Genomic DNA, 55,324 nt, shown 5'->3' with positions numbered 1-55,324 from the left:
TCGCGTGGACCAGCCAGGCGACGCTCTCCACCATCCCGTAGATGTCTCCGGGGCCGACGCTGTAGCGCTCGCAGATCGTGTCTTCCCCGACCTCATCCGCCCAGTCGGCAAGGAGAAGCGCGGTCTTGAGGCTCCGATCGAACTCCTCGCCCGCATCCCAGGGGATCTCCACCCAGAGGTCTTTCCGGTGGTCGGCGAGGAATCGGTCGAGAAGGTACATGTCGTTTCTCCGGACGTAGAGCGTCGGCATATCCGGCGTGGAGCAGAGGAGGTGCAGGAGCCCGATGTCGGTATACTCCTTCTGTCCCGTCATCGCCGTCACGATCACCTCGGCGCTCCGGGGGTCGATATAGAGCCGGGAGACGAGCGACCCGTACTCGGTGGCCTCAAGCCACTCTCCCACCTCGGTGATCATCTCGGCTTCCCGCAGGAACTCGATCACCCGGTGGACCGCCCGCGAGAGCGCGAGCGGGCTCTCGCCCTGGTGGGCGTAGAACGTCCCGTCCATGAACCCCAGCACCTCGCCCGTCTCGCGGGCGAACCCCGTCGCGATGAGCGAGAGGATGTGGGTGCAGAGGACCGCTTCGTCCGCGCACCGGCTCCGGACGTCCTCGGCGGGCGCACCGATGTAGCAGTCGAAGAGTTCGTCGACCATCTCCTCGGCCTTCGCGATCAGGACGGCTTCGCCGTAGGGGTCGAGATGCGGCCGTCCGGCCCGCCCGGCCATCTGCCGGTACTCCCGGACCGGGATCGGGACCATCCCCTCCCCGGCGTTGAACCGGAGGTAGTCGCGGACGATCACCCGCCGGGCGGGGAGGTTCAGGCCGGCCGCGAGCGTCGGCGTCGAGGCGATAGCCTTGATCTGCCCCTCTCGAAACCCTGTTTCAACGATCCGGCGCTCCTCCCGCGAAAGCCCCGCATGGTGGAACGCCGCTCCCTGCGCGACGCAGGCGGCAAGGGTTCTCCCCATATCGGTCGCGGCATTCGAGCGGAGTTTGTCGGCGTACCCGGCGAGGACGGGGTTCGCGAGCTTCAGCCCCGACGCCGCTCGTTTTGCAAACGCCTCGGCGTTTTTACGGGAGCTGACGAAGACCAGGCACTGCCCCCCCTCCGCGACCGTGTCGAGGACGAGGTCGAGGTCCTCGTACTTGCTCCGGCGTTCGACTTCCCGGTCGTGATCGGCGAACCGGATGGTGTCCTGGTAGAAGACTCCCTCCCGGAGGTCGACCGGCCGCCAGTCGCTCTCGACGAGCTCGGCGTCCAGCCACCCGGCGAGGTCCTGCGGGTTGCCGATGGTGGCGGAGAGGGCGATGATCTGCATGCCCGGATTCTTGTGCCGGAGTTTTGCGATCACCATCTCGAGTGTCGCCCCCCGGGAGGAATCGTCGATCAGGTGGACCTCGTCGACGACGAGCATGGTGATCTCGGCAAGCCACGGCGTCCGGTTCCGGAGAAGCGAGTCCACCTTCTCGCTCGTTGCGACGATGATATCGTTTCTTCCCAGGTAGTCGTCCCGCCGGTCGAAGTCGCCGGTGGCGATGCCGACCCGGAGCCCTTTCCCCGAGAACTCCTCGAACTTCTCGCTTGCGAGCGCCCGCAGGGGAACGATGTAGAGGCACTTGCCGCCCCCCTCCACCTGGTGGTGCATCGCCATCTCGGCGACCAGGGTCTTGCCGCTCGCGGTCGGGATGGCAATCAGGAGGTTCTTCCCCGAAAAAAGCCCCGCTTCAACGCAGGCAGCCTGCGGCGGGTAGAGTTCCGTGATCCCCTGCTGAGCGTAGCCGGCCGCAAGCTCCGGCGGGACGGGAAGGTCGGCTATCTCCATGTATACCCCATCATTTCCAGTGCAAATCGCGTATCGTGTGTATTGTCATGGCGGGACCCGGGTCTCGCCCCGGCCCCGTCACGAGTAGTACTCCAGCATCGCCTGTTTGGCTTCCTTCTTCTTCCGGTCGAGGAAGGCGTAGACGTGCTCGTGAGGCACGCCCTGGATCAGCATCTCCACCGCTTTTCTCGTGGTCTCGACCTGATCCGGGAGGCCGATGATCGCGACCGTCTTGCCCTGGACCGAGATCTCCGTGCCGGTCATATCCTCGATCTGGGATCGGGACGTCCCCGCTTTGCCGATGATCCTGCCTCTGAGCCGTTCGAGCTGCCGGGTCGTGCCAGAGAGGTCGGAGAGGTCGATGATGTCGAGCGTCATATCCTCGTCGTCAAGGAGCCGGAACGCGCGCTCCGGCGAGAACCCCCGGTTGATTGCCTGGACGACGTTCTTTGCCGTCATGACGGCGACGGGGTCCTCTCCCTCCATCGTCACCGTCCCTTCCTCGCTGTCGATCCGGAGGGCTATTCCGGTCTTCTCTTCTATCTCGCGTTTTGTGGACCCGCTCTTACCTATGAGCACGCCGATCCTCGCGGCTGAAACTTTCATCTCCTCTGTGGTCATGGTTGCCTTCCTTCTCCCGGTATTCCGGGTTCCCGACGTCCGGTGATCGCGCGGAAGACCTCGTTCTCGTCCGGCACATCACAGTAGCGGGAGAAATACCGATTAAGGTTTCTGATGTCCCGGCTCAGGAATGCGGGCGCCCGGGGATGATCCGGAGTGACCGCCTGTCCCATATCGATCAGGTATGGTTTCTCGTGGTAGAGGATATTGTATTCGGAGAGGTCGGCATGGACCAGGCGGGCCTCCCGATAGAGCCGCTCGACGTAGCCGAGGATCTCGCCGTATACCCCTTTATAATCCTCTATCTCGGCGTTCCGGATCTGCGGGTATGGCGCCTCCCCTTCGCCGAGGAACTCCATCAGGAGGATGTTCCGGTCGAATGCGAGAGGTTCGGGAGCCGGGACTCCCGCGTCGTGCGCCCGGGCGAGGTTGCTGTACTCCTTCTTCGTCCAGGCGAAGATGATGCCTTTGCGCGTCCCCCGGACGCTTGAGAACCGGCGATCTCCCGCCAGGTACCCGGTCATCGCCCTGAAGTTCGCGGTCTGGATGCGGTAGATCTTGATCGCGATCCCCCGCCCGTCATGTTCGCCGTAGAAGACGTTCGCCTCCTTTCCGGTGCTGATCGGGCCGCCGATGACCGATATCAGTTTTCGGTGGACGAGTTTGTAGAGCGCCATGAGGGTGACGTCGTCAAAGACGTCGTCCCGTACCTTCATCGCATCGGCGTCTTTGATCCTGACGCCCATCGCCTCGATCTCGCGGTCGAACCGCTCGTACTCATCTTCGCGGCCCACGGCCGGATCACCTGCTATCGACGTAGTCGTGTACGGGGGTGAGGATATCGACGAGGCAGTCGGCGGTTGCCGATTTCAGGTCCAGGGGGTGGACCTCTCCGGCGGCGTAGGCCCGTTCGAGGTCTTCGTAGGCGGCAAATTCCCGGTCCCCGCCGAACTTTGCGGGCCGGCGGATGGTGACCGTACCGGTCCGGGGGAAGACGTGGTAGCGCAGGATCTGGAGGACCGGGTTATTCTCGACCTCGGGCGGGCAGAACGCCTTCTTCATCTTCTGTCTGATACCCTCTTCGGATTCGGCGACCGATATGACATTTCCGGCCGACGAGGACATCTTCTTTCCGTCGAGGCCGCTGATGATCGGCGTGTGGATGCAGACCGGCGCCGGATACCCGATCGAGGGGAGGTGTTCCCGCGCGAGCATGTGAATCTTTCGCTGGTCGATCCCGCCGACGGCGGCGTCCACGCCGAGGGTCGCGATGTCGACCATCTGCATGATCGGATAGACCATCTGCGAGACCGTGGGGTTCTCCATCTGCCGCCCGACCTCGTCCATGCTCCTCCTCGCCCGGTTGAGGGTGATTGCCTGAGAGAGTTTCAGGACGTTGAGCTCATACTCCGGTGCGAGCTGCACGTTCGACCCGAGGACGTAGTTTGCGCCGCGAAGGCCGAGCCCCTCGAAACAGCGGCGGTTGTACTTGGCGATCTCCCGGATCTCTTCCATGGTTCCCTTGCGGTTCAGGAATGCGTGGAGGTCGGCGATGAGCACGGTCACCTCAAACCCTGCTTTCTGCAGGTCCATCAATTTATTCACCGTCACCATGTGACCGAGGTGGATCTCTCCGCTCGGCTCGTAGCCGGTGTAGACCCGCCTGACCGGACGGTCGATGAGCGCACGCAGTTCCTCGTCGGTGACGACCTCTACGGTATTTCGCGTCACCAGTTCATACGGATCCATTGAAAGAGATGGGTCTGCCGGGGAGTTAAGGGTTCTTCTAGGCGTGCCGACTGCATACGCTTTCATTCCCCACCAGTTGAGTGTTTATCTTGCGGGGGTGAAGGGGGCGGAGCGGGAAGTCCCCGGTCTTTAGGCCGGGGATGACACGGCACAACCCTTTGGGTTGTGCCTGTCAGGAAGATGCAGAGCATCTTCCGTGAAGCGGAACCGCCCTTCCCATAATCAATTTCGATATGATATATTGTTCTATCTGTGTTGCGAGAACCAAGCAACCTGATATCAGGCGCGGAACGCGCCGTTGAGCCTGTGGACTTGCCTCAGTGGAGGGAGAATGAAGCAGGAAGCTGCGCCCGAGAGCGCGGGGTAGTTCACTTTAGTTCCATGCAGCGGTTGTGATATTCATGCTCTGAAAAGCCGGTTAGTCTTTGCCCCCCTCACAAAAGGTTCACATAACTGTCAAACAATTGCTGTTTTGTAAACCCGGAAGCGAGGTGAATGAGGTGACCGTCGGAGAGAGGGTGAAGATGGCCCGAGCGATAAATGGCTTTAGCCAGAGGGAACTCGCCGGCAGGTAACAGAACTTGTTCCTCGGAATCGCAAGTTATCGATGCAGGATCTCTTTGCATTTGTCCTCACGAGACATCACCGTTGCCTGCTGGTTACCGGCGATGGAAGGCTGAGGACGCTGGCCGAGCAGCAGGCAACAGAGTGTCACGGCACTCTCTGGGTTATGGATAAGATGATTGAATATGGGATACTGAGCCCTGCATCCGCCGATACCGCTCTGGAAACGATTTTGGTGAAAAACACCCGCCCCCCGGCTGCCGAGTGTGAAGAACGGCAAAATGTGTGGAGGGAAATGCAGGGTATACAGTGATCGCCAACCCGAAATAAATGGTCACGCGACCTGTTGGTGCGCGCTTTTTTACCGTCTGGCGTAACAAGAAGAGGTCGGGTTAAAGCCTGGAGATTATGCTAGGCGACGGACTGCTATGCCGTCCTCGACCGCTCCCGGTAGGACGATTCCGTCGTGCAAGGCCGACCACCGTCGCGGGCCCTTACGGGTCCGGCAGACATCCTATCTACCAGAACGACAGAGTCACTCTGATGCGTGTAAAATTCTGTGGAACGGCCAGTATTGCAGATATGCGGTGTGCGGTGGATGCGGGCTGCGATGCCATGGGGTTCGTCATGGGCGTGACCCATCAGAGCAGCGACGTCGTAACTCCCGCTGAAACGGCAGAGATGGTAAGACAGCTCCCGCCGTTCATCGAACCTGTCGCGGTCACCCACCTGCAGGGAACGGAAGACCTCATCAGGCTGGTGAAAGATTCGCATTGCACGACGCTGCAGATCCAGGATACCGTCGACCCGCCCGAGATGGACGTCATCCGCGACGCTCTCCCGTATCTGAAGATCGTGAAAGCCGTTCATGTAATGGACGAGTCGGCTATCAAGACCGGAAAACGCTATGAACGCTACGCCGACGCGCTCATCCTCGACACCAGAACGCGCGAGAAGATCGGAGGAACGGGGGTCCCTCACGACTGGAATATCAGTGCAAAAATTGTGGCGACCACCGCAATTCCCGTGATACTCGCCGGAGGACTCACGCCGGAGAACGTCACGGAAGCCATCCGGAAAGTCCGCCCGTACGGCGTCGACGTGCATACCGGCGTCAAGAAAGACGGTGTTCGAAACCCCGAAAAAACGCTTGCATTTGCCCGGGAAGCAAGAAATGCCCTGAAGAATGAGTGAACTGCCCCCATGATTTCCGGACAGGCCCCACGAACGGTAAAAAAGAGGGTATTCACCGGGCCGGCACTGTCGCCATGCTCTTCTCCACCCGGCGGGCCATCTCCTGCTTGACCCGCCGGATGTTCTCCGCCCGGTCGCGTTCGGCAAGGTCCGGGCCCGCTTTACCGACGACCTCCTCACTCGGGACGCCCTTTGCATTCATGACCCGCAGGTAGCCGAAACTCGCCCAGTTGTCCGGGAGGTCGCGCACCCGCATAAACTCCGTGTTGTAGGGTGCAAGATCGAGCTGGGTGTCGATGACGCTGTTAACGTAGTCTTTGTTCGACTCAAAAACGACCGGAGGCTCGATGATGTCGGTCTGCATGATATCCCGAATATCGCGGCCCTCGTGCTGTTTGAGGAGCCTTGCGCACTCGGAGAAATGCGTGATCTCCATCTTCGTAAACATCTCCCAGATCCCCTTGATCCTCGGGTCGCTCTCGGTCTGTGCGCAGGAGTGGTAAAGGTAGGCCTCGTTGAGTTCCAGCAGCGCCATCTTCTCAAGCATCGTCTCGGCGGGGTCGCCGAGCAGTTCGTACTGGGTCACGTGCTGCTCTTCAACCTCCGCGATCTCCGCGTAGAGTTGCCGCGCGATGTCGTCGGGGTACATGGACCCGTGCGACCGGTAGAAGAGCATCGTCTGCTGCTCCGCCGAGACAATCGTGTGATAGTTCAACTTCGTCTTGATCGCGGCCGTATCCCTGTCGTAGTGCTTCCGCATCGAGTCGTCGGGGTGGCGGTGCTCGATGCTCGTCGGCCGGGCCGGTTTGACCTCGGTTTTGCCCTGGACAATCATCTCGGGGTCGCCGCCCTCGATATAGTCGTAGAGGCAACCGTAGCGGTAGAGGTGATCGAAATCTTCGAGCAGCGCAAAATCCAGCGTCTGCTTCACGTAGGGGTCCGGCTCGTTCTTCGCCAGGTTCGCGGTGAGGTCGACCGCCACCTGCTCGTAGCCGAGGGTGGTCTCGATGACCGACTGGTCCGCCGGGTTGAGCCAGTTGACCGTTTCCTGCTGCTGGGAGTCGATCCGCCGCAGCAAGGACATTATGCGCTTCACCTCAGGGTCCGGATGCAGCCGCTCGATCGCGTGCGACATAAGGACGGCATTGTTCTCGATGCCGTTCATGAGAATGATCCGGGTCCGGGTGTAGGCGTCGACCGCCTTCTTGTCGTATGGGGCCGGAACCATATCTTTCCAGTTCATGGGCTGCTCTTCCATCGGCATACCTTCTATGGCAAATGGTTTGAATTGGGCCATCTCATCTCCCTCCATAACCCCCGTAAATCCGTCGGCACTGGCGTTTCCGGCAGGACGACGGCACCGACGGCATGCGCCCGGTCGCCCCCCGCGCCCGAGAAATTCCGGGGTCCCCACCATATCGGTCACGTCACAAAAACCTGCCGGGCGGTAGGGAGACGCACGGAATGGGGGCCCGGGGGGTTCATCGGAGACTCCGCCGGGATATTCGGCGGATAATCCGGCCGGGCATTGCTCCGGGTCGCCGGGAGGTCGCAAGGTCTACATTACAGAACGGGCGGTTAAAGGGCGGGCGGGCGATCCTGAGTGCGGCGTCTCCCGGGTGCGAAGGGTTAAGTATGCATGATCAAGGGAGAACCCAAGGATGGCAACCAGCCATCCGATCTCCACCAGACTTGATGAGGCAAGGACCATGTCACGGAGAGAAGACAATCCGTTCGGCTCCAAACGGCGGGACATCGACAGTCCACCGGTTTCCCGGTGGAGCGGCCGCGATTTTCGCGGTCTGTCAGCGGACTTCCGGGTCGATATCCTCGACCACGACGACGAGGTGATCGTGGTTGCGGAACTGCCCGGAGCGGAGGAGAACGCGATCAGGGTCAACCTGCTCAACCCGCAGACTCTGCGGATAACAGCAAGACGCGCCGGACCGTCCGAAGAGGAATCGGGAGGCGGCTACTCTATCCTGGAACGCGGGAACGGCATCCTGAGCCGGCTGATACGCCTGCCGGCAAGCGTAACCGAAGAGGGTGCCGGGACCGGGTTTAAGAACGGCGTTCTGGAGGTGCGCTTACGAAAGATGAGAGGGCAGTCCGAACCCGGAGGAAAGGAGATTCCCATCGAGTGAGGTGACCCGGCCGCCCCTTGCCGGAGTGAACGAAGGAGCGCCGCCGAACGTTTCTCCTCACATGAATCGCACCGACCCACCCATCCTCAAGATGGATCGGCCGAGGACCGGGAAGAGCCATCAGTACCGGCGGGGGAGCAGGTAGCCATCCGGGTCGTCACCACCTGCGGGTGGTAGCAGATGACGCTGTCGCGGGCGGTGATCCTGCCGTTCTTCACCTGGTCGATGACGGCGAGGTGGTCCTGCACGCCCCGGGGGAGGAGGTAATACTCCCGCACAAACTCTCTCCCCCGTGCTCCCATCTCCCCGGCCAACTCCTGGTGCCGGAGAAGGTAAAGGATCCGGTCGGCGGTCTCCTGGACCGTCGAGACCAGGTAACCGTTCCAGCCGTCGCGGATCTGGAGCGGTATCCCGCCGACGTTCCCGGCGACGACGGGTTTCCCCTTCCAGAGCGCCTCGGTCACCGTCAGCCCGAACCCCTCTTTTATGGACTTCTGGATGATCACGTCCGATGCCCGCTGGAGTGCGTTGATCTCGCGATGACTGTCCGGCGGGAGGTCGAGGATATGAATGTCGGGATCGTCCTCGGCCGTCTCGCGGACCTCACGCAGAACGAGGTAGCACTCCGGGTCGTCGCACGCCCGCCCGCCGACGAGGACAAGCTGGCAGGGAGTCTTTCGGCGAATTCGCTTGAACGCCTGTATGACGCCGACCGGGTCCTTGAAGACATCGTAGCGGGAGACCTGGGTGACAATCGGCTTTGCCGGGTCAATGCCGTACTTCGCGAGGGTGGCGTCGATCTCAGCCTCGGGGAGGTCGCGGTTCTTCTCGGAGAGAGGGTCGATGAACGGCGGGATGATAAAACTCGGCACGTTCCAGAGGGGGAGGTACTGGAAACTTGAAAATATACTTGCATGGTATTTTTCGACCAGTCGCCTCATGATATTGCCGATGCTGCCTGCGGTCGCGGTGGGCACCGTCTCCAGATGGACGTGGCACCGCCAGAGCAGTCTCTTCCGCTCGAGTTCCCGGGCCGTCAGGAATTCAACGAGACCGAGCGGCTGGGGGTCGTGGACCGTCACAACATCGCTGTCGTCCTCGATCAGCGCTTCGTTCTGCCGCTGGGCCTCCCAGTAGGTCTCAATCATCGACGGGGCGAACCCGTCCCGGCCCTGGAGGAAGTTATGGAGCGTCTTCGTGACATCGAAGAACGCCGGTTCGGCCTCCATGACGCTCCATACGGTCTCAAGACCAAGCGCGTTCAGGAAAGGAACATACGACATCAGGATCTCCGCGACGCCCCCGCCGTAACGGGTCGAGTTGATCTCCTGCAGCCTGACACCGGAAAGACGGTCGACAAGATCCTCAATCGCCGAAAATTGTTCTGCGCCCACGATCCGCTGATATTCCTTGAGGGAAGGACAGCCGGGGAGATCTGTAACGATCATGAGAATGTCACTGCCGGTCAATACGCCCCCGGCCAATAAAATGCCTTTCGGTGTAGGGCAGACGACCGGGGAGGAGAACCGGCGAGGTGCCCCCGAAAAAAACTACCCGCTCCGGATCTGCGGGGTATGGCGACGCTCGTCGTCAGTGTGAGAGGAGGCGTCGCGGGGGAGGACCCGCTCCAGTGCTGATTTCAACTCGGCAAGTGAGATGGGCTTCTCCAGGACGCCGACGATATCATCCGCGTATCGGGAATATTCCTCGGGCCAGACATGCTTTGCGGTAAAGAGCAGGACCGGGATGTCCCTGAACCCCTCATTCCGCTTCAGTTCCTCCAGGAATTGCCATCCATCGATGGGGGACATCATCACATCGAGGATAATGAGCGCGGGTTTCTCTTTCTTGAGCATCCGCAAGGCATCCCACCCGTTGTGAACCAGGAGCGGTTCACGATTGATCCTCCGGAGCAGCAGTTCCATGACCTCCAGCGTCGGCAGGTCATCGTCGACAACCATAATCTTATTTCCCACGATTCATACCTCCTTTGGTATTCTGATGGTGAAGGTGCTCCCCTCGCCCACCACACTCGTCACCGTTATTTCTCCTCCATGCAACCGGACATACTTACGTGCAATCATGAGCCCCAAGCCAATTTTACCGCTTTTGCGGTGCAGTTTTCCGGCATTACCGGTAGAAAACGGCCCAAAGATTGATTCGATAACATCCGCAGGGATACCGATGCCATTATCACACACCATGATATAATGGTTGTTATTTGATTCTGCATAACGGATCCATACGTTCTTTGGTGGTTCATTATACTTAACCGCATTTGATACCAGACACTCCAGCGCCAGAGATAGTTTATCACGATCTCCCCAGATGCTGGCGCTATCCGGGATTTCGTTGGAGATTTGAGCGTCTGGATCATACCCGCCCCGGGAAACGATGGTATCGGCGAGCCGACGGAGGGGTACTTCCTGAGCGAAGAACTCGATGTGATCCATCGTAAGCAGACTCAACTCGACCACCTTCTCGACCACCGCCTGCTCCTGCCTCGAGCACACAAGACAGTTCGCGAGGTACTTCTCCACCTCCTTCGTGAGACCGTAGTGTCCGGGATCTTCGACTATCATCTGAAGATAGCCGATGAGCGGCTGCAATGGCGTGCGCAGTTCGTGGGAGAGCGTGGTGGCGAGCCCTTTCCACTGGTCGACCTCCCAGGTCATCTGCCTGCAGGCAAGCCTTTGCCGCCGCATCTCGGTGGCGTCGTGCGCCGATCCTACGACACCGATGGGGACGCCCTCCACCCCCGTATACGGAGCGATTGTAACGGAGAAGGTATGGCGAACCCCCGCCAGTTCGAGGTCGAGATTGTAGCGGGCATTCTTCTGTTCATCAACCGCTTTACGGACCCGCTCCATGTGCTGACGGGCAAGGTCCTCAGGCAGGAGGGCATCCGCACCGCGTCCGATGAGATCATCGGGAGAGATCCCGTAATCGGGAGCACGCAGCCAGGAGAAGTGGAGGATACGGCCTGCGGCATCCTGCACGAAGAAGATATCGTTTGACTGCCGGATGAGTTCCGTCAGGGTCCTGTTCGACCGGACGGGGTCGGTATACTCCCCCTGGAGCCTGCCGATATCCACAACCGTGCACTCGAAGAGGTTCTCGGGAACAAGAGACCGACAGGAGAGGAGGACCGGGCGGAGACTGCCGTTTCGCGCACGAAAAGTCGTCTCCGCATTCCCGATGCCGCCATCCCGTTTCATCTCCTCGATAAACTGAATTTTCGCATCTTCATCCGCCCAGAGTCTCTCGACCGGGAGGCCAATGAGTTCCGATGGGGTGTAGCCGAGAAGGTCCGCACATCGGCTGTTGACGCAGAGCAGCCGGAGGGTCTCCGGGTCGCAGAGAAACTTTGCACTGCCGGTATCTTTGGCGATCCGTCTGCACCGGGAAACGGTGAGATAATAACTTCGCGAAAAGAGTGTTGTGACACCGAAAACCCAGATGAAGAAGATTGTGTGCAGTCCGGTCGTTAACAGGTCTACGGTAAAACCGAGGATCGAAAGGCATATCCGAATAACTAAAAACCCAAAAATTAGAAAGGCAGTCACGGGAAATCCCTGTCGGGGGAACCAGAGAGCGACAAGGGCTATCGGGATACAATAGGTCAGGGGGCAGAGGAGGTAAGCGTGGGTGTGTTCCGGCGTGACCGCCGTCAGCATGAGTGATACCGTCGAAAATGACAGGATCACAATCATTTTGACGATATCCGTCCCGGTAAAGAGGTCTTCCTGAAAGCGGCTCAAGAGATACCGGTTTAAAGACATATGGGACACACAAGTTATTCATGAATCTATATATAAAACATTCGAAATCATACGAAAACAAATAGATAATATTTCATAAAACGACGTAAAATTCTTCGATGGATGGGGGCGAGTGCCAAATATTTCCCGAGGGCCGGAAGAGGGAGGTGTTGAGACCGCGAGAAACCTCATAGCGTTATTTTAGGGAAAACATATGGTGATCGTCGTGTAACTCTAAATCATGCGTCCTTTTGTCTTCATCAACGTCGCCATGAGCGCTGATGGGAAAATTTCAACACGAGAGCGGCGACAGGTGAGAATCTCGGGAAAGGAAGATTTCTCACGGGTCGACCGGATCAAGGCGGAGAGCGATGCGATTATGGTCGGCATCGGCACCGTGCTTGCCGATAATCCCTCGCTCACCGTCAAGTCACCGGAACTCCGGGCCGAACGGAGATCGGCAGGAAAGGATGAGCACCCCGTCCGTGTCGTGGTGGATAGCCTGGGCAAGACTCCCCCCTCTGCCGACATCCTCCATAAAGGGACCGGAAAGCGTATCGTCGCCGTCTCGCGCAAGGCGCCCCTCGAAAAGGTAGAAGCACTCAGAAAACACGCCGCCGTCATCGTCGCCGGGGATGCGACCGTCGATCTCGCAGTCCTGCTTGACGATCTGTACCGGCAGGGTGTCCGGCGCCTGATGGTCGAGGGGGGCGGAACCCTGATCTGGGGGCTCTTTGCGCAGGGGCTCGTCGACGAACTCCAGACATTCGTCGGCAATATCGTCATCGGCGGGAAGGATGCCCCCACGCCGGCAGACGGCACTGGTTTTCTCCGGGAAGAGGATTTCACGCGGTTACGCATCATCGAGGCAACGCGGTTCGACGACGGCCTCCTGATACGATGGGGTGTGGGGAAGCGATAGATCGGAAGGTCTCGCCCGGATGACCGCTCTCCGAACCGTCCCAAAAAGAGTTATGGAGGTCACGGGACTTCTACAATCTCGTCTTTAACCTTATAGGAGCCGCCCGTGATGAGAGAGACGGTAATCTCCACCCGATTCTCCCCTTTTGCATTGTTAATGATAAGGTCGTCGCCGATACGCGGCTGCAGGGTATCGGTAACGACCTCCCCGGTCGACCGGGTCACGCGCACATCGATGCTCTTTACAAAGTCCTGGCCTTTGCCTCCCCGGAACGCAATGGAGAGGTCGTGCGTAACCCGGGAGGGATAGCCTGGCTCAATCTGGAAAATAACATCTCTTTCCGGCGGCATTGTCTGCGTTGGACCGGGCGTCAATGAGACCGGCGTCGTGGGTGCAGGCGTTGCCGTGACCGTCGGGGTCTCCGTAGGGGACGGCCCGCCGTCGTCGCCGGGATTCGTGCAGGCGGCGCTGAGCGAAAACGCAAGCAGAAGCACAATTAGAGCGGGTAGCAACCTGAAGTTCATAATCCACCATACTCATCAAGATATTTCACCCTTTCGCCATGCTCGCGGCATATCCCGGAACACCGGATATAAATATCAGATGTCGGCGGATCGCATCCAATTGCGGAAAGACCGGGATAGGCGGGCCCGGTAAAAAGTAAGATTTAAATGTGCAGGAAAGAACCTTCTATCTACATACGGGTGCAATGATGAATCTACGAAGACCGAATGCTGACGACGCGACCGGAACAAGTAATCGTTCCCGGGACGTCGTGCCTATGTCCGGCATCTGCAGCCGGTGCGTCGACGGGTGCAAGGGGGCATGCGAGATCTGGCTCTCCTCCTTCCGGGGCAGAGAAGTGCTCTATCCCGGCCCGTACGGTGGGATCACTGCCGGCGCGGACAAAAATTACCCGGTCGATTACTCGCACCTGAACATCCAGGGCTATGCACGGGGTGCAAAGGGTCTGCCGGAAGGCGTCGAGGCCGGGCCGGATACCGCGGTGTTTCCCACCGTCGACACCGGCACCGAGTATGGATGGGATGTCAAGGTCCCGATGCAGGTCCCCGTCTTCACCGGAGCGCTTGGGTCGACCGAGAGTGCCCGGGCAAACTGGGAACACTTCGCCATCGGAGCAGCCATATCGGGCATCACGCTCGTCTGCGGAGAGAACGTCTGTGGTGTCGACCCCGGATTGGTGCTTGACCACAACGGCAAGGTCGGCAAGTCGCCCGAGATGGATCGCCGGATCGAGACCTACCGGAGGTTCCACGACAGGTACGGCGAACTCCTGGTGCAGTTGAACGTGGAGGACACGCGCCTTGGGACCGCAGAATACGTCTCGTCAAAGCACAACCTGGAGACGATCGAGCTGAAATGGGGTCAGGGTGCAAAGTGCATCGGCGGCGAGATCAAAGTCGATAACCTGGGTCGGGCGAACCAGCTCAAGGATCGCGGCTACATCGTCCTCCCGGACCCGGGAGACCGCGAGGTGCGGGCAGCCTTCCGCGGCGGCGCAATAAAAGAGTTTGAGCGGCACTCCCGCCTGGGCTTCGTCACCCGGGAGGGCTTCCTCGAAGAAGTCGACCGGCTCCGCGACGTCGGGTTCAAACGCGTCACCCTCAAGACCGGCGCCTACTCGGCCGTCGAACTCGCGATGGCGCTTCGATACGGAGCCGAGGCGAAGATCGACCTTCTCACCATCGATGGTGCGCCCGGCGGCACGGGAATGAGCCCCTGGCCGATGATGAACGAATGGGGCATCCCGACCTTCTACATCGAGTCCCTCGCCTACCAGTTCGCCGAGCGGCTGAAGGCACGAGGCATCCGGGTCCCGGACATCGCCATCGCCGGCGGGTTTGCGGACGAAGCAAACGTCTTCAAGGGGCTCGCCATGGGAAGCCCCTATGTCAGGGCAGTCTGTATGGGCCGTGCCCTCATGATCCCCGGCATGGTCGGGAAGAATATCGGCAAGTGGCTCGAAGCCGGCGAACTCCCGAAGACCGTCTCGAAATACGGCCGCACGAAAGAAGAGATCTTCGTCTGCTATGAGCAGCTTAAAGAGAAGTATCCCGGCCGGATCGACGAGATCCCGCTTGGAGCAGTCGGGATCTACACCTACACCCAGAAGTTCAGGACCGGACTCCAGCAGATCATGGCCGGCACCCGGAACTTCAACCTCAAGACGGTCACCCGGAACGACCTGATGGCCCTGACCGAGGAGGCGGAAGCAGTCTCCGGTATCCCGTACGTGATGCGCGCCTACCGCGACGCTGCCGAAGCGGTCCTCGACTCGTAGCCCCGAACTATACGGGGGCGGGGAGAGACTCCCCACCTCCTCTCACAGCCGCACGTGAGGGGATGCGTGAGGCAGTCGCGGGTGGGAAAAACAATCCGGAAAGGAATAAACATCCGGAACTGAAATTTTTCTTTTCTTCGTCATTTACGATACTTTTAAGGCGAAGGGTGCCTCCGGTGTGTCCGATATGCCATGTACAGAGAGACCGGCCCTGCCATTCTCACCATCGGGGAGCGGGGTTCATCGGGTCGCACCCTGAAACGGAGTTGCTGCAGCACGGCTACCCGGTCCTAACCTGACGCCGCAGGTGCACGGTCGAAGAGGCAACGACCCGACCATCTCGACCCGGCCGCCCGGGGTTGAGGCCGCAACCACAAAGGGGCAGAAGCGTCCCGCACCCTTCGAGGTACCAACGCCGCCGCGCCTCCCGGTCTGAAAGCCGTCCGGAACTCGCCCTCCGGGGCCACCGGCACAACCTATTTACCCGCAGACAGGCTACGGCACGTTTTGATCACCATGGGCGAATACTCCGTACTGATCGGCGGAAAGGCCGGAGAAGGCATCAACACGGCGGGACTCTCCATTGCCGCCCTTTTCTCCCGCCTTGGCTACCGCACCTACATGTATTTCGATTACCCCTCGCTCATCCGGGGCGGGCACAACTATGCGATCATCCGGGCCTCGGAGAAGCCAACCGGCGCCACCCGCACCCCGGTCGACGTCCTCCTCGCCTTCGACCAGAACGGCATCGAAATCCACCGCGAACGCATTCACGACGGCACGACCGTCATCTACGACGCTTCTCAGGTGGTGAAGGGAGAAGGCTACGGCCTCCCGCTCGACCGGGTCCTCAAAGAAGAAAAAGCACCCCCGATCACCGGGAATTCCGCGATGCTCGGGGCGCTCGCGCGGGCGGCGGGCATCGGACGGGAGGTCCTCGACGACGTCATTCGCGGAAGCGTCCCCGCCAAGCACCTGGAGGCAAACCTCCGTGTCGCAGGCCGGGGCTACGACGCCGTGGACCACGTCTTCACCGTCGAACCGCTCGATGCTCCGGCACTCCCGATCCTGACCGGAAACGAGGTGACGGGGCTCGGGCTCGTCCACGGCGGGCTTGAGTCCTACGTCGCCTACCCGATGACCCCGACGTCAAACCTCCTCCATTTCCTCGCCAGGCATGCCGAAGACCTCGCGATCAAGGTTCTCCATCCGGAGAACGAGATCGGCGTCATCCTGATGGCCCTCGGGCTTGCCTACGCCGGTGAGAAGACGGCGGTCGGCACCGCGGGCGGCGGTTTCTGCCTGATGACCGAAGGGCTCTCCCTCGCCGGTATGGCCGAGGTCCCCGTAACGATCGTGGTGGGGCAGCGGCCGGGCCCGAGCACCGGGATGCCGACCTACACCGCTCAGGGCGACCTCCACTTCGTCCTGAACGCAGGCCAGGGGGAGTTCCCCCGGCTCGTCGTCGCCCCCGGAGACCTCGGGGAGGCCTACGCCTGGTCGGCGACCGCCCTCTCGCTCTCCTGGAAATACCAGGTTCCCGCGATCATCCTGACCGACAAGACGCTCGCGGAAGGGGCCTACTCCTTCGACATCGGGGCCGTCCCCCCGCTCCCGGACCGGGAACCGAAACTCTGGGACGGTGCAGGAGAGTATCGGCGGTATGCGCGGACAGAAGACGGGGTATCGTCGCTCGCCTTCCCGGGGAGGAAAGGCGCCGCCGTCAAGGTGAACAGTTACGCCCACGACGAGGCCGGAATCACCACGGAGGCGTCAAAGGATGTCCGTGCGCTGCAGGAGAAGATGCTCCGAAAAGGCGAGAGCCTCTCGGCGGAACTCGCAGCCTATCCTGCGGTGCAGGTCTACGGCCCTCACGACGCCGAAAAGACGGTCGTCTGCTGGGGATCGGAGAAGTGGGCATGTATCGAGGCCGCCGAGCGATTCGGAGCGCGGGTCGTCCAGCCGCTCGTTCTCGCACCTTTCCCTGTCCGGCAATGGGAAGAGGCGATGACCGGGACAGGTCGAGTCGCCTGTGTTGAGGACAACGCCACCGGACAGTTCGCCCGCCTTCTCCGGCAGCAGGGTTTCGACCCCGGCCAACCGGTCCTGAAGTACGACGGGCGGCCGTTTGAGGTCGATGAACTGGAGGCGCGACTCGGGGAGGTCTTCGTGTGAGCCCGGAGCGGCCTGCCGGAAAGGCGGCCGGAGGGCTGATCACCCCGGCGGAGAACACCTGGTGCCCCGGGTGCGGCAACTTCGCGATCCAGCACATGATGAAGTCGGCCATCGCCGAACTTTCGGAGGAGGAGGGGATACCGCTTGAGAACTTCGTCCTCCTCGGCGGCATCGGGTGCCACGGGAAACTGGTCGACTACCTGAACGTCAACAGTTTCTACGGCATCCACGGGCGATCGATCCCGGCGGCCACCGGGATGCGTCTCGCAAACCCGGAACTCAAGGTCATATGCCACGTCGGGGACGGCGACATCTACGCCGAAGGGCTCGACCACCTCATCTTCGCGGCCAAACGGAACAGCGACATCACGGTCATCGTCCATGACAACCGGGTATACGGGCTGACGACGGGGCAGTACACTCCGACGTCGCCCACTGGCTTTAAGGGCCGTTCAACACCCGGCGGAATAACGGAGCACCCCATAAACCCTCTCGAGGTGATGCTTGCCGCCGGGGCGACCCACATTGCACGGGGCTACACGAAGAAGGTCCGGCACCTCAAGGACCTCTTTAAAGAAGCGATCCTGCACCGGGGGTTCTCGTTCGTCGACGTCCTCCAGATCTGCGCTACCTACTTCAACCTGACCGACTACTACAACGCTCACGCTTACGAACTGCAGGAGGGCGATGTCGAGACCGGTCGGTCCGGGAGTGCCCTTGAAAAGATCCGGGAGTGGGACTATAATCAGGATGCGCCGATACCGCTCGGGACGTTCTATTCGGTTGAAAAGCCCCTCTACGAGGAGGAGTTTCAGGCGCTCACCGCCGGGAAGCCGGACCGGCGGGCGCTCGTCCGAAAGATGATCGAGGAGTGGCGGTAACTCCCGTGCGGTGCAGGGTCCCCACCTGGAAATTTTCTTCCACAAGCGCCTCAATCATCAGGAAAGGGTCGTGGTTTCGGTCGTTCGTGAAAACACAGGCTGTTCCCGGCTTTCCTCGTTCCGCCGGGGCCGACCCCATGTCGGCACGGCATCCGGGGGAGACCTTCATAACCCTCCGGCACCTAGGGGGGCCCGGGGCGGGCAAGGGTGCCCGGACCCAGAGAGGAGTGGGCAGAGGTATGAAACGACTGGAAGGAAAGAACGTCCTCATTACCGGCGGTTCAACAGGCATCGGCCGGGCGACGGCGATCCGGTTCGCGGACGAAGGCGCAAACGTCGCCATCAACTACCATTCAAGTGCGAGGGAAGCAGAGATCACGCTTGCGGAGGCCCAAAAGACCTGCAGCATCATCCGTGAAAAGGGGTGCGGGGAGATGCTGGTCCAGGGAGATGTCGCCAGCGAAGAGGATGTCAAACGCATCTTTGCGGAGGTCCTCGGGGCGTGGGGAAGGCTCGATATCCTGGTCAACAACGCTGGCATTCAGGTCAAGAGCCCGACCCACGAGACGACCATGGGCGCCTACGACCGGGTCCTCGCGGTGAACCTCCGGGGCGCGTTCCTCTGCGCCCGGGAGGCGGTGCGGCACTTCCTCGACCGCGGGGGCGGGGGCGTGATCCTCAACAACACGTCTATTCACGAGACCGTCCCGAAACCGTACTACGCCTCCTATGCGGTGAGCAAAGCCGGGATACGGGCCCTCGGGAGGATACTCGCGCTCGAGTACGCCGGGCAGGGCATCCGGGTCAACACGGTCGCTCCGGGCGCGGTCGTCACCCCGATAAACCGGGAGTGGGCGGACGACCCGGCGAAGAGGGCCCTGGTGGAAGCGCACATCCCGATGGGCCGCGCCGGAGACCCCGAGGAGATCGCCGGGGTCTTCGCTTTCCTCGCATCGGACGAGGCCGCCTACATCACGGGACAGACAATCTACGTAGACGGCGGGCTGACCCTCTACGCTGATTTCAGGACGCCGTGGTCGTCGGGGAGTTGAGAGATCTGAGGCGGTCTCTGCGGATCACCGTTCAGAAGACTCCGGCGAGGTGCCGGTAATTATTCAAACAGATTAATATAATTCAATTTTTATACAATAAACCCGGGGAAATAGTTCCCGGCACGGGGTCTGTCGGAGATATTCCGACACAGTTTAAGGAGAGCGGTTCCGTGAGCATCGAAAGCAGAGACCCGGGTAGAGCATGGTCTTTGAGGTAAAAGAGAGTCTGACGGGCGAAGAAGTCCGCCACGGCTTAAAACTCGTTATAAGAGACGGCCTTGCCACCCAGGCGATGGTGACGCTGACCGGCGGCATCTTCCTTGTAGCCTTTGCCCTGCTGCTCGGCGCATCGAACACCGTCGTCGGTCTGCTCGCCGCCATCCCGCCGCTCGCAGAACTCCTGCAGATCCCGGCCATCTACGTCGTCGAACGTATCCGCAACCGGAGGCTGGTGGTCGTGGCGGCGTCGCTCGCCGCCCGCATCTGCTGGGTCCCCATCATCCTGATACCGTTCTTCCTCTCGCCGCAGCAGGGGGTGTTCGTGCTCATCGCCGCAATCGCCCTCTATGCGTCGTTCTCGGCGATCTCCCACTGCGGCTGGAACTCCTGGATGCGGGACCTGATACCGCAGGACCGGCTCGGGGCCTTCTTCTCCCATCGACTGACCCTCTCCACGGTAATCGCACTCGTCGTCAGCCTTGTCGCCGGTTTTTTCATCGACTCGTGGGAGGCCGTCTTCCCGGATCTCGCAGCCTACGGCTACTCCGCCCTCTTCCTCTTCGGTCTCATCGCCGGCCTCATCGGGATCGTGTTCCTCGCCCGCACGCCCGAACCCCGGATGGTCGTCGAAGGCGGGGAGGCCGGCCTCTTCGCCACTATCAAAAAACCGTTTGCGGACCTCAACTTCAGAAACCTGGTCATCTTCCTCGGCTCCTGGAACTTTGCCGTCAACCTCGCGTCGCCGTTCTTCACGGTATATATGCTGCAGAGCATCGGCCTCGACATCTCGATCGTCGTCGCCCTCAGCGTCCTCAGCCAGGTCATGAACATCATCTTCTACCGGTCGTGGGGCCGGGTCTCCGACCGGTTCTCCAACAAATCGGTCCTTTCCGTGAGCGGCCCGCTCTTCATGCTCGCGATCTTCGCGTGGATGTTCGTCACCCTCCCCGGCGTCTACGTCCTGACCTACCCGCTGCTCATCCTCATTCACATCCTCATGGGGATCTCGCTTGCGGGGGTCTCGCTTGCCTCAGGGAACATCGGCCTGAAACTGGCTCCACAGGGCCAGGCGACCAGTTATCTTGCAGCAAGCACCTTCGCAAACTCGGTCGCCGCCGGCGTCGCCCCGGTCCTCGGCGGGCTCTTCGTGGATTTTTTTGCCGAGCGGGAGCTCATCTGGACCCTGATCTGGAAAGACCCGGTGCAGGAGATCGTCTTTGTCACCCTCGACCTGCAGCAATGGGAGTTTTTCTTCCTGTTCGCCTTCATCCTCGGGCTCTATTCGCTCCACCGCCTGACGGCGGTGCAGGAGGAGGGAGAGGCGAAGGAGCAGGAGGTCGTCGACGAGCTCATCGCGGGGGTCCGGCGGGATATGCAGAACTTCTCCCCGGCCGGGGGCCTCCGGGATATGGTGAAATTCCCCTTCTCGGCCATACGGGACCGGCGGACGAAGAAAAAACGTTGACGGGTCCGGACGGCGTCGTCCCGCTCCCAGGTCCCGCCTCGAAGGCAACGCACACCATTATATCTGGCCGGCTCCTCTCAACAGGGATCGTTAGAGATGGGACGGAGAGACAGCAAGGGTCGGGAAGCCGGGGCGCCGTCCGGTTTTCCAAAGAATAGGACGGAGTCGCTCACCGACGGGATATTTGCCTTCGCCATGACCCTCCTGGTCCTCAGCCTCGATGTCCCGGCAGGCGCCCACGACCCTTCCAACGCTGCCGTCGTGGCGATGCTTGCCGGCCTGGTTCCTAACTTCTACCACTACCTCCTCGCGTTCTTCATCCTCGCGTCCTTCTGGGTAGCCCATCACGCCCAGTTAGACCGGCTCCGGTATATCGATCGCCCCTTTCTCTGGATCAATATCGCGACGCTCATGTTCGTCACGCTGGTCCCGTTCACCGTCTCCCTCATCGGCGACTACCCCGACGCGACCTTCGCAGCAATCGTCTTCGAGGTTAATCTTCTTGTTCTCGGCCTGCTCTTTGCTGCCCAGTGGCGGTATGCCACAGGAAGCAGCCGGCTTGTCCACCCCGGCACCGACGTACGGCGCGGAAACCTGCGGGCGATGGTGGTTCCGGTCATCTCCGCCATCGCGATACTGCTCGCAATCGCCGGCATGACCTGGAGCACCGCAATCTACGTGCTCATACCTCTCGTGACGCGTCTTCTGCCCCGGGACAGGTGATGGACGGCTGCTGCTGACTGATGCAGTGGACCGCACCGAAACCCGCGACCATCGCCGTGCAGTCGATGCCGACGACCTCCCGATCGGGGAAGACCCGTCGGATTCGCGCCAGGGCGACCTCGTCGTTCGGGTGTTCGAAGACCGGCACCAGCACGACGGTATTACCTATGTAGAAGTTCGCATAACTCGCCGGCAGCCGGTCCTCGCCGCCGACGCTCACCGGCATCGGGAGCGGGACGACGGTCAGGGGAGTGCCGTCCTGATCGGTCGAGGCCTGGAGGATCGCGTAGTTCTCCTGCAGGGCGGCGTAGTTCTCGTCGTCCGGGTTCTCTTCGACGGCACAGAGAACCGTTGTCGGGTTCACGAACCGGGCGAGATCGTCGATGTGGCCGTCGGTGTCGTCGCCGGCAATCCCTCGCTTCAGCCAGATAACGTGACCGGCCCCGAGATAGGCCTCCAGGTATGCCTCGATATCTCCCCGGGAGAGGTGCGGGTTCCGGTTTGCGTTTAAGAGGCACGCCTCCGTCGTGATCACTGTGCCGCACCCGTTCACCTCGACCGAGCCGCCCTCAAGAACGATCCCGGGCGTGAAGAGAGGGAGACGAAGGGTGTGGTTCATGAAGAGCGGGACCCGGGTATCTCCCAGAAGTTCCGGGTATTTCTCTCCCCAGGCGTTGAACGTCCAGTTCACCATCGCGAGGCTCCCGGTCTGCCGGTTGACCACAAACGTCGGCCCGTAGTCCCGGAACCAGACGTCGGCGTAATCGGTGCCGTGAAATCTGACACCTTCCGAACCGACGCCTTCCTCATTCAGCATCGCTTCGACCCGAAAGCGCATCGCTTCGCCGGTGATGAGCAGGTTGACGGTTTCGGACTCACGGAGCGCCGCGATGATCCTGACGTAAGCATGCTCCACTGCAGCAAGGTCGGGGAACGTCTCCCGGTCATGGGGCCAGGCGAGCCAGACGGCATCGTGCGGTTCCCACTCTGCAGGCATACGGTAGCCGAGAGCCCGTGGGGTCCTGCCCGGCGGGAGCCTCCGGGTGAGCGCCCCGTAGGTCTCCGGCCGCCGGTTCCGGAAGAACCCCCAGCCTTCCCGGACGATCTCGTTCTCCGAGAAATCGACCTCCACGACGAGGACTTCCTCGTCAATCCCGCCTGCCCGGGCAAGAATGTTTCCGAAAGCGTCGGCAACGAACGAACTCCCGAAAAACCGAAGACTCCCCTCGTCGCCCACCCGGTTGACGGCGGCGACGTGGACGCTGTTTGCGATCGCGTGGCCCCGCTGGACCGTCTCCCACGCCTCGCGCCAGTCGCCTTCCGGCGGTTTCTCCCCGACGATTCGGCCGATGGCGGTCGGGTAGAAGATGATATCGGCACCCTGCAGCGCGACGATTCTCGCAGGCTCCGGGAACCACTGGTCGTAGCAGATGAGCACGGCAATCCGCCCGTACCGGGTGTTGTAGACCCGATAGCGGTCCCCCGGCCGGAAGTAGGTCTTCTCGTAGAAGAGGGGGTCATAGGGGATGTGCACCTTCCGGTAGGGAGGAAGGGCCCGTCCGTCGGCGTCGATGACCGCCGCTTCGTTGTAGTATTCTCCGGACGGAGTCCGCTCATAAAGCGGCACGACGATCACCACGCCGTGTTCGCGGGCAAGCGCTGAGAATGCCCGGGTTGAAGGGCCGGGGACGGTCTCGGCGTAAGCGGAGGCGTCCATCCCCTCATACTGCGGGAAGTAGGGGGTCCGGTAGAGCTCCGGCAGGCAGAGGACCCGGGCCCCCCTCGCGATGGCCGCTCTCGCCATATCGAGTGTGTGGGCAAGGTTGCGGTCGGGGTCATCGCTCACCGCCGTCTGGATGAGGCCGATCGTTTGCGTGCTCATGGTATCATCTCTCCGTATCGATAGGACACTCCAGCGTTTTATCTCTTCGGGGCTCTCGGGGCAGAGCGTGAAGACCCCGGTCGAGAGAACCGGGGATGACACGGCACAACCCAGAGGGTTGTGCCTGTCAGGAAGATGCAGAGCATCTTCCGTGAAGCGGCGTCCCTTCTTCACTTTCACCCCGCCCGGCTCTTCTTTTATATCAAAGAACGAGAGATTACTCATGTGTCAACCGTTCCACCCAGAACGCGGGACACCTCCTCAAGGTTCATCGGATTTTTAACCTACAAGGCAGCCCTTGCAGGTAAGAAAGTAATAACAATCGATGAACAGGCCACGACGAAGACCTGCTGTGTCTGCGGAGCGGTTCACGATATGCCGCTTTGGAAACGAGTTATGGACTGTGAATGCGGGAACCGCATCGATAGAGACCAAAACAGTGCGGTCAACATCATGGTGCGGTTCCTATCACAACATGCCCTGTGGACGGGCTATCGGCAGTTCGCCGGGAATCTGCGACAAACAGGTCCGGAGCTTCCAGAAGTTCCAGTACACTCGCAGGAAGCCCCACCCTTATGGATGGGGTAGTTCACACCAACCGCAGAATCGGCACGGGAGATAACCTCCGGCCGGAGATCGTGCTTGCGCACTCTTTGCGCGAAGTTGCGAAGCCTTGCCGGGGCCATAGCGTTATCCGGTCTCGCGGCCAATAGATACCCGGAGAAATGGGGTTCGCGACAACTCTCCTCATCGCAGTTGGCCTCGGGGCGGACGCATTCGCCGTCTCGATCAGCGGAGGGGCCACCGTGCGGGAAGACCGGGGTCGGTGGGCCCTCATCATCGGAGCGCTCTTCGGCGGGTTCCAGGCCGGAATGCCGGTGCTCGGGTGGCTCGGCGGCATAAGTCTTGCTTCGCTCATCGGGGCCTACGACCACTGGATTGCTTTCATTCTGCTTGCTCTGATCGGCGGGAAGATGATCCGCGAGGCGGTCCGTGGAGACGGCGAGAACGTGCAGTTTGCCGCCGGGAGCGTGATCACGCTCCTCCTGCTCGCCGTTGCGACAAGCATCGACGCCCTCGTCGTCGGCGTCACCTTTGCCCTGCTGGACACCTCGATCCTCATGCCCGCAGTCACAATCGGCCTCGTCACCTTCGCCCTCTCCGCCGCCGGGGTGCTGATAGGGAGTTCGCTTGGCCGGGTGTTCGGGAGGAAGGTGGAGGTCTTCGGGGGGGTCATCCTGATCGCCATCGGCCTCGAGATCCTGATCGACCACCTCTTCTTCTAAGCGGTCTCCTCGTCCAGGACCCGCCGCATATCGAAGACCAGGTCTTTGCTCTCGGAATCGAGCGCAACGAGCCTGAGGTCCTGGGCCGACCCGACCCCCACCCCGAGTTTCGCCGCCCGGGCGATCGGGTCCATCTCAAAGATCCGGCCCCGCATCACCTCCGGCGTCGAACCGTAGCGCCGGAGCAGGGCAATCCCTGCAGCATCGAGGGCGACCCGGTCGGTGCTCGCGAGCATGATGTTCGGGGCCACAAGACCGCCCCTCTCGGGCCCCCCGGTCGAGAACCCCTCCGTTGCATCCAGCAGGGCAAGGTCGCAGGGGAAGAAACGGTTAATCTCGGCGATCATCCTGCGCTGGTGCGGCGACGAATGCAGTTCCGCCATGTAGTTGTAGCCGTTTCCGGGGTTCTTCTTCGCAACGGCCCCTACCGGATTCTTCAGGGAGAGGGAGACCTGCCCGCCGAACCGGTGGGTCTTCAGGCAGCAGGTCTGGACCACCGCATCGGCCTCCCGGAAGATCCGGGCGATCAAGAATCCCCGCTCCCAATGGAGACCGTCGGGCGGGACGGCCTCCCATCCCGCGAGGGGGAGGTCGTCGAGCGCCACCACCTCCGCTCCCGCCCGTGCCGCGACGTCGAGAGCGCCCCGGTTTTGCAGTACCTTCCGGGTCTCTCCCATCCCGCTCCGCTCCCCGAGCCGCACTACCCGGGCACCGGCATCACGGACCTGTCCGAGGATCGCTTCCAGCGTATCCGGGTGAGTGGTCGCGGGAAAAGGATCGTCGCTGTTGAAGTTCGCTTTGACCGCAACGGTCTTCCCGTCGAGGGGAGAAAGACCGATCTCGCGCCAGAGCGACCCGACGGCGTGATCGCGATCAGACGCATCGATAACGTAGACCAGGGATGCTGCAGGGGAAGCCATGCGAGCGAAGTGCCTCGTCACCCCATATAAACATACGCCGGCCGGTCCGCATGCGCCCCGTCTCGGCGGGAGCAACCGCTTCCGGACGCTTGCAACGGCACGGGACGGGCGGGTGCCGGGGGTTCCGCCGTCCCGGGAAGACGGACCGCAAACACCCCCGGGTGAAGAGATCCGGGCGCCTCATTCGACACGTATAAGAGCACACCAAACGCAATACGTAGTAAACCTCAAGGCAATCGTAAAGACCGCGCGTACGCGCGTGGAATGCTCCCGGAAGGCAAAACGGCCCCGCCCTCTGCTTCCCGGGAGAAGAGAAGGTATGAGGCCAGTACAACCATGACTTCCAGAATGCATACCCCCCACACCACCTGTCCCAGCTGCCACGAAGAGGTCTTCCTGGACGAACTGGTGGGTGGGCGCTGTCCCCTCTGCGGGTATTCCCTCGATGAAGACGACGGGACCTGCAGTGAGTATGAGGAGACCCTCGAGCGCTCCGATCTTGGGTGGATGATCTTCCAATACTTTGTCTTCAAGCAGTTCTGCAGCGAGGGAGCAGCCCCGCTCCAGGTCATGCAGGTCCTCTCCCGATACGAGGACCTCGCCCAGTGCAACACCGCCGACGCGGAGAAGATGCAGTTCACTCTGGAAGTTTCGATGAGCCGCTGGGAGCGGCTGCTCCCGAAGAGATGCGCAAAATGCGGGAGAATATTCTTCCAAGGCGGAAAAGCGGTGATCTCGGGAGACCTCTCATCCCCCGAGCACAAAAGAACGTATATCTGCCCGTCCTGCTGATCAGTAGGTCCGGGCGACCAGAGTGGACGTGCCGTTCCCGCCGCAGGCGATGCACGGGCCGGCCGAGACGGTAATCAGGTCCGACCGAATGTCGGACCCGAGGATGCTTGCATCCGTCGCCGCCTCAATCTTTTCTGCGCACTCCTTCGACCCGCACCAGTGAACGACCGCAACCCCCCGCTTCACCGCTTCGGTGGTCTCTTCAAGGGTATCCGTCACGGCGATCCGGTCGGCCATCGCCTGCCGCGCCGTCTGCGAGAGTTCTTCTCCGAACTCGGCGAGGACGGAGATGACGCCTTCGACGACACCGCGCCGGTCAAGCGTGATCTTCCGACCGAGCCGCGTGACGGCGACGACCGTGTTAGCATCGATATCGCGCGGTCCGATCTCAACTCGCAGGGGGACGCCGCGCATCTCCCAGTGGTAATACTTCGCGCCCGGACGCATATCCCGGTCGTCCAGTTTCACGGTAAATCCAGCGTTCCGGAGATCTTTCTCGACCGTTGCAGCCGCCGAGAGCACCTCCTCGCGCCGCTTTCCGACGATGATCGGCACGATGACGATTGCTATCGGCGCAACTTCCGGCGGCAGGACGAGCCCCCTGTCGTCGCCGTGAACGCTGATAGTCGCCGCAATCGATCGTTCGGAGATGCCGTAGCAGGTCTGGTAGGCATACCGCCGCTCCCCGTTCGCGTCCTCGAAGGTAATATCGTAGGTGCGGGAGAAGTGGTCGCCGAGCATATGCGCCGTTCCGATCTGGAGCATCTTCCCGTCGGGCATGACCGTGTCGACCGCCATGGTGTAGTCGGCGCCCGGGAACTTGTCCCAGTCCGGGCGGCGGGATATGATCACCGGGACCCGGAGACGGTCGTAGAACTCCCGATAGAGGCCGAGCGCAGTCTCGACCTGCACCGCCGCCTCCTCCCGCGTCGCATGCACGGTATGCGCCTCTTTAAACGAGGTGATCTCCCGGAGACGGATGAGCGGGCGGGTATGCTTCGTCTCGTAGCGGAAGGTATTGACGATCTGGTAGAGTTTCAGAGGCAGATCGGTGTGGGACCGGATCCAGAGGGAGTACATCGGGTAGATGGCGGTCTCGCTCGTGGGCCGGAGGGCGAGCGGTACGTCAAGTTCGTTCCTGCCGCCGTGGGTGACCCAGTAGACCTCGTCTTCGAAGCCCTTGATGTGCGCGGCCTCCTTCATGAACTCGGTCTCGGGGATCAGGAGGGGGAACAGCGTCTCGGCATGGTCGCGGTCCATCAGGCCCCGGAGTATCCCGTAGACACGTTTCCTGATGGCGAACCCGTGGGGATACCAGACGTAGAGCCCCTTAACCGGGTAGCGAACGTCCATGATCTCGGCCCGCCAGAGGACCTCATTGTACCACTGGGAAAAGTCTTCTTTCCGGGGAAGTGCGCCTGTATCTTCTTCCATCCGTCTCCTACCTCAAAAAGTATGGTTGCTCTAAACGATCATACTTAGGATTGCCGGCGTAATAAATGCCTCCACGACCGCCGCAGCCGCGAGGAGCGGGACGACGATCCGGAGGAAGAGGCGGGCCAGCGGCGCTGCCCGGGCGGCGGCATCGCCGTTGCCCTGCCACTCGGCGGTGAGTTCCAGCCCGAGGAGGAGGCCGAGGCCCCCCGCAATGAGGAAGGCGGGGATCTCGAAGATGCCGTGCGGTATGAGCGCCGCGGCAATGTAGGGGAGACCCTGCTGCTGCCGCACGAGTTCCATCACCGCACCGATCAGAAACCCGTTGGCCGAGAGGATCAACACCGTGATTATGCCGAGCGAAGCCCCTCCGAGAAAGAGGAGGAGACAGGCCGTCAGGTTGTTCAAGAACAATTTTACCGCAAGAACCGCCGGTGAATCGGAGCGGAGATCGCCGGCGACCTGCTCGGCAAAGAGGGTCGTGACCTCCTCTCCGACGCCAGGGTCGCGGGTCACGACAACGACGCCGAAGGCGACCGCGACGGCAAAAACGACGGCTGCAAATCCTGCAGCCCAGGCAAGCCAGTGTTCAGACATAGAGCACCATCCGCACCGTATCCCGGATACCCGGCGCCATGCCGACAACGATCATGGCAAGCAGGATGAGGTACCAGAGGTCGGAGTTGCCCTCCCGTCGGTAGATCTCAAGGACGTATACGGCGGGGATAAGCACCACGATCTTGAGGAGGAACATCGAGAACGCGGTGCCGGTCAACTCGATCAGATTCGAACCCACGACATGCTGTTCAACGTAGTGAATGGGGTGAAGGTCGATGCCATAACTTGTGGCGCTCGCATCCAGCATGTGGCCGAAAATGAGGAGTTTATAGAGGATATTTGATGCGTAATCCCATTTCAGACCGTAGACCAGGAACGCCCAGAGGGCAAGCGACGACGCGAGTGCGAGGATAAGGATGGTGACAAGGACGTCGAGCGCAATCGTTGCCTCGGTGAGGCCGAACCATACGAGCACCGCGGCGGTGATAAGAGAGGCGACGATGCCCGCTCCCCCGTAGACCCGGCTGTAGCGGGAGACGAGCCCCGCATTCTCCGCGAGTTTACCGAGAAACAGGGCGACTCCCGCAATCGCAAAGATCAGGAAGAAGATCAGGGGCGTGATCAGGAGGAAATGGAAGTCGGACGTGATCATCCCTGTATCCTCGACTACCCGCAGGAGCCCGCCGAGGACGACGAAGGGCAGGGTCGAGAGTATGAGTTCGTCATCGATGGCGATCTTATACCGCCGGAGCCCCCGGTAGACGAGGTAAACCGCTGCGATGAGAATCAGGGCGTAGGTCAGCGTATCGACGAGCGTATACGGTTGGCCGTAACGGATGGGATCTATGTAATATTTGTAGAGGAACTCCCTAATCATTACTGATCTAAATGAGCGCAGACCGCATAAACCTACTCAGAACCAAAGTCTTCGACAAATCAAAATGGATGCAGCTCCCTCGCGACGTCGTCGTCGGTCACGACGCCATCGAGCAGATCCCGGCTGTCTGCGAAGACCTTGCTCTCGGCGATTCTGTGCTCATCGTATCGGGGAAGCAGACACGGGATGTTGCCGGGAAGAGGGTCGAAGCACTCCTCGCCGGGTCCTATGACGTTACAACGTTTACCATCGACGGCGGCGAGCCCGTCGAGACGATCCGGAAGGCCGAAGCGGCGTCGGCAGAAGCCGGGTTCGTCATCGGCGTCGGGGGAGGCCGGGTCATCGATACCGCAAAGATCGCCGCTTACAATGTCGACCGTCACTTCATCAGCGTCCCGACCGCCGCATCGCACGACGGGATCGCCTCATCGAGGGCCTCGGTCCCGACCGCCGACGGGAACGTCTCGCTCGCCGCCGAGCCGCCCATCGCCGTCGTTGCCGATACCGCCGTCATTGCGTCGGCGCCCCACCGGCTGCTCGCGTCCGGGTGCGCGGATATCATAGCGAACTGCACCGCAACCCTCGACTGGGAACTTGCCCACCGCCTTACGGGAGAACCGGTCTCGGAGTATGCGCTGACGCTCGCCCGGATGACCGCCGAGATCCTCTTTCAAAACGCCGACCTTATCAAACCACATTCCGAGGAGAGCGCCTGGATCGTGACGAAAGCGCTGGTCTCTTCGGGGGTCGCGATGAGCATCGCGGGGTCTTCACGGCCCGGCAGCGGTGGCGAGCACAAGTTCTCCCACGCGCTGGACCGGCTCGCGCCCGGGAAGGGCCTTCACGGGGAGCAATGCGGTATCGGGGCGATCATCACGATGTACCTCCACGGCGGGGACTGGGAGGCGATCCGCGACTCGCTGCGGAAGATCGGCGCACCGACCACCCCCGCCGAGATCGGGGTCGACGATGAGACGGCCGTAGAGGCGCTGCTCGCCGCCCGGCAGATCCGGCCGGAACGGTTCACGATACTGGATATGGGACTGACGCCGGAGTCGGCGCGGAACCTTGTGAAGATGCTCTACCGGGAGTGAGGCGGAAATGGCAAAGGAGAAGACGAAGGTGACGCTGATCGGCGCCGCGCTTGCGAGAGAGGGGCTTGAGTTCGTCTATGAAGGCAACACCTGCGCGGAGTGCGAGGGCTGCAAGGTCCAGAAGGTCTGCCACAACCTGCAGCCGGGGAAGAAGTACCAGGTCGTGGGGGTCCGCTCAAACACCCGGCACGACTGCCCGGTCCATCATGAGGCGGCGGTCGCGGTCGATGTGGCGGAGGCCCCCATCGTCACGCTTATCGGCTCCGACATGGCGATTATGAACTCAAAGGTGAGTTACGAGTTCTCCTGTCCGAGGGGCGGCTGCCGGAGTTACCGGCTCTGCCGTCCCGACGGCATCATCGAGGGGGAGAAGTACGTCGTCGGGGAGGTTCTCGGCAACGCTCCTGACGTCTGCGAGCGGGGCCGGTCCCTGAAACTGGTGGAACTGCGACCAATCTGACGTTACCGTATCGAACCGTCGTTACGGGAAAGTCTTTTTTAGAGTACTATGCCCGGCTAACCCGGGCAAGCCGGCGGGCGAGGGCCAGGAGTTCTTCCCGGTCCTGGAGTGCCGAGAGCCACGGCGCAGGTATCGCCTCGTATCCATAGCGCGCTCCGGCAAGACCGCCGACGATCGCACCGACGGTATCGGCATCGCCGCCGAGGTTGACCGCCGCGACCACCGCTTCGCGGAAGGATGACGCCTCCATGAAGACCCTGACGGCACAGTGGGTGCAGAGGACGGCGTCAAGCGAGGGGTCGGGCGGGTGCTCCCGGTAATCTTCGAGCAGTGCCCGGAGTTCGGTATCGCGGCAGGCGGAGAGGGCCTGCCCGAAGGCCGCACCCACCCCTTCGCCCCGACAGATCCCGCTGACCATCCGGTTGACGAACGCCGAGGCTTCACCGGCGACGGGGTCGTGGTGAGTGACCCCCGACGCGGCGAGGCTCACCTCGCGCACCTCCTTTGGCGGGTAGAAGATGCCGACCGGTATTCCGCGCATGACGCTCCCGTTGCTACGGCTCCCGCCTCTGGTCTCGTGCACCAGCCTTGCGGCGGCCCCGGGGCTGACGCCCTCTTCGATCAGGTCGAGGACCGCCCGGGACGTCGGTCCGAAAAACTTCGGATGGGCTCGATATATCTGAACAAGCCTTTTCGCGAAGTCTTCCGGATCGAACCCACCGCGCCGGACAAGCGTCTGTGCAAGAGCCGACGCCTGCAGGGTATCGTCGGTGTACTGTCCGGGAAGGGTGTTGTGAATCCCGCCTCCCTGCATTTCCGTTACGACAAATGGGCCCGGCGGAAGGCCTTCCAGGGGCGCGCCCAGTGCATCGCCTATTGCAAGCCCGATAAACGCCCCGACCGCCTGCATCTCATTCATTATAAAAAGATCACCAACAAATTATATCTACCCGAGGGCAGTAGTTATTCTTCGAGGAAAGGTGATATTGTGCAAAAAGAAGAGCTTCTCCACTTACACATGCTGTTAGTCCACATCAAGAAATATTATGAAACCACAACCGGGGAGACCATATCGACCGACCAGTACAATGCTCTCCACATCTCACCAGTCCATATCCATAAGAATAAGGTCACCCATAAAAAGGCTATTCTGACGCTTGGTAACGAGATTGTCCAGCACATCAGGGCCAATCACAATCCCTACATAGAATACCACGCCGATTTTCAGTCGTCAGAACGGGTTGCAACCGAACATTAAGCGATGAGCGATACCGAACCCCTCCGGGAGATGATCTCCCGCATCCTTTCTACCGCATCCGGCCCCGCCGACGTTCAGCGGATCAAACTTGAGGTCTGCCGGGAATCCGGCGCCGATATGCCCAAAAACTCGGCTATTCTCGCCGCCGCTACGCCGGAAGAGCACGAGCGGCTCCGGCCGCTTCTCCTCGTCAAACCCACGCGGACGCTCTCGGGGGTGGCGCCCGTTGCGGTGATGACCTCGCCGCACCCCTGCCCCCACGGGAAGTGCCTCCCCTGTCCCGGCGGACCGGAGCATCCCTTCAAGTCTCCCCAGAGTTATACGGGCGAAGAACCCGCGGCGCTCCGGGCGCGGGAACACGCGTTCGACCCCTACGACCAGGTGCAGGCCCGCCTCGAACAGTTCGAGGCGCTCGGGCACCACGTCGACAAAGCGGAGTTGATCGTTATGGGCGGGACGATGACCGCCCGACCGGTCGAGTACCAGGAGTGGTTTGTCGGCGCTGCCGTGCAGGCGATGAACGACTACCCCCGGCACGGGACTCCCCCGGCAAAGCCCGACCTTGATGCGGTTTTTGCTGCAAATGAGCGGGCGGAAGTCCGGTGCGTCGCCGCCACCTTCGAGACACGGCCCGACTGGTGCCGGGAAGAGCATATCGACCGGATGCTCGCGATGGGCGTGACCAAGGTAGAACTCGGCGTCCAGCACCTGGACGACCGTATCCTCGACTACAACCGGCGGGGTCACACGGTCGCAGACTCGGTCGCGGCAAACTGCCTCCTGCGCGACGCCGGGCTGAAGGTTGGGTTTCACGTTATGCCGAACCTCCCCGGGGCAAGCATGGCGGACGACCGGAGGATGTTTGAGGAACTCTTCGCCGACCCGCGGTTCCGGCCGGACTTCCTGAAGATCTACCCGACCCTGGTGACGCCGGCTTCGGAGATCGAGCGCCTCTGGAAAGAGGGCGGATACCGCCCGTATACCGAGGAGGAACTGGTCGATCTCGTTGCCTATGCAAAGTCCCTTCTCCCGGAGTACGTCCGCCTCCAGCGGGTCCAGCGGGACATACCGGCGAAACTGATCGTCGCGGGCTCCAGGCACAGCAACTTCCGGCAGCTTGCGGAGGCGCGGCTCCATGCGCAGGGCCTTCACTGCCGGTGCATCCGGTGCCGCGAGGTCGGCAGGACGGCGGCACCTGAGGCGGCGGCGATCTCGACCACGGTCTACCCGGCCTGCGGCGGCGAGGAGCGTTTCATCCAGGCGGGCTCGGAGGACGCCCTTATCGGGTTCGCCCGGCTCCGGTTCCCGCACCGGCCCTTCCGCGAGGAACTCGACGACGCTGCGCTCCTGCGCGAGCTCCACGTCTACGGGAGCGTGGTCCCCCTCAGCGCCCCGGCAGCGCCCGACGAGTGGCAGCACCGCAGTTTCGGCCTCCGGCTTCTCTCCGCGGCCGAGGAGGAGGCCCGCGATCACGGTTACGGACGGCTCGCGGTGATGAGCGGTGTCGGGGTGCGTCCTTACTACAGGAAACAGGGATATGAACAAGTTGGCCCATACATGATCAAGACGTTCCTATGAGGCCCGCGACGCTCGAGTTTGTGAAACAGAGGTTTGCCGAGTATTATCAGAGGCAGAGCCTCATCGTTCCGTCCTCCCTTGAGCAGCGGGAATGGGGTTTCGTCTTTTTCGACGCGTCGGCCGAGGTCCGGATGCGGCGGCATATGGCGTTTATGGACCCGCAGGAACTCAACGCCTACGTGAGAAACCTGATTCCCGCCCATGTCTACTACTCGACGGCCTACTACCAGACGCCGTCGGCGCCGACGATGAACGACAAGCACTGGGCCGGCGCCGACCTTATCTTCGACCTCGACGCGGACCAGATCGTCCGCGGCCCCTACCCGGCGATGCTTGCGCGGGTCAAGGAAGAGACCGAGAAGCTGGTCGGGATGCTGATAGACGAGCTCGGCTTTTCCCGGAACCAGATCCGGGTTGCCTTCTCCGGAGGGCGCGGCTACCATATCCACGTCACGGATATCGCCGTCCGGGGATGGGGGAGTCCGGAACGGCGTGAGGTCGTCGATTACATCTGCGGCATCGGGCTTGACCCGGCCGTGATGCTTGCCCCGGGAGGGGCCCGGACCGGGTGGCGTCGGCGTTATGCCGATGCCCTCCGGTCTCACCTCTCCTGGCTTGCGGGGCTTGAACCCCACGAGGCGAAGGACTACCTCGCGGGGCTTCCCGGCGTCAGCAAACGGGCGGCCGTGGAGTTTCTCGCGGACCTTGAGGTCCTCTCCGGGAAGGACCCCGCCGACCTCCGGCAGAACCGTGTCGTCCAGGCAATCTGGGCTGCACCCGACTTCGAGAACCGGGTCCGGGACAGAGGGGCACGTGCGGACGAACCGGTCACGACCGATATCAAGCGGCTGATCCGGACGCCGGGATCGCTGCACGGCGGCAGCGGTATGCGGGTGGTGCCGCTCGACATCCGGGACCTCGCGGATTTCGACCCGCTCGTAGACGCGGTGGCCTTCGGCGACCGGGAGGTGCGGGTGGAGATGAAGGCAAACTTCACCACGTCCCTGCTCGGGAACACCTACACGTTGAAAACCGGAACCGTCAGCGTCCCCGAGGCGCTTGCGGTCTTCCTCTGCTGCCGGAACATGGCGGAGATAACCGGGGGTGCGTGAGGCATGGTCGTCGACACCCTTGAGAAACTGCGCCAGATGCTGCTTGACATGCACCATTCGGGAAGGCTCTCGGAGATCGAGCCCGGTCTCTATGAAGACGCCTGGGCATACATCGAGAAACGCAAGAGGGATTTCCGGGACCTGAAAAACCCTCTGGAGAGTCGGGCGGGGGGCCTGATCATCGAGGAGATCGGCAGCGTCACCGAGACCGTGCAGGAGATCTTCTCGGTCCGGACACGCCAGATCCTCGATCTTGCGTATCAGCAGATTGAGGGGCAGTACTTCGATAAAGAAGAGGCACGGAAGATGCTTCCGGCAGAACGGGTGATGTACGGGCAGATCATCGATTCCATCGAGGCCTGCCGGAGCGCGCTCGTCCACGGGGGGGAGTCTGCCTTCGACGGCAGCGGTGCGGTCTCCGCTCCCCGAATCGATGAGACCGGCGATGCCTCAGCGACATCTGCTCCGGCGGCACCGGCAGCCGCCGCTCCCCGCCCCGTCCCGTTCCCCCATGCGCTTGTGCATATCCGCTCCGACATGGAGCCGTTCATGGGGGTGGACGGCAGGACCTACGTACTGAAACAGGGGGATATCGTCACCCTGCCGGAAAACAATGCGGACGTGCTCTGTGAGCACGACATAGCCTTAAATATTAGGCTTAACAAGTAATATAGGTACTCGAGTCTATTGAATAGAGGTTACTATCATGAAAATGCCGTCCAAATTCAAGACGTACTGCCCATTTTGCAGGACTCATCAGATTCACGAAGTCGTGAAGGTGAAGAAGGGCAAAGTGCGTCACTTCAACTGGATTGACCGCCAGAAGGGGCGCAGGAGCACGGTTGGCAACATGGGCAAGTTCAACAAAGTGCCCGGCGGCGACAAGCCGACGAAGAGGATCAACGTGCGGTACCGGTGCACGGTCTGTGGAAAGGCGCACCTCCGACCGGGATTCCGGATTGGTAAATTCGAGCTTACGGAGTGAGGTAGTTATGGTCCGGCTGAACAGGGAAAACAGGAGCACATTCCTCCGGGTGAAGTGCCCCGACTGCGAGAACGAACAGGTTGTCTTCGAGAGAGCGAGCACCGTCGTGGAGTGCAACGTCTGCGGACGTGTCCTTGCAGAACCCCACGGTGGGAAAGCAGATATAAAGGCTGAGATACTGGCAGTACTTGAGTGATTATTCCATGCATGAGAGAGAGTGGCCCGACGAAGGAGAACTCGTCGTCTGCACGGTCGCGGACGTTAAAGACTTTGCAGCGTTCGTGACCCTGGATGAGTATGACGGGCATAGAGGGCTCATACCGATATCCGAGATTGCACGGGGCTGGATAAAGTACATCCGGGACTACGTACGAGAAGGACAGAAAGTCGTCTGCAAAGTCCTGAATGTGGACCCCGACCGCGGCCACATCGACCTCTCGTTGAAAGACGTAAACGAACACCAGCGGCGCGAGAAGATTCACGAGTGGAAGAACGAGCAGAAGGCTACGAAGTGGGTCGGGTTCGCTTCCGAAGCAGCGGGGGTGGACCGGGCGATCATCGAGGAGGCCGTATACCGTGAATACGGCCAGCTGTACCCGGCCTTTGAGGATATCGTCACCACCGGCGGCGAGGCGACGGATAAGCTGAAACTCGATGAACCGGTCAAGGAAGCGCTCATCTCCATCGCGCACGAGAACGTGAAAGTCCCGAAGGTGACCATTACGGGACATCTTATTCTGACGTCGTCGCGGCCCGACGGCGTCAACGTGATCCGCAGGGCGCTCCGGAGTGCGCAGCCGAGAGTCGACGATGTGGAGATCGACCTGATCTACATCGGGGCCCCAAAATACCGGATAAAAGTGACCGCACCCGATTATAAGGCAGCCGAAAAGGCAATCGAGAAGGCGGCGAGCGCCGCCGTCGGCGTCGTCGAGCGGGCGGGGGGATCGGGCAAATTTATCCGGAAGCAGAAAACCGGATAAGACCGTATGAGCAATCGTATTCGCCGCTGTCCAGACGATCTAAGGTATACGCTCTCTGTGATCTGCCCGGTCTGCGGCAGGCCGACACGGCCGGCCCATCCGGCCCGTTTTTCTCCGGAAGATAGATACGGCAGGTACAGGAGAGTGGTACGCGGATGGAACCCGTCACAGTGAGTTTTTCAAGAGACGACAACCTCGACGCCCCGGTCCTGATCGAGGGCCTGCCCGGTATCGGGCACGTCGGGAAACTTGTTGCCGACCACCTGATCGATGAACTTGAAGGCGAAATGATAGCGGAGATCTCTTCGCTCCATTTTCCTCCGCAGGTGGTCGTCGACGAACAGGGTGTCACCCACCTGGTCAACAACAAGGTCTACCGCTCCGAGAAGAACGGGAAGGCGGTCCTCTTTCTCGTAGGGGATTTTCAGAGCAGTTCGGCCCCGGGGCACTATATCCTGACCGAGCGATACCTGGACATTGCGGAAAGCCTCGGTGTCCGGCGGATTTATGCGCTCGGGGGCTACGGGGTCGGCCACCTGGTCGAGAACCCGAGGGTGCTCTCCGCAGTCAATATGGAGCGTCTCCGCCCGGAGGTAGAGGCGGCCGGCGGTTCGTTCGAGAACGCCGGGAGCGAGGGAGTGATCGTGGGGGCCTCGGGCCTCCTGCTCGGTCTCGGCGAGGTGAGGGGTATCGAGGGAATCTGCCTGATGGGCGAGACGAGCGGTTACATCGCCGACCCGAAGAGCGCCGACAACCTTCTCTCCGTCCTCTCCCGCCTGCTCGGGATCGAGGTCGACCATACCTCGCTGCAGCAACGCGCCGGTGAGATGGAGCAACTCATAGCACGTGTCCGGGAAGCCGAAGAGGCCAAAGGCCGCGAAGAACTGAGTTATATCGGATAGTCCGCTTTTTTCCGGGAATACTTAAGACCCGCGGAGAACCGCAGAAGAGTGATATGGTCACCCTCTACCTTGCCGGGTGGGAAACTCGGTTCTGGGCCTGGCTCATCGATATCGTCCTGATCGGGCTTCCGGTCCTGGCTATTTCAGATCGGCTTTCACCCGCCTGGCAGGTCACGATCGGACCCGGGCTCTTCTCTTTCAGCCTCTTCTCGGTCGTGCTCTTCCTCTACTGGACGCTGCTTGAGGGATACCGGGGCCAGTCCATCGGCAAGATGGCGCTCAAGATCCGGGCCGTCGGCCGTGCAGGAGAGGATATCGGCTTTGCGACCGCTGCAGTCGAGAGTTTCGGGAAGGCATTTCTCATCATCCTCGACTGCCTGATAGGATGGCTTACCATGCCTGGCAAGAAAATGGGCCGAGGATTCCCGCGACTTGAGTCGTGGGAGGAATCGGCCCTTCGCATATCACGATACACTTTCACCCCGCACGGCTATTCTTTATGCCGGGGGAAGTCCAACTGATATCTGTTGCGCTCTGGAAGGCACGAAGCAGGAGCCTCTCCTGCGGATCACGGCTATACACCTGCGCAAACGACACCACAGTGCAGCGACATTGCTGCCAGGGCCGCCGTCAACCGGCCTATTGCGGTCCGCTCCCCCGACACCGGGGAGAGGTGGAATCGCGAAGCCCCTAAAGAGCGTGCTCCCATCTCTAGGAGCATGCCCCCCACTGAAGTGGGGGTAGTTGACAGCAGAGGCTCTTTAACAGGATCTCCGGCACGGTCGTGATCGAGACCCGGGAGAGAGAAGAGCCGGAAGGCGTCACCTACGTGAAGCACGAAGAGTAGGAGCACCGGCGTTTCAAACGGGTCGTAAGACTCAGTCGTCGATACCGAGCGACCGGTCGATCTCTACAGCCGCGATCTCGAGGTCGTCGAGGACTCGGAGAGCGTCTTTGCGCAGTTCCTGGACCATCGACTGGAGACTGTTTCCCCGGAGGTAGATCAGCCTCTTGTGACGATATACGACACCGGCCTCGACCAGGTTTCTGATGTGGTGGTTGATGCGGGCGCTGGAGACCTCCAGGTCCTGCGAGATCCGTTCCACAGGTACGCCGCTTCCGGAGATCTGGTACACAAGAAGCGCGATAAGGATCCGCTGGGCGACCTGGTCGACGTCCCGTCCTTCCCCGATACCAAGGCTGCTGAAGAACCATTCAAGGTTCTCGGGCTCGGGCCCGATTTTACCTCTTGGTCTCTCAATCTGCCTGAACACAATCTGCCTTGCTGCTGGAGCCATTGATTGCTCAGGAGTATGTACTCGATACAATATAAACGTGTGCAAAATGTCGATATCGTATCTACAAAATCAATAAGTTTTAAATATTTTTGCACCCAAGGATATGAGTGCAAACAATCTCTGGAGGAGATAGACTCATGGAGATTACCCCAATAGGAGAACGGGTTCTGATAAAACCCGTAAAAAAAGAAGAAGTAACGAAGAGTGGAATTTACATCCCGGAATCCGCGCAGGAGAAGAAAAAGGAAGGATACGTTGTTGCGGTAGGACAGCGCGACGACGGAACGACGCTCCCCTTGAAACAGGGAGACCATGTTTTGTACGGAGGCTACAGCGCGGATACGGTCGAGGTCGACTCGGAGACGTACGTGTTTGTCCCGTTTAAGGACATTCTGGCAAAGATGGAGTGAGGGATATGGTATCATCAAAACAGTTGATGTTTGACGAAGATGCACGCAGATCGCTCCTTGCCGGTGTCAATAAGGTTGCCGACACCGTCAAGATCACGCTCGGCCCCAGGGGCAGGTACGTCGTGATCGACAAACCGACAAGCCCCATCGTGACGAACGACGGCGTGACGATCGCGAAAGAGATCTCGCTTCATGACAAGTTCGAGAACATCGGGGCGAAACTCGTCAAGGAGGTTGCCCAGAAGACCCAGGACAAGACCGGCGACGGAACGACAACGGCAACGCTTCTCGCCCAGGCCATCCTCACCGAGGGCCTGAAGAACATCTCCTCCGGAGCAAACCCGATCGAGATCAGGCGGGGGATCGATGCCGCGGTTACGGCGACGGTGGAGTATATCCGGTCGACGAGCGCTCCGGTGAGAGACAGGGACAAGGTTCTTCAGGTCGCCACGATCTCCGCGAACAACGACGAAGAGATCGGGAAACTCATCGCCGACGCGATGGATAAGGTCGGATACGGGGGCCTGATCACGGTCGAGGATTCAAAGAGCCTTGAAACCGGCCTCGATGTGGTAAAAGGGATGCAGTTCAAACGGGGGTACATCTCGCCCTACATGGTCACGGACCCCGAGAAGATGGTCTGCGAGTACGAAGACCCCTACATCCTGCTCACCGACCGGAAGATCTCGTCGCTCAAGCAGATGGTCCCGATCCTGGAGACGGCCGCGGGGGAAGGCAGACCGCTTCTGATCGTCGCCGAAGATGTTGACGGAGAGGCTCAGGCGGCTCTTATCTTGAACATCATCCGGGGCTCTCTCAAAGCCTGTGCGGTCAAAGCACCCGGATTCGGCGACGAACGCAAGGCAATCCTCGAAGACATCGCAGTCCTCACGGGCGCGACGGTGGTCTCTGAGGATCGGGGAATGAAACTGGAGAACGTAACCCGGCAGGTCTTCGGCACGGCCCACACCGTCAAGGTAGACGGGGAAAAGACGCTGATTGTCGGCGGCAAAGGCGACCGCAAGGCTCTGGAAGACCGCATGCGCCTGATTGAGTCGCAGATCAACATAACGGACTCGGAGTTGAAGAAGGACGACCTGCGAAAGAGGCTTGGAAACCTCGGAGGGGGCGTGGCGGTCATCAAGGTGGGTGCGGTGACCGAGACCGAGTTGAAAGAGAAGAAGATGCGGATCGACGATGCCCTGAACGCCACCAAGGCGGCGGTCGAGGAGGGCGTGGTTGCCGGGGGCGGCGTCACCCTGTTCCGGTCAATCGGTGCCCTTGACAAACTGCAGTTCGAGGACGACCGAAAGATCGGGGTTTCCATAGTCCGACGGTCGCTCGAAGAGCCCGTTCGTCAGATAGCAAAGAACGCCGGCGTCGAAGGCGCAGAAGTCATCGCCACCATAAAAGGGAGCGACGACGACGCGTTCGGCTACAATGCAAAGACCGGCAGTTACGAGAACCTGGCGGAGCACGGCGTCATCGACCCCGCAAAGGTGGTCCGACTCGGGCTCCAGAACGCGGCGTCCATTGCGGGCCTGATCCTCTCTACGGAGGTCGCCATCACCGACTTCGACGAGGAAAAGGACCAGAAGACCGCGGCCATCATCATCTGAGGGGAAACTGCCGCCGGGGGCCTTCCGCCCTCCCGGGGTTCACCACCCCCTTTTCGTTTCCTTCACGTAAAACGCCTTTCCGGGTTTCAGTCTTTCGTCACCGGAAGCCCGGCGGCCTTCCAGGCGTTCAAGCCGCCTTTGATATCGTAAACTTCGCAAAACCCGGCTTCTCCCATCAATTTGCGGACGCCGGCGCTCCGGCCGCCCCGCTGACAGCAGAGGACATATGTTCCGTTCGCATCCAGGCTCTCAAGGCTCTCTGAAAAGTGCGCCGAGTCGATGTTGATCGCGCCCGGGATATGCCCGCCGGCATACTCTTCCGGTCTCCGGACGTCGATGACGACGAACATCGGGTCCCCTCCCCTTTCTTCGATCAGGGCGGATGCCTCTCCCGGGGGTATGGTCCGGCTGACCCGGTCTCCCGAAGCGGGGCCGCCGCCAAGACACCCACCGATCAGCACGGCCGCGAGAGTGCTCCCGGCGAGGAGAAGGAACGCAAGTGAAGGACGAATGTCAAGCATATATCCCTCTTACAACGGGATTAAATATATGTTGATCCGTTCGGTTTTCCGTTCGCCGACGCGGGGCCCGGACGCTCAGGCGGTATCGTTGAATTTCAGATGTGCTTCGGTGACAGCCATCATCGCACGAAAGGTGGCCGGCGTATCCAGGGCCACGACCTCTTCGCCGTCCACCACTGCAGCCCGGTTGCAGATCGCCTCCGCTTCGTCGAGGTCGTGGGTCGTGAAGATGATCGTCACCCTCCGCTCACGGTTCAGACACCGGAGCAGGCCCCAGATCTCCCGGCGACCGGACTCATCCAGCTCCTTCGTCGGCTCGGCGAGGAAGAGGACGCCCGGGTGCACAAGAAAAGCCCGGGCGATCTCGAGACGCCGCATGATAGCCGGGGGATAGGTTTCAACCGCCGCGTCAGCATACTCCGGAAGTCCGAAGAGTCCGATGACCTCGGAGATTCGTCTCTCCCGGACTTCATCGTCCAGGCCGTGCAGCCGTGCACCAAACTCCAGGTTCTCCCTGCCGGTCGTCACGGGGTCGAGGACCGATTCCTGGAGGACGATGCCCATACTCCGCCGCACGTCTCCGAGGTTCCCGAGGATTGCAAGCGACGAATGTTCGGCAAACCCGGAGACCGGGAAGAGCACCGTCATAAGGACGGCAATCAGGGTCCTCCGGCCCTGATCGCCGGTGCAGAGGATACCGATGATCTCTCCCTTCTTTACATTGAAGGGGATCGGACCCCGTGCCTGAAGCCGTTCCAGACGCCGGATCAGGTCCTCAACGGTAAAGGTGTCCATGTCCATCCACACCGATACGACCGGTCAGAAAGAACGGTGTCATCTTCAGTCACTCATCGCCCCGACGTATGCGACCGGGATCGAGGGGCGGTCGCTCGTCTTTGAGATATACCGCGGATATGTGCTATCCGGCGTCCATTATCCAATCCGAGGAAGGAATTATTATGTTATCATTATCTCTGATTATCCCTATATGAAAATATCTATTTGAAAAGGAAGATAAAATAAGCCATTTAAGATTTCCATTTTTTTAAAATCGCTGCTTTTCTCGTAAAACTACGAAAAAGCATCCGTACCCAACCGAAACGGCAGCGTCGGGAGGAGCGGATGGGAGCCGTTATCCGTTCCCGGACCCGCGGCTGAAGCGGCAGACCTGTCCCAAAGACCGCAAAAGAGACAGTGAAACTATTTATGGTGGAGACATCCGTATACCTGAACCCCATGGAGACCGAGGTATCCACGATTGCAATCCTGCCGGTTCCCTTCAGCCCGGAGCAGATCATCATCGTCTTAGCCGTCCTCATACCGGCTCTGGTCATATTCAACCTGCTCCTCATCACCGAGGGGATCTTTGAATCGATCGGGCTCCGGTTCTCCCAGGCGTTGCTCGCGACCGCGGGGGCGCTGCTCGGCAGCCTGATCGATATCCCGCTGCTCCCTGCCGGAGGGGCGCTCATCGCGGTCAACGTGGGCGGCGCCGTAATCCCGTTCATCGTGACCGCCGGGATGATCGCACGGGGCCAGGTCTCGCGTTCCAAGACCTTCATAGCCGTCATCGCGGTAGCGCTCGTCACCTACGCCTTCGCAACGCCGGTCCCCGGTCTCGGGATCACCATGCCGCTCTACATTGCGCCCCTCGCGGGCGCCGCAGCAGGACTCCTCCTCGCCCGCGGCTGCCACGCCGCACCCGGACTCGCCTATGCTGGCGGGACCATGGGCACCCTGCTCGGCGCCGACATCCTCAACCTCGCGAATCCGGACGTGCTTGCGGCGCTCGCCGGGGGCCGGGCGACCGTTCTCTCCATCGGCGGTGCGGGGATATTCGACGGCATCTTCATCACCGGCGTGCTCTCGGTCCTGCTCGCGGCGTATGCGGGAAGACACCTGCGCGAGAAGGGAGGGATCTGCCCGCAGGAGGAAGAGTGACGCTTCACCCGCCTACGTGTCGAATTGCCGGAGCCACATCTCCGCGCAGGCTATCCGCCAGAACTCGGTGGAGTAGGCACTTCTTCCGTCAAGGAATTCCCGGTAATTCCGGAGCACCCGCTCTGCATCCCAGTAGGGGCGCCGGGAGAACGCAGGCGTTGAGAAGAGCGCGAGGATCTTCGGCGCAAGTTCCCCCTTCATCCAGACCTCTTCGGGGGTGACGAACCCCATCTTGTCCATCCTGCACCGGACGGCGTCCGGGACCAGCCCCCGGATCGCCCGCCGCAGGACATACTTCGTGACGCCGCGGCGGATCTTCTGGTCGAGCGGGAGCGACGCGAGATACTCCACGACCCGGTAATCGAGGAACGGGACCCGGGCCTCGATCGAGAAAGCCATGGAGTTCCGGTCCTCCCAGTGCAGCAGGAGGGGAAGGTTCGATGCGGTGATCTCCCGTTTCAGCACCTCATCAAGCGATCCTGCATACCGGAGGACCTCCGGCGCGGACCCCCGGAGGAGCTCCCGCCGTTCCGACCGGACCCGCGACTGGCGGACCGCCCATGAAAAAAAGGACCGGTGGCGCCTCGCGCTTCCGACACCCTCCCGGAGCGCCGCGAGGGTGTGCCCCTGCCGGAGGAGGCCCCGGATGTAAGGCGCCTGGTAGGCGATGTAGCCACCGAGCTGCTCGTCGGCCCCCTGCCCGTCGAGGACCACCTTCACCTCATCCCGGGCAAGCCGCATCACGCAGTACTGAGCGTATATCGAGAGCGACGCAAACGGCTCGTCCTGCAGGTAAAGGAGCCGTTCAATGTCCTCCCAGAGCCCCTCCGTCGCGGGCGTCGTCCGGCGGCTCGCGACCCCCGTCGCCGCAACCACCGTATCGATATGCCTGCTCTCGTCGAACCGTTCGTCGTCGAAACAGACCGAGAACGTCTTCTGCCGGTCGCCGACGCTCCCCGGGTTTTCCGCACGCAGAAGGGCGTTGATCAGGGCGGTTATCGTCGAGGAGTCGATGCCGCCCGAAAGGCAGGTCCCTACCGGGACGTCGCTCCTGAGCCGGAGCCGGACGGCATCGGCCAGGAGGTCCCGGAGCCCTCGGGCGGTTTCATCGTCTCCGACGTCTCCCCCGGGGGCGTCGTTCACCGCGAAATCCCAGTAACGCTCCGGGACCCCGCTTCCCTCCCCGGAGACGACGAACGAGTGCGCCGGCGGGAGCTGGAGAACGCCGTCGTACATCGTCTCGGGGGTATGGTCCGCAACCCCCCAGGCGAGGAACGTCGAGAGCGTCCGGTCGTTCGGCTTCCCGCCGGCTGCAGGATGGACACGGAGCGCCTTGATCTCCGAGGCGAAGAGAAACGATCCCCCGACGAGGGTGTAGTAGAACGGCTTGACGCCCAGGCGGTCCCGGGCGCAGAAGAGTTCGCGGCGCCGCGCGTCCCAGAGGGCGAACGCCCACATCCCGTTGAACCGGGATAGACAGTCCCTCCCCCACTCCTCGTAGGCGTGCAGGATCACCTCCGTATCGGTTGCGGAGGAGAACCGATGGCCGGCGGCGGAGAGTTCCTCCCGGAGTTCGAGGTAGTTATAGATCTCGCCGTTGAAGACGATCCAGAGCGACCCGTCCTCGTTTGCCATCGGCTGCCGACCTTCGTCGGAGAGGTCGAGGATTGCAAGACGGCGGTGAGCGAGGCCGACCGGACCGGAGAAGAAACTCCCCTCGCCGTCGGGACCGCGGTGGAAGAGCCGCTCTGCCATGGCCCGGACAAGGTCCGGGTCCGCTTCTCCCCCGTTCAGGGCAAACTGCCCGGCAATGCCGCACATGCTCCGACTACTTATCCGGGCGGGTCTTACCAAGGCCCGTCCCGTTGATATCGCACGACGGGCAGGGACCGGAACCGTCCACCACACGGTAGGCGTCCGCAAGGACCGCGGAGTTCGCGAGCATCCCCGCGATCAGGATCACCTCGAGGATCTCCGCCCGGGTTGCGCCCTTCGCCATCGCCGACTGCATGTGATACTCGACGCAGTGGCGGCACTTGAGCGCTGCGCCCACCGCAAGGCTTATGAGCTCGATCACCTTCGGTTCGAGCTGGCTGGTCTCGGCCACGGCACCCTTGTAGAGCAGGTGCGAGATGAGGATCTCTGGTCGTTCCGCCATCCGCTCAAAGATCAGGGGAACCCTGCCGTATTCCGCCTCGATCTCCCGGAGGAGTTCCTCCGCAACCACGTCCGACCCCTGTTCCGCAACCCTCGTGAGCATCTTCTCGAAGTCCATCTCTACACCAGTACCCCGGTCTCGGAGAAGGGTTTAATCCGGATCAATATGTAATTGCGCATCCGCGACGGCGTGACGTCGGCGATATCTCCGACGGTGACACCCTCAACGACCTCAAGCGACCGTACGGCCGGGGCATACGGGTCGTAGGGGAGTTTCACCCGGAGCCCCTCCATCTGGACGGTCACGGGCGTCGGGTGCGTCAGCATACTGACCTCATGGATCCGGTCCTCAATGATCGCCATCAGACGGGGAGGGAAGACGGAGAGCGGGTCTTTGGCGAGGTCGTCACGCCGGGCGTCCAGGGTGCGGGAGACCTCGTCCACCAGCTCATCGAGTTTCGCGAGTTCCTCGGGGCGTTTGAACCGGTGCATGATCCTCCCGATGCCGCCGACGTAGCCCTCGGCGGGCGGGTCGACGATCCGCATCAGGGTCTCGCGGTCCGGGGCGCCGGTCACCACGATCGGCACGCGGACTCCGCGCCGGAGCACCGGGAACTTCTGCCGGATACACTCCTCGAAGTTGCCGAGGGCGTAGACGGCGAGATCGTGCTCGTTGATGATGTCCCGCTCCTCGTCGTTGAGGTTTGCAATCCGCTTGCCGAACCCCCGCGCAAGCCCGACCATGTTGGTCTTCGCACCGGCCCGCCGGAGGTACTCGGCGATGTCGCAGGCGGTGTGCGGGAGGTGATGGATCTCCAGGCTCGGACTGACCACGGCGATCTCGGTCCCGACGAGGGGCGCTTCGGTCACCTCGCCCGCAAGCGGCTTTGCAACCTCCCGTATCAGGCCGATGTCGTCCCGCGGCACGAACGACTGAAGCACGACGTCCTGGGCCATAATGTGCTTCTGCACGATGTAGCCCCCGAGGTCGTCGATCAGGTCCGCAATCTCGTCGTGCCGGTAGACGCCTCCCTTGTAGGTCACCGGCACCAGCGTCGTCATAACGTCTCCCCCATCTTTGCAAAGATCGGCGCGACAACCGTTTCTACGATGTCTCCCGGCAGAGTATCCTCGCTTGCCACGTAGTAAAACTTACCGTTCTTGATATACTGGCGGCGGACCTTGAACCCCTCGGGAGCGATGTACTGAAGCGCGTAGATGACGTCTTTATACAGCGTCTCGCTCGGGTCGGCCACCACCAGTCTCTCAAGTTCCTCTTCTCCGACCACGCCGGCCGGGAGGACGACCGTAAACCGGTCCGGCTGATCGACGTTCTCTTTTCCAAAGCGGGCCCAGAGTTTCCGGAGCAGCGGCGCAAGGTAAGTCTCGTCGCCGATGTCGAGAACGATCTCCGCGTCGCCGGGATTGATGTTTGCAAAGTCGCTGACGCGGATCTCACGCGGCATATGGCGGAGCAGCCCTGCAGCGACGAAGATCGGCACCTTCGGGTCGACGTAGATGTGCAGCCGGTCGATCACCTTGATGAGGTCGAGGTCCTGGAGCACGTCCGACGCGATCCGTTCGTAGACTTCTCTCCCGACGGCATCGGGAGATTCGACGACGAAGTAGGTCAACGGGGGCATCTACTCCCCCTGGACAAACCCGGACGCAAGCAGGGCGGACCCGACCGCGCCGATATACTGGGAATAGGGCGGGACGATGATCTCGGTCTGCAGGAGCTGGCCCATCGCGTAGACCAGCCCCTCGATCAGCGAGGTGCCGCCCACCATGATCACCGGCTCCTTGATATCGATCTCCTGCAGCTGCTGCTCAAAGACCTGCTCCGCAACGCTGTGGCAGGCCGCAGCCGCCACGTCCTCGGGCGAACTCCCTGCCGCAAGCGCGTTCACCAGGCTCTGCGTCCCGAAGACGATGCAGTAACTGTTCATCGGGACGTTCTTTCCGATGCCTTTCATGGCGAGGGGCCCGAGTTCGGTGATGTCCACGCCGAGGCGCTTCGCGGTCATCTCCAGGAACCGGCCGCTCGCACCGGCGCAGATCCCGCCCATGGTGAACGTCCCGGGGATACCGTCGATCACGCTGATGGCTTTGTTGTCCATGCCGCCGATGTCGATGACGGTCGAGGCTCCCCGCTGGTGGCCGGCGAGGTAGACGGCGCCCTTCGAGTTCACCGTCAGTTCTTCCTGGATCAGGTCGGCCTTGAGGTGCTTTCCGACCAGGAACCGCCCGTATCCGGTGGTCCCGATCGCCTGGACATCCTCCCGTGCGATGCCCGCCATCTCAAGCGCCTGGGCGATGGTGCCTTCGGCGCTCTTGAGCACCTCGGTCGTCGGGAGCCAGCCGGTGCCGACGATCCTGTTGTCCTTCATCACGACCGCCTTTGTCGTGCTCGACCCCGAATCGACGCCCATGGTGATCCCGGTCTGCTCCTCGCGGGCAAGGAGGGCCCTCCGTCTGGCGATGGTGGTCAGGGCCTCCATCCTCGTGAGAAGGGTCCCTGCGGTCGTCCGCTCGGTGAAGGAGTAACTCACCACCGGCAGCCGCGAGTGTTCGGGGATGTACCGCCGGAGTTCGTTTCTCACGATAGCCGCCTCGGCGCACCGGAAGCAGGTGCCGATGAAGACCCCGTCCGCATCGACTTTTCCCTCCACCAGAGCCAGGCCCCGGGCGATCATGAGTTTTAAGTCGGCACTTTTGACGTCCAGCCCGAACGCATCGACCGCTCGCTCGACGTCGGCGAGGGCGATATCGGGGAAGAAGACTTCGGCGCCCACCGCTTCGGCGGCCGCATAGATCTCCTTCTGGACGCCGCTGTACTCGGCGCCGCAGGAGAGCTGGGCGATCCTTACTTTTCGGGTCATGCCTTGCCCTCCTCTTTCGGGAGACCGGCAAGGAACTTCTTGATGGCGGCGACGAACTGCACGCCTTCCTCCTCGTCCGTGGGATACTTCAGTTCCAGGATCGGGATGCCGCTCTGGCGCAGGGAGAAGAGGATCAACTCGTCGGTGCGGGCGCACCCCATGCACCCGAACGCGAAGTCCGCGTCGGTAACGATGATCGCAGCCTCGGCCTCTTCAATGAGAGGCCCGTAGATCGCCATCCGCCCCCGAACACCTGACGGCACCTCAACCGCCGCATACTTCAGGCCGCGCTTGGGCTCTTCGGGCGTGATCTGCAGGGGCGGGGAGTCGATCCCGGCGGTTTGTATCCGTTCCCGGATACCGAGGGCTGCACCGAGCGGTTTATGTCCGAACCGGGCCACCAGGTCGGAGAGGATGAGGCTCGTTGCAGGATAGATAAACACCTTTGCCATTCTGTTCAGGGCTCCTCTGTCTCTATCAGTTCTTGTAATCGCTTAATATCCAGTGTGGGTTTCTTCTTCTCGCGTGCGGGCGGTGCCGCCGGCTCCTCCGCCCCCCGCCGGTCGAGTTCCTCAAGGCCGTGGGTGATATAGCGGAGAATCCGGAACTCCCGCTCATGGCCGAGATAGCCCGGCCGCGCTCCGCCGAGGTTCGCCCGGCACCGTCTCGGGTCGCCGGGCGGGAACCCCCGGTCCTTGACAAAGATGTGATTGGGATCGAACCCGCGGATCGTGTCGATGAGGCGGTCGACCGCCTCCGGTTCGCCCGTCACCTGCAGTCCGAAACACGTCTCCTTGATCAGGACGCCCTCGGAGACCTCGTACGCCCGGAGCGCGAGCTCGCCGGGGGTCATGGTCGGGGATTCGACGAAGACGTATTTCGTCACCGTACCTACGTACGCGGGTATATACTCGGCCATCACTCCACCTCCCTTACATATACCGTCGCTCCTTCGCGCATCCCGGCAAGGTTCCCCGCATCAAGCACCTTCCCGATGACGTTCGTCCCCGTGAGCGGCTCGGCAGTCGGGCCGAACTCGGCGTTCGGCGTCATACGGATGCCGACCATGCCGACGCCCCGCCGGGAGTCGTTCGTCATCGCAAGGGTGAGGGCCGGCACCTCGCCCGTGGGAGTGTTCTCCGGGATGATCGCGACGCCCTTGCCGATCTTCGGCTTGAAGAGGAAGACGTCTTCGAAGATGAAGACGAGCGGCATCTTTCCGACGGCGTGATGTTTGAGCCCGGTCACCTCGCGGAAGATCGTGACCGACCGGGGGGCGGCCGCCCCGTCGAGGGTGATGCTGATGACGTGGTCGGCGGGCTTTGTTGCGACCCGGACCGCCCCCCCGGCGAGAACCTCGAGGGTTGTTTCGGGGGTCTGGCCGACCACCACGCGGTCGCCTTCGGTCGAGTCTGCGGTGAGGGCGATACCCCGCCGGGCGGCGGCATCCCCGGCCTCCTCAAGCGAAAGACCGACCAGATCGAACTGTTCCGGATCGGCCCGGAGGGCAAGAAGGTCTCCCTTACCGGCAAACCGGGCGAGTTCGATGCCGTGGACCACCCGACCGACGACGGTGTGCACCGGACTTGCCGATACGCCCTGCGTGTAGATGTAGATGGCTCCCGAAGATTTTCCGGCGGTCCGGATCGTAACGGTCCCTTCAAGTCTCGGTCCGGAGAACTCCTCCGGGACCTTCGTCGGGACCAGGTGCGTGTCGGCGATGTGGGTGCTGCTCGAACGGTCCACCGGGAAGTTGCCCTTCTTCACGGAGAGGAGGAAGTGCTCGACGCTCCGGGCGGTCCGGGTATCGATCCCGTCTTTTCCGAACCCCTGCACCTCCGCTTCCACGTAGGAGACGACCTGCATTCCGTCTTCGAGCGGGAACGCCGCATCGCGGGTGACGATCGCGTGCGACCGGTCCGCACGCCTGAGCACCCGCTCGACCCCGGTGACCCGGTCGCCTTCGCCGATACGGTCGAGCAGCCCCCGGCCGGTAACGACCCTGCCGATGACCCCGCCGTTCGCCGGAGCGCCGTAGTCGGCGGTATGGCTCATGCGCGAGAAGATCAGGTATGACCGGGCGGGGTCGTAACCGCCGCACCCGAGGATCACGTCGCCCCGCTCGTATCGGCCAGGCTCCCGTGCGGGCCGCACGTCCGATGCAAAAGGCCCGAAGGCTGCGGCGTGCCGGTCCTGCCAGTGCAGGCGCAGTTGTTCGGCAAGCCCGGACACGAAGATCCGGGAGACCACGGCAGGGTCCGCCACCTCGACGACCATATCCCCGGCCGTGGTGACGAACCGGACCTCCTGCACCTCCGCGCTGCCCTCCTCGGCGATCATCGGGCGGATGACCGCAACGCTGCACCGCACGTCCCGCCCGGGGAGGAGGTCCCCGAGCCGGGACCCAGACGGCATCTCTACAGCCTTCCCGTCCAGGTCGATCTTCATCGTCGGCACCTCAGGGAGCAGGTGCTCCCATCACCCGTCGCTCATCCTCGGTGAGGTGAGCGAGCACCTCCTCCGTCGGGCCCATCTTGATGATCTTGCCCCCCCGCATGAGCACCACCCGGTCGCAGATATCCCGGACGAACTCCATGTCGTGCGATACCACAATAAACGTCTCGTCCATCTCCGCGCGGGCGTGAAGAATCGAGTGTTTTACGTCGATCTTCGTGATGGGGTCCATCGTGCCGGTCGGTTCGTCGAGGACGACGAGCAGGGGTTCGCGGATGAGGACCTGGGCGAGGGCCACCCGGTGCTTCTCGCCCTCGGAGAGTTGACCGGGGTAGCGGTCCAGGATCTCGCGGCTCTTCTCGGGGGCAAACCCGGCCATGCCGAGGGTGATGATCGCCTTCCTCATCGCGAGTTCTTTGGGGAATTCCAGGCCTATGGCGTCGGTGAGGTTGTCGAGCACCGTCCTGTGCGGGTAGAGGTCGTACTCCTGGTGGAGGAGGCCGATGTAGCCCTTCGCCCGGCCCCGGTGCTCGATCCCGGGTTTGGTCATGTCGATCCAGTCGTCCCCGATCCGGATGTTCATCTCGCCGCTCGTGGGCTCAAGGACCCCCGCTATGATCCGGGAGAGGGTCGTCTTACCCGCACCGCTCTTGCCGATGATCCCGAAGATCTCCTGTTCGGAGACATCGAAGGAGACACCGTTGACCGCCCTGACCACGCCCCGGTCGACCGAGAGGTAACGCTTGACCACGTCCCGGGCGACCAGGATCTTCTCGCCGACCACTCCCGCCTCGTGCTGTTCGACGTCGCTGTAGTTCTCCATGAACCGGTTGATTACGGCCTCCGGGGCTCCGATCTCTTTGATCTCCCCGTTTTCAAGGAGGATCGCACGGTCCGCGACGTCCTCGATGACGCTTGAGAAGTGCGACGTGACCACCATCGCCATATCGTTTTTCTTCACGCTCTCGATGAGCATCCGGTGAACGAGCGTGGCGGTCTCCGGGTCGAGCGTCCCGGTCGGTTCGTCCGCAAAGAGCATGAACGGGTTCTTGGCGAGCTGACGGGCGAGCACCACCCGCTGCTTCTCGCCGCCCGAGAGGTCCCGGGCAATGTGCATCATTCGGTGGGAGAGCCGGACCTGGTCGATGAGGTCAGCCGCCCTGCTGACCGCTTTCTCCGCCGGATAGCCGATATCGTCGAGCGCCCGGAGGACGTTCTCGATCACCCGGTCATCGCCGTAGAGGGCGAACGTCCGCTGGAACATGATGGCGGTCCGCCGCATGATCCGCCGTTTCATCGCCGCGTTCTCCTCCGCCCAGAGGTTGACGTCCGCCGGTTTGAGTTCGCCGCCGCAGACGGGACACGGCTTCCCCTTCTCGCCAGGGACGCCGATGTAGTCGCACGCACTGCAGGCGACGATGTGATAGACGACCGCACCCCGTGTCGGGGGCTGGTCCACACCCCGCATAAGGTGCATAAGAACGGTCTTTCCGGCCCCGCTTCTCCCGATAATACCGACAGTCTCTCCCTCTGCCACCTCAAAATTGATATTGTTGAGTACAACGGTCCCGTTGAACTCCATACAGAGATCCTTCACCGTAATGAGTGGGGTCATCTCAAGCTCCTCGTTAAAGTCTTCTCGTGGTATCATATTAGGGTTTATATTGTTGCACTTTTTCCGGTCGTCGTGGTGTCCGCGAGAAGTTCCGCCACGATACCGGGCACCTCGCTGACGTTACGGATGACCCGGTCGGCGGTGGCGTACAGGATGTCGGGTTTCCGGTCGGACTGCTGCTCGGTGAGCACCGCAAGATCCGCTTTCCGGAAGGCGTTCAGGTCGTTGATGGCATCCCCGACCATAACAACCTTATCATACTGCTCTTTGAGGTCTTCGATGATCCGGGCTTTCATCGAGGGCGTGGCGATACCGTAGACCCGTTCCCGGGGGATGCCGAGGTAGTCGCCCATCCGTTCGAGTTTGGTGATGCGGTCCCCCGATGCGATGTATGCGGGGACGCCCATCCGGTGCAGTTCGCTGATGGCCTCCTTCGCGCCGTCAAACGGTCTTCCGCCGGTGGTCACCGTGAACTCGATCCCGGGGAGGTCCATGTTCAGGATCACGCCGCTGTTCATGGTGACGATTGATTCTCTCTTGCAGCAGGCCCAGACCCGCCGGATGCAGACCTGCAGGTCGCCGATCCTGGCGTGTTTGTCGGTGTAGAGGATCTCTGCGACCGCCTCTGCAGGGATGACCCGCCGGGAACAGGCTACCCCGAACCCGATCGACCGATCGAGGAAGAACGCCGAGAGCAATTGGTCTTCCGGCGCCTCGATGACGTCCCGGGAGTGGAGGTGGAGGACGACAAGCACCCTTGCCTCGGCCCCGAAGGTGATGGTGGTGGTCTCGACCTCGGTCAGCATCTCATCGTGGAGGAGATCGCGCGCCACCCGGTAGGTGCGCAGAAGTGTGCCCGCACTATCGAAAACAACGGCTACCGACATGTGTGTTCACGTCAATAAATCTATGTAGTGGTCGTCTGAATGAATGACTATGTTACTGAGTGAGACGGCAGCAAGCATAAAGAATATGGAGATCCGGGGCGCCGGGCGGATCGCCCGGGCGGCGGTGGAGGCACTGGCGGATTATGCCGGGAGTCTCGATACATCCGACCCCGATACCTTCAGAATGGAGATGCGGAAGGCGGCGGATATCCTCACCGGGACCCGGCCGACCGCCGTCTCGCTCCCGAACGCGGTACGATACGTGATGCGGGCCCTGGACTCGTTTGAATCCGTGGAAGCCGCGCGGGACGAGGTTCTCCGCCGGGCGGCGGAGTTCGTCGACCACTCGGAGCATGCAATCGAGCAGATAGCGGCAATCGGGGCGCGCCACATCTCCGACGGCGACGTCCTCATGACTCACTGCAACTCCGAGGCGGCGCTCGGGTGCATCCTCGAGGCGCACCGGCAGGGCAAGGATATCGAGGTCTACGCGACGGAGGTGCGGCCGCGGGGGCAGGGGCTCATCACCATCAGGACCCTGAACGATGCCGGAATCCGCACAAACTATATCGTCGATTCGGCGGTCCGCTACTTCATCAACGATGTCGACCTCGTCATCGTCGGCGCCGACGCCATTGCGGTGAACGGGGCGGTGGTGAACAAGATCGGGACCGCCCAGATCGCCCACTCCGCAAACGAGACGCGGACGAATGTCATCGTGGCGGCGGAGACCTACAAGTTTGCGCCCCGGACGATCCTCGGGGAGCTGATCGAGATCGAGGAGCGGGACCCCTCCGAGGTGCTGCCCCGCGAGGAGGCGGAGAAACTCCCCTTCGTCCGGGTCCGGAACCCGGCCTTCGACGTGACCCCTGCGGAGTATATCGACCTGATCGTCACGGAGCAGGGGGCGATCCCGCCGGAACTCGCGTATACGGTCATCAAGGATTACCTGGGCTGGAAGATCGAGGACCTGCGGTAAATACGGTGTTTTGACGAGGAGCCGCTCAGTGCAGAGGAGATCCGGGGGGTCATTACCGCGATGGCCCGCTGTAACATGAAAATATCCCACGATCCATCGCGTTGCGGATAGGCGAGCGATTAGCATCACTCGCCGAGGATGCCGACCCGAAGAAGACTGGAGGGACCGGACAATCCTTTGTTCTACTCGCTCAGGACCGGGGATTACCGGGCGTTTTTTCGATCATAGAGGGTCTCCTGGCGATCCATATCGTCGGGGGCCGGACCCGGGTTTATCGGGAGGTCGCGGCCGAGGCATCGCGACAGGGTGGTCCTCCGGCCAGGAGTCAAATGAAAAATCTCTCCGGCGGAGATTAAATTCATCTATCTAAACGTCGCCATATCCAATAGAGCCCGATGAGCATGCTGCGTCTCGCCCCTATCTGCCCAAGCCCATATTGTGATAATGTCAGGATGACCCGTGCCTTCATTCACGATATAGATGAAGATAATCTCCCGGGCGAGATCCCAATCGGATGGTGGTGTCCGCAATGCGGCTGGCTCGTGAATGATATTACCGAGGAGAAAATTATCGCAATCCACGACACTCTTATCGCGTTGCACGATCGGCCCGAAGACAGGGGGTGGGAAGGGCTGAAGGACCCGGGCTGTGTCGGGACCTGGGTCAGTCTCTGGAATGACTACTGGGTATGCCAGGAGAATATCTACAGGAAAGCTGCCTGGTTCCTTGAAATAATGAAGTCATCCTAAAAGTTTCCAGCGGCTGACGATTCCTATAGTTCAGAGCATTCTGTCGCCTCCTCGCGAAAAATTGAGTGTTTTCTGGCGTCAAACCTCTGATACG

Annotated in this window: 58 protein-coding genes (1 of these 58 cut by a window edge); 30 read left to right on the top strand and 28 right to left on the bottom strand. The window is 61.6% G+C overall.

Annotated features, from left to right (window positions below; all coding sequences use genetic code 11):
• The 4 genes from BRA42_RS04985 to BRA42_RS04970 form a co-directional block, all read right to left on the bottom strand.
• Positions 1–1,825: the 5' portion of an ATP-dependent DNA helicase gene (locus tag BRA42_RS04985; protein WP_292409523.1), read on the bottom strand. 314 nt of this gene lie to the left of the window's left edge; only the first 1,825 of its 2,139 coding nucleotides appear in the window; its start codon is at positions 1,823–1,825; the stop codon falls past the left edge of the window.
• A 78-nt stretch (positions 1,826–1,903) separates the two neighbouring features.
• Positions 1,904–2,446 carry a KH domain-containing protein gene (locus BRA42_RS04980; RefSeq protein WP_292409522.1) on the bottom strand — a complete coding sequence of 181 codons (543 nt, stop codon included), beginning with the start codon at positions 2,444–2,446 and terminating at the stop codon, positions 1,904–1,906.
• Positions 2,443–3,240 (bottom strand): serine protein kinase RIO, encoded by a 798-nt coding sequence (locus tag BRA42_RS04975; RefSeq protein WP_292409520.1) that lies wholly within the window; start codon positions 3,238–3,240, stop codon positions 2,443–2,445. The genes BRA42_RS04980 and BRA42_RS04975 overlap by 4 nt, the downstream gene beginning before the upstream one ends.
• A gap of 7 nt (positions 3,241–3,247) precedes the next feature.
• Positions 3,248–4,195: a tyrosine--tRNA ligase gene (locus BRA42_RS04970; protein ID WP_292409518.1), complete on the bottom strand. Its 948-nt coding sequence runs from the start codon at positions 4,193–4,195 to the stop codon at positions 3,248–3,250.
• Between the two features lie 607 nt (positions 4,196–4,802).
• Here BRA42_RS04970 and BRA42_RS04965 point away from each other — a divergent pair.
• Positions 4,803–5,072, top strand: coding sequence for a hypothetical protein (locus tag BRA42_RS04965; RefSeq protein WP_342770355.1), 270 nt, complete (start codon positions 4,803–4,805; stop codon positions 5,070–5,072).
• Between the two features lie 230 nt (positions 5,073–5,302).
• Complete coding sequence (locus tag BRA42_RS04960) at positions 5,303–5,953, top strand: phosphoribosylanthranilate isomerase (protein ID WP_292408882.1); 651 nt, start codon at positions 5,303–5,305, stop codon at positions 5,951–5,953.
• 52 nt (positions 5,954–6,005) lie between these two features.
• On the opposite strand, the gene BRA42_RS04955 is transcribed toward BRA42_RS04960, so the two are convergent.
• The gene (locus BRA42_RS04955; RefSeq protein ID WP_292408884.1) at positions 6,006–7,196 is read right to left on the bottom strand and encodes a hypothetical protein; all 1,191 of its coding nucleotides are present in this window, start codon (positions 7,194–7,196) and stop codon (positions 6,006–6,008) included.
• A gap of 418 nt (positions 7,197–7,614) precedes the next feature.
• On the opposite strand from BRA42_RS04955, the gene BRA42_RS04950 reads away from it, so the two are divergent.
• The gene (locus BRA42_RS04950; RefSeq protein ID WP_342772097.1) at positions 7,615–8,097 is read left to right on the top strand and encodes an Hsp20/alpha crystallin family protein; all 483 of its coding nucleotides are present in this window, start codon (positions 7,615–7,617) and stop codon (positions 8,095–8,097) included.
• An 86-nt stretch (positions 8,098–8,183) separates the two neighbouring features.
• Here the strand turns inward: BRA42_RS04950 and BRA42_RS04945 are convergent, their stop codons facing one another.
• The 3 genes from BRA42_RS04945 to BRA42_RS04935 all read right to left on the bottom strand — a co-directional run bounded on the left by BRA42_RS04945 (position 8,184) and on the right by BRA42_RS04935 (position 11,879).
• Entirely contained in the window at positions 8,184–9,545 is a 1,362-nt protein-coding gene (locus BRA42_RS04945) for a glycosyltransferase (RefSeq protein ID WP_292408888.1), read from the bottom strand.
• 102 nt (positions 9,546–9,647) lie between these two features.
• A complete protein-coding gene (locus BRA42_RS04940) occupies positions 9,648–10,073 on the bottom strand; it encodes a response regulator (protein ID WP_292408890.1) in 426 nt (141 codons plus the stop codon).
• 3 nt (positions 10,074–10,076) lie between these two features.
• Entirely contained in the window at positions 10,077–11,879 is a 1,803-nt protein-coding gene (locus BRA42_RS04935) for a PAS domain-containing sensor histidine kinase (protein ID WP_342686182.1), read from the bottom strand.
• A gap of 220 nt (positions 11,880–12,099) precedes the next feature.
• Between BRA42_RS04935 and BRA42_RS04930 the strand changes: the two genes are divergently transcribed.
• Complete coding sequence (locus BRA42_RS04930; RefSeq protein ID WP_292408895.1) at positions 12,100–12,780, top strand: 2,5-diamino-6-(ribosylamino)-4(3H)-pyrimidinone 5'-phosphate reductase; 681 nt, start codon at positions 12,100–12,102, stop codon at positions 12,778–12,780.
• A 59-nt stretch (positions 12,781–12,839) separates the two neighbouring features.
• On the opposite strand, the gene BRA42_RS04925 is transcribed toward BRA42_RS04930, so the two are convergent.
• Positions 12,840–13,304 carry a hypothetical protein gene (locus tag BRA42_RS04925; protein WP_292408896.1) on the bottom strand — a complete coding sequence of 155 codons (465 nt, stop codon included), beginning with the start codon at positions 13,302–13,304 and terminating at the stop codon, positions 12,840–12,842.
• 188 nt (positions 13,305–13,492) lie between these two features.
• Between BRA42_RS04925 and BRA42_RS04920 the strand changes: the two genes are divergently transcribed.
• The 6 genes from BRA42_RS04920 to BRA42_RS04895 all read left to right on the top strand — a co-directional run bounded on the left by BRA42_RS04920 (position 13,493) and on the right by BRA42_RS04895 (position 21,597).
• The gene (locus tag BRA42_RS04920; protein ID WP_342686183.1) at positions 13,493–15,082 is read left to right on the top strand and encodes an FMN-binding glutamate synthase family protein; all 1,590 of its coding nucleotides are present in this window, start codon (positions 13,493–13,495) and stop codon (positions 15,080–15,082) included.
• Positions 15,083–15,598: 516 nt separating this feature from the next.
• Positions 15,599–17,257: a 2-oxoacid:acceptor oxidoreductase subunit alpha gene (locus BRA42_RS04915; protein ID WP_342770357.1), complete on the top strand. Its 1,659-nt coding sequence runs from the start codon at positions 15,599–15,601 to the stop codon at positions 17,255–17,257.
• Entirely contained in the window at positions 17,254–18,138 is an 885-nt protein-coding gene (locus BRA42_RS04910; protein WP_342771282.1) for a thiamine pyrophosphate-dependent enzyme, read from the top strand. Before BRA42_RS04915 ends, BRA42_RS04910 begins: the two co-directional genes overlap by 4 nt.
• A gap of 239 nt (positions 18,139–18,377) precedes the next feature.
• On the top strand, positions 18,378–19,190 hold the full coding sequence (locus BRA42_RS04905) for an SDR family oxidoreductase (RefSeq protein ID WP_292408902.1): 813 nt from the start codon (positions 18,378–18,380) through the stop codon (positions 19,188–19,190).
• A gap of 202 nt (positions 19,191–19,392) precedes the next feature.
• Positions 19,393–20,874, top strand: a complete 1,482-nt coding sequence (locus tag BRA42_RS04900; protein WP_292408904.1) for an MFS transporter — start codon at positions 19,393–19,395, stop codon at positions 20,872–20,874.
• Between the two features lie 96 nt (positions 20,875–20,970).
• A complete protein-coding gene (locus BRA42_RS04895) occupies positions 20,971–21,597 on the top strand; it encodes a TMEM175 family protein (RefSeq protein ID WP_292408906.1) in 627 nt (208 codons plus the stop codon).
• Here BRA42_RS04895 and BRA42_RS04890 read toward each other — a convergent pair.
• Complete coding sequence (locus BRA42_RS04890) at positions 21,557–23,479, bottom strand: agmatine deiminase family protein (RefSeq protein ID WP_342770353.1); 1,923 nt, start codon at positions 23,477–23,479, stop codon at positions 21,557–21,559. The genes BRA42_RS04895 and BRA42_RS04890 overlap by 41 nt on opposite strands.
• 135 nt (positions 23,480–23,614) lie before the next feature.
• Here BRA42_RS04890 and BRA42_RS14495 point away from each other — a divergent pair, with 135 nt between their 5' ends.
• A complete protein-coding gene (locus tag BRA42_RS14495) occupies positions 23,615–24,067 on the top strand; it encodes a transposase (protein WP_342771283.1) in 453 nt (150 codons plus the stop codon).
• A gap of 137 nt (positions 24,068–24,204) precedes the next feature.
• On the top strand, positions 24,205–24,765 hold the full coding sequence (locus BRA42_RS04885; RefSeq protein ID WP_292408910.1) for a manganese efflux pump MntP family protein: 561 nt from the start codon (positions 24,205–24,207) through the stop codon (positions 24,763–24,765).
• Here BRA42_RS04885 and BRA42_RS04880 read toward each other — a convergent pair.
• A complete protein-coding gene (locus BRA42_RS04880) occupies positions 24,762–25,685 on the bottom strand; it encodes a DUF362 domain-containing protein (protein ID WP_292408912.1) in 924 nt (307 codons plus the stop codon). The two genes, BRA42_RS04885 and BRA42_RS04880, sit on opposite strands and share 4 nt — an antisense overlap.
• Positions 25,686–26,021: 336 nt before the next feature.
• Here BRA42_RS04880 and BRA42_RS04875 point away from each other — a divergent pair, with 336 nt between their 5' ends.
• Positions 26,022–26,477, top strand: a complete 456-nt coding sequence (locus BRA42_RS04875; protein WP_292408914.1) for a hypothetical protein — start codon at positions 26,022–26,024, stop codon at positions 26,475–26,477.
• Here the strand turns inward: BRA42_RS04875 and proS are convergent, their stop codons facing one another.
• The 3 genes from proS to BRA42_RS04860 are packed head-to-tail and all read right to left on the bottom strand — an operon-like array spanning position 26,478 to position 29,346.
• The gene (gene proS, locus BRA42_RS04870) at positions 26,478–27,911 is read right to left on the bottom strand and encodes a proline--tRNA ligase (protein WP_342770352.1); all 1,434 of its coding nucleotides are present in this window, start codon (positions 27,909–27,911) and stop codon (positions 26,478–26,480) included. It lies immediately after the preceding gene.
• Between the two features lie 30 nt (positions 27,912–27,941).
• Positions 27,942–28,508: a stage II sporulation protein M gene (locus BRA42_RS04865; protein WP_292408917.1), complete on the bottom strand. Its 567-nt coding sequence runs from the start codon at positions 28,506–28,508 to the stop codon at positions 27,942–27,944.
• Positions 28,501–29,346, bottom strand: coding sequence for a DUF63 family protein (locus BRA42_RS04860; protein WP_292408918.1), 846 nt, complete (start codon positions 29,344–29,346; stop codon positions 28,501–28,503). The genes BRA42_RS04865 and BRA42_RS04860 overlap by 8 nt, the downstream gene beginning before the upstream one ends.
• A gap of 11 nt (positions 29,347–29,357) precedes the next feature.
• On the opposite strand from BRA42_RS04860, the gene BRA42_RS04855 reads away from it, so the two are divergent.
• Positions 29,358–30,440, top strand: coding sequence for an NAD(P)-dependent glycerol-1-phosphate dehydrogenase (locus tag BRA42_RS04855; protein ID WP_342771284.1), 1,083 nt, complete (start codon positions 29,358–29,360; stop codon positions 30,438–30,440).
• 7 nt (positions 30,441–30,447) lie between these two features.
• Positions 30,448–30,900, top strand: coding sequence for a UPF0179 family protein (locus BRA42_RS04850; RefSeq protein WP_292408923.1), 453 nt, complete (start codon positions 30,448–30,450; stop codon positions 30,898–30,900).
• A gap of 46 nt (positions 30,901–30,946) precedes the next feature.
• Here BRA42_RS04850 and BRA42_RS04845 read toward each other — a convergent pair whose 3' ends face one another.
• On the bottom strand, positions 30,947–31,819 hold the full coding sequence (locus tag BRA42_RS04845; RefSeq protein WP_292408925.1) for an ADP-ribosylglycohydrolase family protein: 873 nt from the start codon (positions 31,817–31,819) through the stop codon (positions 30,947–30,949).
• A gap of 69 nt (positions 31,820–31,888) precedes the next feature.
• Between BRA42_RS04845 and BRA42_RS04840 the strand changes: the two genes are divergently transcribed.
• Genes BRA42_RS04840 through BRA42_RS04795 form a run of 10 tightly spaced genes read left to right on the top strand, consistent with a single transcriptional unit; the run spans position 31,889 to position 38,239 of the window.
• Positions 31,889–32,158: a UPF0058 family protein gene (locus BRA42_RS04840; RefSeq protein ID WP_292408926.1), complete on the top strand. Its 270-nt coding sequence runs from the start codon at positions 31,889–31,891 to the stop codon at positions 32,156–32,158.
• A gap of 3 nt (positions 32,159–32,161) precedes the next feature.
• The gene (locus BRA42_RS04835; protein WP_292408927.1) at positions 32,162–33,736 is read left to right on the top strand and encodes a tRNA uridine(34) 5-carboxymethylaminomethyl modification radical SAM/GNAT enzyme Elp3; all 1,575 of its coding nucleotides are present in this window, start codon (positions 32,162–32,164) and stop codon (positions 33,734–33,736) included.
• Positions 33,733–34,848 (top strand): DNA primase small subunit PriS, encoded by a 1,116-nt coding sequence (locus BRA42_RS04830; RefSeq protein ID WP_292408930.1) that lies wholly within the window; start codon positions 33,733–33,735, stop codon positions 34,846–34,848. Before BRA42_RS04835 ends, BRA42_RS04830 begins: the two co-directional genes overlap by 4 nt.
• Before the next feature lie 3 nt (positions 34,849–34,851).
• Complete coding sequence (locus BRA42_RS04825) at positions 34,852–35,517, top strand: hypothetical protein (protein WP_292408931.1); 666 nt, start codon at positions 34,852–34,854, stop codon at positions 35,515–35,517.
• Positions 35,518–35,554: 37 nt separating this feature from the next.
• Positions 35,555–35,833, top strand: coding sequence for a 50S ribosomal protein L44e (locus BRA42_RS04820; RefSeq protein WP_292408932.1), 279 nt, complete (start codon positions 35,555–35,557; stop codon positions 35,831–35,833).
• A 7-nt stretch (positions 35,834–35,840) separates the two neighbouring features.
• Complete coding sequence (locus tag BRA42_RS04815) at positions 35,841–36,029, top strand: 30S ribosomal protein S27e (protein ID WP_292408934.1); 189 nt, start codon at positions 35,841–35,843, stop codon at positions 36,027–36,029.
• A gap of 7 nt (positions 36,030–36,036) precedes the next feature.
• On the top strand, positions 36,037–36,816 hold the full coding sequence (locus BRA42_RS04810; RefSeq protein WP_292408936.1) for a translation initiation factor IF-2 subunit alpha: 780 nt from the start codon (positions 36,037–36,039) through the stop codon (positions 36,814–36,816).
• A gap of 6 nt (positions 36,817–36,822) precedes the next feature.
• Entirely contained in the window at positions 36,823–36,990 is a 168-nt protein-coding gene (locus tag BRA42_RS04805; protein ID WP_292408937.1) for an RNA-protein complex protein Nop10, read from the top strand.
• Positions 36,972–37,718, top strand: coding sequence for a proteasome assembly chaperone family protein (locus BRA42_RS04800; protein WP_292408939.1), 747 nt, complete (start codon positions 36,972–36,974; stop codon positions 37,716–37,718). The genes BRA42_RS04805 and BRA42_RS04800 overlap by 19 nt, the downstream gene beginning before the upstream one ends.
• A 53-nt stretch (positions 37,719–37,771) precedes the next feature.
• A complete protein-coding gene (locus BRA42_RS04795) occupies positions 37,772–38,239 on the top strand; it encodes an RDD family protein (protein ID WP_292408941.1) in 468 nt (155 codons plus the stop codon).
• Positions 38,240–38,596: 357 nt separating this feature from the next.
• Here the strand turns inward: BRA42_RS04795 and BRA42_RS04790 are convergent, their stop codons facing one another.
• Positions 38,597–39,016, bottom strand: coding sequence for an ArsR family transcriptional regulator (locus tag BRA42_RS04790; RefSeq protein WP_292408944.1), 420 nt, complete (start codon positions 39,014–39,016; stop codon positions 38,597–38,599).
• A 137-nt stretch (positions 39,017–39,153) separates the two neighbouring features.
• On the opposite strand from BRA42_RS04790, the gene groES reads away from it, so the two are divergent.
• Positions 39,154–39,426, top strand: coding sequence for a co-chaperone GroES (gene groES / locus BRA42_RS04785; RefSeq protein WP_292408946.1), 273 nt, complete (start codon positions 39,154–39,156; stop codon positions 39,424–39,426).
• Between the two features lie 5 nt (positions 39,427–39,431).
• A complete protein-coding gene (gene groL, locus BRA42_RS04780; RefSeq protein WP_292408948.1) occupies positions 39,432–41,045 on the top strand; it encodes a chaperonin GroEL in 1,614 nt (537 codons plus the stop codon).
• An 86-nt stretch (positions 41,046–41,131) separates the two neighbouring features.
• Here groL and BRA42_RS04775 read toward each other — a convergent pair whose 3' ends face one another.
• Positions 41,132–41,566: a rhodanese-like domain-containing protein gene (locus BRA42_RS04775; protein WP_342770349.1), complete on the bottom strand. Its 435-nt coding sequence runs from the start codon at positions 41,564–41,566 to the stop codon at positions 41,132–41,134.
• A 75-nt stretch (positions 41,567–41,641) separates the two neighbouring features.
• Positions 41,642–42,361, bottom strand: a complete 720-nt coding sequence (locus BRA42_RS04770; protein WP_292408952.1) for an ATP-binding cassette domain-containing protein — start codon at positions 42,359–42,361, stop codon at positions 41,642–41,644.
• 441 nt (positions 42,362–42,802) lie between these two features.
• Between BRA42_RS04770 and BRA42_RS04765 the strand changes: the two genes are divergently transcribed.
• A complete protein-coding gene (locus BRA42_RS04765) occupies positions 42,803–43,507 on the top strand; it encodes a DUF1614 domain-containing protein (protein WP_342770348.1) in 705 nt (234 codons plus the stop codon).
• Positions 43,508–43,519: 12 nt separating this feature from the next.
• Here the strand turns inward: BRA42_RS04765 and asnB are convergent, their stop codons facing one another.
• The 10 genes from asnB to BRA42_RS04715 are packed head-to-tail and all read right to left on the bottom strand — an operon-like array spanning position 43,520 to position 53,502.
• A complete protein-coding gene (asnB, locus tag BRA42_RS04760; RefSeq protein ID WP_342770347.1) occupies positions 43,520–45,328 on the bottom strand; it encodes an asparagine synthase (glutamine-hydrolyzing) in 1,809 nt (602 codons plus the stop codon).
• A 7-nt stretch (positions 45,329–45,335) separates the two neighbouring features.
• Complete coding sequence (locus tag BRA42_RS04755; protein WP_292408958.1) at positions 45,336–45,782, bottom strand: carboxymuconolactone decarboxylase family protein; 447 nt, start codon at positions 45,780–45,782, stop codon at positions 45,336–45,338.
• A gap of 2 nt (positions 45,783–45,784) precedes the next feature.
• A complete protein-coding gene (locus BRA42_RS04750) occupies positions 45,785–46,726 on the bottom strand; it encodes a methanogenesis marker 7 protein (RefSeq protein ID WP_292408960.1) in 942 nt (313 codons plus the stop codon).
• Positions 46,723–47,307 (bottom strand): methanogenesis marker 17 protein, encoded by a 585-nt coding sequence (locus BRA42_RS04745; RefSeq protein WP_342770346.1) that lies wholly within the window; start codon positions 47,305–47,307, stop codon positions 46,723–46,725. Before BRA42_RS04745 ends, BRA42_RS04750 begins: the two co-directional genes overlap by 4 nt.
• Complete coding sequence (locus BRA42_RS04740) at positions 47,308–48,546, bottom strand: methanogenesis marker 15 protein (RefSeq protein ID WP_292408964.1); 1,239 nt, start codon at positions 48,544–48,546, stop codon at positions 47,308–47,310. It lies immediately after the preceding gene.
• Positions 48,543–48,998 carry a methanogenesis marker 5 protein gene (locus tag BRA42_RS04735; RefSeq protein WP_342770345.1) on the bottom strand — a complete coding sequence of 152 codons (456 nt, stop codon included), beginning with the start codon at positions 48,996–48,998 and terminating at the stop codon, positions 48,543–48,545. The genes BRA42_RS04740 and BRA42_RS04735 overlap by 4 nt, the downstream gene beginning before the upstream one ends.
• 5 nt (positions 48,999–49,003) lie before the next feature.
• Positions 49,004–49,465 (bottom strand): methanogenesis marker 6 protein, encoded by a 462-nt coding sequence (locus tag BRA42_RS04730; RefSeq protein WP_292408966.1) that lies wholly within the window; start codon positions 49,463–49,465, stop codon positions 49,004–49,006.
• A complete protein-coding gene (gene mmp3, locus BRA42_RS04725; RefSeq protein ID WP_342770344.1) occupies positions 49,465–50,994 on the bottom strand; it encodes a methyl-coenzyme M reductase-associated protein Mmp3 in 1,530 nt (509 codons plus the stop codon). The genes BRA42_RS04730 and mmp3 overlap by 1 nt, the downstream gene beginning before the upstream one ends.
• Before the next feature lie 10 nt (positions 50,995–51,004).
• The gene (atwA, locus tag BRA42_RS04720; protein ID WP_342770343.1) at positions 51,005–52,615 is read right to left on the bottom strand and encodes a methyl coenzyme M reductase system, component A2; all 1,611 of its coding nucleotides are present in this window, start codon (positions 52,613–52,615) and stop codon (positions 51,005–51,007) included.
• 44 nt (positions 52,616–52,659) lie between these two features.
• A complete protein-coding gene (locus BRA42_RS04715) occupies positions 52,660–53,502 on the bottom strand; it encodes an HAD family hydrolase (protein ID WP_292408972.1) in 843 nt (280 codons plus the stop codon).
• Positions 53,503–53,551: 49 nt separating this feature from the next.
• Between BRA42_RS04715 and BRA42_RS04710 the strand changes: the two genes are divergently transcribed.
• Entirely contained in the window at positions 53,552–54,481 is a 930-nt protein-coding gene (locus tag BRA42_RS04710) for a ribose 1,5-bisphosphate isomerase (protein ID WP_342770342.1), read from the top strand.
• Between the two features lie 452 nt (positions 54,482–54,933).
• A complete protein-coding gene (locus BRA42_RS04705) occupies positions 54,934–55,230 on the top strand; it encodes a hypothetical protein (RefSeq protein WP_292408976.1) in 297 nt (98 codons plus the stop codon).
• Positions 55,231–55,324: the final 94 nt, after the last annotated feature.

This window comes from Methanoculleus sp. UBA374, assembly GCA_002508705.1.
In the GTDB taxonomy this organism is placed as follows: Archaea; Halobacteriota; Methanomicrobia; order Methanomicrobiales; family Methanoculleaceae; genus Methanoculleus; species Methanoculleus palmolei.
This window is presented reverse-complemented; position numbering and strand designations above follow the sequence as displayed.

Excerpts from the sequence above, each read along its gene's own strand:
- BRA42_RS04950 (WP_342772097.1), top strand. The coding sequence starts at position 7,615 with ATGGCAACCAGCCATCCGATCTCCACCAGACTTGATGAGGCAAGGACC.
- BRA42_RS04865 (WP_292408917.1), bottom strand. The coding sequence starts at position 28,508 with ATGTCTGAACACTGGCTTGCCTGGGCTGCAGGATTTGCAGCCGTCGTT.
- BRA42_RS04745 (WP_342770346.1), bottom strand. The coding sequence starts at position 47,307 with ATGCCCCCGTTGACCTACTTCGTCGTCGAATCTCCCGATGCCGTCGGG.
- BRA42_RS04830 (WP_292408930.1), top strand. The coding sequence starts at position 33,733 with ATGAGGCCCGCGACGCTCGAGTTTGTGAAACAGAGGTTTGCCGAGTAT.
- BRA42_RS04980 (WP_292409522.1), bottom strand. The coding sequence starts at position 2,446 with ATGACCACAGAGGAGATGAAAGTTTCAGCCGCGAGGATCGGCGTGCTC.
- BRA42_RS04920 (WP_342686183.1), top strand. The coding sequence starts at position 13,493 with ATGAATCTACGAAGACCGAATGCTGACGACGCGACCGGAACAAGTAAT.
- groL (WP_292408948.1), top strand. The coding sequence starts at position 39,432 with ATGGTATCATCAAAACAGTTGATGTTTGACGAAGATGCACGCAGATCG.
- BRA42_RS04885 (WP_292408910.1), top strand. The coding sequence starts at position 24,205 with ATGGGGTTCGCGACAACTCTCCTCATCGCAGTTGGCCTCGGGGCGGAC.
- BRA42_RS04860 (WP_292408918.1), bottom strand. The coding sequence starts at position 29,346 with ATGATTAGGGAGTTCCTCTACAAATATTACATAGATCCCATCCGTTAC.
- BRA42_RS04875 (WP_292408914.1), top strand. The coding sequence starts at position 26,022 with ATGACTTCCAGAATGCATACCCCCCACACCACCTGTCCCAGCTGCCAC.
- BRA42_RS04825 (WP_292408931.1), top strand. The coding sequence starts at position 34,852 with ATGGTCGTCGACACCCTTGAGAAACTGCGCCAGATGCTGCTTGACATG.
- BRA42_RS04915 (WP_342770357.1), top strand. The coding sequence starts at position 15,599 with ATGGGCGAATACTCCGTACTGATCGGCGGAAAGGCCGGAGAAGGCATC.
- BRA42_RS14495 (WP_342771283.1), top strand. The coding sequence starts at position 23,615 with ATGCAGAGCATCTTCCGTGAAGCGGCGTCCCTTCTTCACTTTCACCCC.
- BRA42_RS04960 (WP_292408882.1), top strand. The coding sequence starts at position 5,303 with ATGCGTGTAAAATTCTGTGGAACGGCCAGTATTGCAGATATGCGGTGT.
- BRA42_RS04925 (WP_292408896.1), bottom strand. The coding sequence starts at position 13,304 with ATGAACTTCAGGTTGCTACCCGCTCTAATTGTGCTTCTGCTTGCGTTT.
- BRA42_RS04775 (WP_342770349.1), bottom strand. The coding sequence starts at position 41,566 with ATGCTTGACATTCGTCCTTCACTTGCGTTCCTTCTCCTCGCCGGGAGC.
- asnB (WP_342770347.1), bottom strand. The coding sequence starts at position 45,328 with ATGTGCGGCATTGCCGGGCAGTTTGCCCTGAACGGGGGAGAAGCGGAC.
- BRA42_RS04795 (WP_292408941.1), top strand. The coding sequence starts at position 37,772 with ATGGTCACCCTCTACCTTGCCGGGTGGGAAACTCGGTTCTGGGCCTGG.
- BRA42_RS04955 (WP_292408884.1), bottom strand. The coding sequence starts at position 7,196 with ATGAACTGGAAAGATATGGTTCCGGCCCCATACGACAAGAAGGCGGTC.
- BRA42_RS04730 (WP_292408966.1), bottom strand. The coding sequence starts at position 49,465 with ATGGCCGAGTATATACCCGCGTACGTAGGTACGGTGACGAAATACGTC.
- BRA42_RS04715 (WP_292408972.1), bottom strand. The coding sequence starts at position 53,502 with ATGTCGGTAGCCGTTGTTTTCGATAGTGCGGGCACACTTCTGCGCACC.
- BRA42_RS04810 (WP_292408936.1), top strand. The coding sequence starts at position 36,037 with ATGCATGAGAGAGAGTGGCCCGACGAAGGAGAACTCGTCGTCTGCACG.
- atwA (WP_342770343.1), bottom strand. The coding sequence starts at position 52,615 with ATGACCCCACTCATTACGGTGAAGGATCTCTGTATGGAGTTCAACGGG.
- BRA42_RS04890 (WP_342770353.1), bottom strand. The coding sequence starts at position 23,479 with ATGAGCACGCAAACGATCGGCCTCATCCAGACGGCGGTGAGCGATGAC.
- BRA42_RS04900 (WP_292408904.1), top strand. The coding sequence starts at position 19,393 with ATGGTCTTTGAGGTAAAAGAGAGTCTGACGGGCGAAGAAGTCCGCCAC.
- BRA42_RS04800 (WP_292408939.1), top strand. The coding sequence starts at position 36,972 with ATGGAACCCGTCACAGTGAGTTTTTCAAGAGACGACAACCTCGACGCC.
- BRA42_RS04815 (WP_292408934.1), top strand. The coding sequence starts at position 35,841 with ATGGTCCGGCTGAACAGGGAAAACAGGAGCACATTCCTCCGGGTGAAG.
- BRA42_RS04970 (WP_292409518.1), bottom strand. The coding sequence starts at position 4,195 with ATGGATCCGTATGAACTGGTGACGCGAAATACCGTAGAGGTCGTCACC.
- BRA42_RS04905 (WP_292408902.1), top strand. The coding sequence starts at position 18,378 with ATGAAACGACTGGAAGGAAAGAACGTCCTCATTACCGGCGGTTCAACA.
- BRA42_RS04750 (WP_292408960.1), bottom strand. The coding sequence starts at position 46,726 with ATGACGACGCTGGTGCCGGTGACCTACAAGGGAGGCGTCTACCGGCAC.
- BRA42_RS04820 (WP_292408932.1), top strand. The coding sequence starts at position 35,555 with ATGAAAATGCCGTCCAAATTCAAGACGTACTGCCCATTTTGCAGGACT.
- BRA42_RS04710 (WP_342770342.1), top strand. The coding sequence starts at position 53,552 with ATGTTACTGAGTGAGACGGCAGCAAGCATAAAGAATATGGAGATCCGG.
- BRA42_RS04895 (WP_292408906.1), top strand. The coding sequence starts at position 20,971 with ATGGGACGGAGAGACAGCAAGGGTCGGGAAGCCGGGGCGCCGTCCGGT.
- mmp3 (WP_342770344.1), bottom strand. The coding sequence starts at position 50,994 with ATGAAGATCGACCTGGACGGGAAGGCTGTAGAGATGCCGTCTGGGTCC.
- proS (WP_342770352.1), bottom strand. The coding sequence starts at position 27,911 with ATGGAAGAAGATACAGGCGCACTTCCCCGGAAAGAAGACTTTTCCCAG.
- BRA42_RS04880 (WP_292408912.1), bottom strand. The coding sequence starts at position 25,685 with ATGGCTTCCCCTGCAGCATCCCTGGTCTACGTTATCGATGCGTCTGAT.
- BRA42_RS04935 (WP_342686182.1), bottom strand. The coding sequence starts at position 11,879 with ATGTCTTTAAACCGGTATCTCTTGAGCCGCTTTCAGGAAGACCTCTTT.
- BRA42_RS04735 (WP_342770345.1), bottom strand. The coding sequence starts at position 48,998 with ATGGCAAAGGTGTTTATCTATCCTGCAACGAGCCTCATCCTCTCCGAC.
- BRA42_RS04770 (WP_292408952.1), bottom strand. The coding sequence starts at position 42,361 with ATGGACACCTTTACCGTTGAGGACCTGATCCGGCGTCTGGAACGGCTT.
- BRA42_RS04740 (WP_292408964.1), bottom strand. The coding sequence starts at position 48,546 with ATGACCCGAAAAGTAAGGATCGCCCAGCTCTCCTGCGGCGCCGAGTAC.
- BRA42_RS04855 (WP_342771284.1), top strand. The coding sequence starts at position 29,358 with ATGAGCGCAGACCGCATAAACCTACTCAGAACCAAAGTCTTCGACAAA.
- BRA42_RS04945 (WP_292408888.1), bottom strand. The coding sequence starts at position 9,545 with ATGATCGTTACAGATCTCCCCGGCTGTCCTTCCCTCAAGGAATATCAG.
- BRA42_RS04835 (WP_292408927.1), top strand. The coding sequence starts at position 32,162 with ATGAGCGATACCGAACCCCTCCGGGAGATGATCTCCCGCATCCTTTCT.
- groES (WP_292408946.1), top strand. The coding sequence starts at position 39,154 with ATGGAGATTACCCCAATAGGAGAACGGGTTCTGATAAAACCCGTAAAA.
- BRA42_RS04765 (WP_342770348.1), top strand. The coding sequence starts at position 42,803 with ATGGAGACCGAGGTATCCACGATTGCAATCCTGCCGGTTCCCTTCAGC.
- BRA42_RS04965 (WP_342770355.1), top strand. The coding sequence starts at position 4,803 with ATGCAGGATCTCTTTGCATTTGTCCTCACGAGACATCACCGTTGCCTG.
- BRA42_RS04755 (WP_292408958.1), bottom strand. The coding sequence starts at position 45,782 with ATGGACTTCGAGAAGATGCTCACGAGGGTTGCGGAACAGGGGTCGGAC.
- BRA42_RS04790 (WP_292408944.1), bottom strand. The coding sequence starts at position 39,016 with ATGGCTCCAGCAGCAAGGCAGATTGTGTTCAGGCAGATTGAGAGACCA.
- BRA42_RS04850 (WP_292408923.1), top strand. The coding sequence starts at position 30,448 with ATGGCAAAGGAGAAGACGAAGGTGACGCTGATCGGCGCCGCGCTTGCG.
- BRA42_RS04805 (WP_292408937.1), top strand. The coding sequence starts at position 36,823 with ATGAGCAATCGTATTCGCCGCTGTCCAGACGATCTAAGGTATACGCTC.
- BRA42_RS04930 (WP_292408895.1), top strand. The coding sequence starts at position 12,100 with ATGCGTCCTTTTGTCTTCATCAACGTCGCCATGAGCGCTGATGGGAAA.
- BRA42_RS04705 (WP_292408976.1), top strand. The coding sequence starts at position 54,934 with ATGACCCGTGCCTTCATTCACGATATAGATGAAGATAATCTCCCGGGC.
- BRA42_RS04845 (WP_292408925.1), bottom strand. The coding sequence starts at position 31,819 with ATGAATGAGATGCAGGCGGTCGGGGCGTTTATCGGGCTTGCAATAGGC.